This window comes from Mechercharimyces mesophilus (assembly GCF_059818345.1).
Genome location: NZ_JCBAPH010000001.1, coordinates 1035967 through 1093637, shown reverse-complemented (window position 1 = coordinate 1093637; position 57671 = coordinate 1035967). Strand labels below are relative to the sequence as shown.

49 protein-coding genes and 1 pseudogene (2 of these 50 only partly in view) are annotated in these 57671 nt (G+C 43.8%); 29 read left to right on the top strand and 21 right to left on the bottom strand.

Features of this window, described 5'->3' with window-relative positions; all coding sequences use genetic code 11:
- Positions 1-243 carry the 5' portion of an ArsR/SmtB family transcription factor gene (locus AC6RGY_RS05535; protein WP_499860340.1) on the bottom strand. The gene continues 90 nt to the left of window position 1, outside the view, so only the first 243 of its 333 coding nucleotides appear in the window; its start codon is at positions 241-243; the stop codon falls past the left edge of the window.
- Between the two features lie 99 nt (positions 244-342).
- Positions 343-768 carry a DUF5391 family protein gene (locus AC6RGY_RS05530; protein ID WP_499860338.1) on the bottom strand — a complete coding sequence of 142 codons (426 nt, stop codon included), beginning with the start codon at positions 766-768 and terminating at the stop codon, positions 343-345.
- Positions 769-999: 231 nt separating this feature from the next.
- Between AC6RGY_RS05530 and AC6RGY_RS05525 the strand changes: the two genes are divergently transcribed.
- From AC6RGY_RS05525 to pepF, 8 genes are all read left to right on the top strand, one after another.
- Complete coding sequence (locus tag AC6RGY_RS05525) at positions 1000-2727, top strand: sulfatase-like hydrolase/transferase (RefSeq protein WP_499860337.1); 1728 nt, start codon at positions 1000-1002, stop codon at positions 2725-2727.
- A 106-nt stretch (positions 2728-2833) separates the two neighbouring features.
- Positions 2834-3235, top strand: a complete 402-nt coding sequence (locus AC6RGY_RS05520) for an RrF2 family transcriptional regulator (RefSeq protein WP_499860336.1) — start codon at positions 2834-2836, stop codon at positions 3233-3235.
- Between the two features lie 120 nt (positions 3236-3355).
- Positions 3356-4006, top strand: coding sequence for a nitroreductase family protein (locus AC6RGY_RS05515; RefSeq protein ID WP_499860335.1), 651 nt, complete (start codon positions 3356-3358; stop codon positions 4004-4006).
- A 220-nt stretch (positions 4007-4226) separates the two neighbouring features.
- Complete coding sequence (gene trhO, locus AC6RGY_RS05510) at positions 4227-5129, top strand: oxygen-dependent tRNA uridine(34) hydroxylase TrhO (RefSeq protein ID WP_499860333.1); 903 nt, start codon at positions 4227-4229, stop codon at positions 5127-5129.
- A 176-nt stretch (positions 5130-5305) separates the two neighbouring features.
- The gene (locus AC6RGY_RS05505) at positions 5306-5857 is read left to right on the top strand and encodes a GNAT family N-acetyltransferase (protein ID WP_499860330.1); all 552 of its coding nucleotides are present in this window, start codon (positions 5306-5308) and stop codon (positions 5855-5857) included.
- A gap of 30 nt (positions 5858-5887) precedes the next feature.
- Entirely contained in the window at positions 5888-6889 is a 1002-nt protein-coding gene (locus AC6RGY_RS05500) for a D-2-hydroxyacid dehydrogenase family protein (RefSeq protein ID WP_499860329.1), read from the top strand.
- A gap of 149 nt (positions 6890-7038) precedes the next feature.
- Positions 7039-7608, top strand: a complete 570-nt coding sequence (locus tag AC6RGY_RS05495) for a GNAT family N-acetyltransferase (RefSeq protein ID WP_499861469.1) — start codon at positions 7039-7041, stop codon at positions 7606-7608.
- A gap of 109 nt (positions 7609-7717) precedes the next feature.
- Positions 7718-9532, top strand: coding sequence for an oligoendopeptidase F (pepF, locus tag AC6RGY_RS05490; protein ID WP_499860328.1), 1815 nt, complete (start codon positions 7718-7720; stop codon positions 9530-9532).
- A gap of 490 nt (positions 9533-10022) precedes the next feature.
- Here pepF and AC6RGY_RS05485 read toward each other — a convergent pair whose 3' ends face one another.
- Positions 10023-11600, bottom strand: a complete 1578-nt coding sequence (locus AC6RGY_RS05485) for a DNRLRE domain-containing protein (protein WP_499860327.1) — start codon at positions 11598-11600, stop codon at positions 10023-10025.
- Between the two features lie 213 nt (positions 11601-11813).
- Between AC6RGY_RS05485 and AC6RGY_RS05480 the strand changes: the two genes are divergently transcribed.
- The 7 genes and pseudogenes from AC6RGY_RS05480 (at position 11814) to AC6RGY_RS05450 (ending at position 22460) form a co-directional block, all read left to right on the top strand.
- On the top strand, positions 11814-13367 hold the full coding sequence (locus AC6RGY_RS05480; protein ID WP_499860324.1) for a multicopper oxidase family protein: 1554 nt from the start codon (positions 11814-11816) through the stop codon (positions 13365-13367).
- Between the two features lie 297 nt (positions 13368-13664).
- Positions 13665-14237 (top strand): hypothetical protein, encoded by a 573-nt coding sequence (locus AC6RGY_RS05475; RefSeq protein WP_499860321.1) that lies wholly within the window; start codon positions 13665-13667, stop codon positions 14235-14237.
- A gap of 21 nt (positions 14238-14258) precedes the next feature.
- Positions 14259-14453: pseudogene (locus AC6RGY_RS05470) on the top strand (ribose-5-phosphate isomerase A); the annotation flags it as partial.
- Positions 14454-14621: 168 nt separating this feature from the next.
- On the top strand, positions 14622-17030 hold the full coding sequence (locus AC6RGY_RS05465; RefSeq protein WP_499860319.1) for a penicillin acylase family protein: 2409 nt from the start codon (positions 14622-14624) through the stop codon (positions 17028-17030).
- Positions 17031-17205: 175 nt separating this feature from the next.
- On the top strand, positions 17206-17886 hold the full coding sequence (locus AC6RGY_RS05460) for a response regulator transcription factor (protein ID WP_499860318.1): 681 nt from the start codon (positions 17206-17208) through the stop codon (positions 17884-17886).
- On the top strand, positions 17883-19235 hold the full coding sequence (locus tag AC6RGY_RS05455) for a HAMP domain-containing sensor histidine kinase (protein WP_499860317.1): 1353 nt from the start codon (positions 17883-17885) through the stop codon (positions 19233-19235). The genes AC6RGY_RS05460 and AC6RGY_RS05455 overlap by 4 nt, the downstream gene beginning before the upstream one ends.
- A 96-nt stretch (positions 19236-19331) precedes the next feature.
- Positions 19332-22460: an efflux RND transporter permease subunit gene (locus AC6RGY_RS05450; RefSeq protein WP_499860315.1), complete on the top strand. Its 3129-nt coding sequence runs from the start codon at positions 19332-19334 to the stop codon at positions 22458-22460.
- A 167-nt stretch (positions 22461-22627) separates the two neighbouring features.
- Here AC6RGY_RS05450 and AC6RGY_RS05445 read toward each other — a convergent pair whose 3' ends face one another.
- Positions 22628-23437 (bottom strand): SGNH/GDSL hydrolase family protein, encoded by an 810-nt coding sequence (locus AC6RGY_RS05445; protein ID WP_499860312.1) that lies wholly within the window; start codon positions 23435-23437, stop codon positions 22628-22630.
- Positions 23438-23933: 496 nt separating this feature from the next.
- Here AC6RGY_RS05445 and rsgA point away from each other — a divergent pair, with 496 nt between their 5' ends.
- A complete protein-coding gene (gene rsgA, locus AC6RGY_RS05440; RefSeq protein WP_499860310.1) occupies positions 23934-24998 on the top strand; it encodes a ribosome small subunit-dependent GTPase A in 1065 nt (354 codons plus the stop codon).
- A gap of 115 nt (positions 24999-25113) precedes the next feature.
- Positions 25114-25671, top strand: coding sequence for an isochorismatase family protein (locus AC6RGY_RS05435; protein ID WP_499860307.1), 558 nt, complete (start codon positions 25114-25116; stop codon positions 25669-25671).
- A gap of 152 nt (positions 25672-25823) precedes the next feature.
- Here AC6RGY_RS05435 and AC6RGY_RS05430 read toward each other — a convergent pair whose 3' ends face one another.
- Entirely contained in the window at positions 25824-26636 is an 813-nt protein-coding gene (locus AC6RGY_RS05430; RefSeq protein WP_499860304.1) for a sulfotransferase family 2 domain-containing protein, read from the bottom strand.
- A 509-nt stretch (positions 26637-27145) separates the two neighbouring features.
- Between AC6RGY_RS05430 and AC6RGY_RS05425 the strand changes: the two genes are divergently transcribed.
- On the top strand, positions 27146-27535 hold the full coding sequence (locus AC6RGY_RS05425) for a VOC family protein (RefSeq protein WP_499860301.1): 390 nt from the start codon (positions 27146-27148) through the stop codon (positions 27533-27535).
- A 407-nt stretch (positions 27536-27942) separates the two neighbouring features.
- On the opposite strand, the gene AC6RGY_RS05420 is transcribed toward AC6RGY_RS05425, so the two are convergent.
- The 3 genes from AC6RGY_RS05420 to AC6RGY_RS05410 all read right to left on the bottom strand — a co-directional run bounded on the left by AC6RGY_RS05420 (position 27943) and on the right by AC6RGY_RS05410 (position 32497).
- The gene (locus AC6RGY_RS05420; RefSeq protein ID WP_499860300.1) at positions 27943-29817 is read right to left on the bottom strand and encodes a RiPP maturation radical SAM C-methyltransferase; all 1875 of its coding nucleotides are present in this window, start codon (positions 29815-29817) and stop codon (positions 27943-27945) included.
- Between the two features lie 116 nt (positions 29818-29933).
- Positions 29934-30503 (bottom strand): hypothetical protein, encoded by a 570-nt coding sequence (locus tag AC6RGY_RS05415; RefSeq protein WP_499860298.1) that lies wholly within the window; start codon positions 30501-30503, stop codon positions 29934-29936.
- Between the two features lie 782 nt (positions 30504-31285).
- Entirely contained in the window at positions 31286-32497 is a 1212-nt protein-coding gene (locus AC6RGY_RS05410; protein WP_499860297.1) for a glycoside hydrolase family 18 protein, read from the bottom strand.
- Positions 32498-33019: 522 nt separating this feature from the next.
- On the opposite strand from AC6RGY_RS05410, the gene AC6RGY_RS05405 reads away from it, so the two are divergent.
- The 3 genes from AC6RGY_RS05405 to AC6RGY_RS05395 all read left to right on the top strand — a co-directional run bounded on the left by AC6RGY_RS05405 (position 33020) and on the right by AC6RGY_RS05395 (position 35897).
- A complete protein-coding gene (locus tag AC6RGY_RS05405; protein WP_499860296.1) occupies positions 33020-33706 on the top strand; it encodes an IspD/TarI family cytidylyltransferase in 687 nt (228 codons plus the stop codon).
- A 1-nt stretch (position 33707) separates the two neighbouring features.
- A complete protein-coding gene (locus tag AC6RGY_RS05400) occupies positions 33708-34415 on the top strand; it encodes an SDR family oxidoreductase (RefSeq protein ID WP_499860295.1) in 708 nt (235 codons plus the stop codon).
- 165 nt (positions 34416-34580) lie between these two features.
- Entirely contained in the window at positions 34581-35897 is a 1317-nt protein-coding gene (locus AC6RGY_RS05395) for a CDP-glycerol glycerophosphotransferase family protein (RefSeq protein ID WP_499860292.1), read from the top strand.
- Between the two features lie 127 nt (positions 35898-36024).
- Here AC6RGY_RS05395 and AC6RGY_RS05390 read toward each other — a convergent pair whose 3' ends face one another.
- Entirely contained in the window at positions 36025-37626 is a 1602-nt protein-coding gene (locus AC6RGY_RS05390; RefSeq protein ID WP_499860290.1) for an alkaline phosphatase D family protein, read from the bottom strand.
- Positions 37627-37763: 137 nt separating this feature from the next.
- Here AC6RGY_RS05390 and AC6RGY_RS05385 point away from each other — a divergent pair, with 137 nt between their 5' ends.
- The gene (locus tag AC6RGY_RS05385; protein ID WP_499860288.1) at positions 37764-38849 is read left to right on the top strand and encodes a tyrosine-type recombinase/integrase; all 1086 of its coding nucleotides are present in this window, start codon (positions 37764-37766) and stop codon (positions 38847-38849) included.
- A gap of 76 nt (positions 38850-38925) precedes the next feature.
- Here AC6RGY_RS05385 and AC6RGY_RS05380 read toward each other — a convergent pair whose 3' ends face one another.
- Complete coding sequence (locus AC6RGY_RS05380; protein WP_499860286.1) at positions 38926-39345, bottom strand: organic hydroperoxide resistance protein; 420 nt, start codon at positions 39343-39345, stop codon at positions 38926-38928.
- Between the two features lie 31 nt (positions 39346-39376).
- Positions 39377-39808 carry a MarR family winged helix-turn-helix transcriptional regulator gene (locus AC6RGY_RS05375; protein ID WP_499860284.1) on the bottom strand — a complete coding sequence of 144 codons (432 nt, stop codon included), beginning with the start codon at positions 39806-39808 and terminating at the stop codon, positions 39377-39379.
- Positions 39809-40028: 220 nt separating this feature from the next.
- Here AC6RGY_RS05375 and AC6RGY_RS05370 point away from each other — a divergent pair, with 220 nt between their 5' ends.
- The 3 genes from AC6RGY_RS05370 to AC6RGY_RS05360 are packed head-to-tail and all read left to right on the top strand — an operon-like array spanning position 40029 to position 43338.
- Positions 40029-40991 carry an AAA family ATPase gene (locus AC6RGY_RS05370; RefSeq protein ID WP_499860283.1) on the top strand — a complete coding sequence of 321 codons (963 nt, stop codon included), beginning with the start codon at positions 40029-40031 and terminating at the stop codon, positions 40989-40991.
- Positions 40988-42106 (top strand): DUF58 domain-containing protein, encoded by a 1119-nt coding sequence (locus tag AC6RGY_RS05365; protein ID WP_499860279.1) that lies wholly within the window; start codon positions 40988-40990, stop codon positions 42104-42106. Before AC6RGY_RS05370 ends, AC6RGY_RS05365 begins: the two co-directional genes overlap by 4 nt.
- Positions 42103-43338 (top strand): DUF4129 domain-containing protein, encoded by a 1236-nt coding sequence (locus tag AC6RGY_RS05360; protein WP_499860278.1) that lies wholly within the window; start codon positions 42103-42105, stop codon positions 43336-43338. The genes AC6RGY_RS05365 and AC6RGY_RS05360 overlap by 4 nt, the downstream gene beginning before the upstream one ends.
- Positions 43339-43437: 99 nt before the next feature.
- Here AC6RGY_RS05360 and AC6RGY_RS05355 read toward each other — a convergent pair whose 3' ends face one another.
- Together AC6RGY_RS05355 and yneA are read right to left on the bottom strand one after the other, a co-directional pair.
- The gene (locus AC6RGY_RS05355; protein ID WP_499860277.1) at positions 43438-43755 is read right to left on the bottom strand and encodes an Mpo1-like protein; all 318 of its coding nucleotides are present in this window, start codon (positions 43753-43755) and stop codon (positions 43438-43440) included.
- A gap of 162 nt (positions 43756-43917) precedes the next feature.
- Positions 43918-44199 (bottom strand): cell division suppressor protein YneA, encoded by a 282-nt coding sequence (gene yneA / locus AC6RGY_RS05350; RefSeq protein ID WP_499860274.1) that lies wholly within the window; start codon positions 44197-44199, stop codon positions 43918-43920.
- A 202-nt stretch (positions 44200-44401) separates the two neighbouring features.
- Between yneA and lexA the strand changes: the two genes are divergently transcribed.
- Positions 44402-45034 (top strand): transcriptional repressor LexA, encoded by a 633-nt coding sequence (lexA, locus tag AC6RGY_RS05345; RefSeq protein ID WP_499860271.1) that lies wholly within the window; start codon positions 44402-44404, stop codon positions 45032-45034.
- A 137-nt stretch (positions 45035-45171) separates the two neighbouring features.
- Here lexA and abc-f read toward each other — a convergent pair whose 3' ends face one another.
- The gene (abc-f, locus tag AC6RGY_RS05340) at positions 45172-46743 is read right to left on the bottom strand and encodes a ribosomal protection-like ABC-F family protein (protein ID WP_499860267.1); all 1572 of its coding nucleotides are present in this window, start codon (positions 46741-46743) and stop codon (positions 45172-45174) included.
- A 410-nt stretch (positions 46744-47153) separates the two neighbouring features.
- On the opposite strand from abc-f, the gene AC6RGY_RS05335 reads away from it, so the two are divergent.
- Positions 47154-49145, top strand: coding sequence for a glycosyltransferase family 39 protein (locus tag AC6RGY_RS05335; protein WP_499860264.1), 1992 nt, complete (start codon positions 47154-47156; stop codon positions 49143-49145).
- 254 nt (positions 49146-49399) lie between these two features.
- Here AC6RGY_RS05335 and AC6RGY_RS05330 read toward each other — a convergent pair whose 3' ends face one another.
- The 6 genes from AC6RGY_RS05330 to AC6RGY_RS05305 form a co-directional block, all read right to left on the bottom strand.
- A complete protein-coding gene (locus AC6RGY_RS05330; RefSeq protein WP_499860260.1) occupies positions 49400-50578 on the bottom strand; it encodes a pyridoxal phosphate-dependent aminotransferase in 1179 nt (392 codons plus the stop codon).
- 156 nt (positions 50579-50734) lie between these two features.
- Positions 50735-52231, bottom strand: a complete 1497-nt coding sequence (locus tag AC6RGY_RS05325) for an AAA family ATPase (RefSeq protein ID WP_499860257.1) — start codon at positions 52229-52231, stop codon at positions 50735-50737.
- On the bottom strand, positions 52228-52755 hold the full coding sequence (locus tag AC6RGY_RS05320; RefSeq protein WP_499860254.1) for a hypothetical protein: 528 nt from the start codon (positions 52753-52755) through the stop codon (positions 52228-52230). The genes AC6RGY_RS05325 and AC6RGY_RS05320 overlap by 4 nt, the downstream gene beginning before the upstream one ends.
- Positions 52756-52903: 148 nt before the next feature.
- Positions 52904-53572 carry a hypothetical protein gene (locus tag AC6RGY_RS05315; protein WP_499860252.1) on the bottom strand — a complete coding sequence of 223 codons (669 nt, stop codon included), beginning with the start codon at positions 53570-53572 and terminating at the stop codon, positions 52904-52906.
- A 127-nt stretch (positions 53573-53699) separates the two neighbouring features.
- Positions 53700-54344: a response regulator gene (locus AC6RGY_RS05310; protein WP_499860250.1), complete on the bottom strand. Its 645-nt coding sequence runs from the start codon at positions 54342-54344 to the stop codon at positions 53700-53702.
- Between the two features lies 1 nt (position 54345).
- On the bottom strand, positions 54346-55185 hold the full coding sequence (locus tag AC6RGY_RS05305) for a sensor histidine kinase (RefSeq protein WP_499860248.1): 840 nt from the start codon (positions 55183-55185) through the stop codon (positions 54346-54348).
- Positions 55186-55382: 197 nt separating this feature from the next.
- Between AC6RGY_RS05305 and AC6RGY_RS05300 the strand changes: the two genes are divergently transcribed.
- Positions 55383-56732 carry a PepSY-associated TM helix domain-containing protein gene (locus AC6RGY_RS05300; protein ID WP_499860246.1) on the top strand — a complete coding sequence of 450 codons (1350 nt, stop codon included), beginning with the start codon at positions 55383-55385 and terminating at the stop codon, positions 56730-56732.
- A 119-nt stretch (positions 56733-56851) separates the two neighbouring features.
- Positions 56852-57052, top strand: coding sequence for a hypothetical protein (locus AC6RGY_RS05295; RefSeq protein WP_499860243.1), 201 nt, complete (start codon positions 56852-56854; stop codon positions 57050-57052).
- A gap of 84 nt (positions 57053-57136) precedes the next feature.
- Here AC6RGY_RS05295 and AC6RGY_RS05290 read toward each other — a convergent pair whose 3' ends face one another.
- A protein-coding gene (locus AC6RGY_RS05290; RefSeq protein ID WP_499861468.1) for an amidohydrolase crosses the window boundary here: on the bottom strand, positions 57137-57671 show its 3' portion. The gene runs 719 nt beyond the window's last position; 535 of the gene's 1254 nt are visible here — the last part of the coding sequence; its start codon lies beyond the right edge, outside the window; the stop codon is at positions 57137-57139.

Below are 57671 nucleotides of genomic sequence, written 5' to 3'. Positions count from 1 at the left end.
AGGATAGGCCGTAAGGTTTAAGGAGTAGATCACCCACTGGCCACTTCGCCGCTCTTGTACCAACTTCGTATTCTTTAATTTACGCATGTGTTGAGACACAGCCGGTTGTGTCATCTGTAAGACTTCGACCAACTCACATACACATAAAGATTCTTCTTTTAGTAGCGATAGGATATGTAATCGCGTCTTATCTCCCAGTGCTTTATGACATTCTGCTAGTTGCTCTAAATTTAACTTTGACATGGACGATCACCTCATTATTATATAAGCATAAGCTTATATGGTTGTCAAAGTATATGTGAAAAATAGAGATGAGGTACAAGTAGGTAAACTGTACCCATACTATTTCCCTTCAGCGTAGATAGTTGATGGAGCAGACTGAAAAGAAACGATATACCAGCCGATATTTACGATTAAATTTGCGACACAAATTGTCACCATGGTGAGTAATGTCAGGGTGAGGTTTTGGCTTATGGTAATAAAGCAGGTTATGCCAAGGAAAGCGATGATGTTGAGTAATCCCATCCCACAGAAAACAGCCATAACATAGCGCATGGCCTCGATACCTAATCGATAGATAATAAGAGGGAGAAGGTAGAAAAATAGGATGATTCCAAGGGTTAACCACATCCCAATCGAACCAAATTGGTCGGCTTCTGGTTTCAGTTCCGAGAGAGGAGAAAGATACGAAACAACGATCATTGCGCAATGAAGCACTGCTGAAATGATTGTCATAAGAGTGACCTTTGATTTTCGATTGTCAGGCATTCTGATTTTCATCCCTTCCGGTAAAAGAGTTTTGATTACCAATGTTTACATAATGGCCTTTCTCAGTATAACACATGATGAAAAATCTAGATTCATATCCTATTAAAAGGAGGATCTCATGGGAGGAATGTATGTCGGGCTTAATCCTTCCCAACCAATAGAGATACGAAGGACATACCCCTCTTCTTTCAATCATATAATCTTCTAACTCATGATGTAAGAGAGGAGAAGATGCTCGTGTCTCGTCGTCCTAACTTTCTACTTTTTGTTGTAGATCAAGAAAGATATCCTCCCGTCTATGAAGCGGAAGATGTAAAAGCGTGGCGAACAGCCAATTTAAAAACACAAGCAATCCTTCGCGAACATGGCTTGGATTTTCGTCGTCATTACATTGCAAGCACCGCTTGTTGCCCCAGTCGAGCCTCTCTCTTTTCCGGTCAGTATCCCTCCCTACACGGTGTTAGTCAAACCCCTGGGGCTGCGAAGGGGAGGTTTGATCGAGATATGTATTGGATGGACCCCAATACCGTGCCCACTTTGGGTGATTATTTTCGACAAGCGGGCTACCAAACGTACTACAAGGGGAAGTGGCACTTTTCCCAAGCGGATATCTTAATACCGGGCACGCGTGATCCTTGGTTGACCTATTCTGAAAAGAATGGAGTGCCTATTCCTGAGAATGTAGAAGACTATCTAGCGGCCAATCGGTTGGACTCGTATGGATTTTCAAATTGGGTGGGTCCGGAGCCGACGGGAGGAAACCCTCGCGATACAGGTTCTTCGGCAGCTTTTGGTCTGAGCGGGCGAGATGTGGTATATGCAGAAGAGATTGTTCATCTCTTGCGTGCATTGGAACAGCAAGCAAATCGGCCAGAGGAGAATCGGCCTTGGTTCATCGTGGCTTCTTTTGTCAATCCACATGATATTGCTTATTACGGGTTGATCACTCGCGCGATTCCCACTTACAACTTTGATGTCTTACCTGATGTTCCTTCTGTCCCTCCTTCTCCTACAGAAGGGGAGTCGCTGATGTGGAAACCTCAGGCACAGCAGAGTTACCGAGATGTTTATCCGTTCGCCGTTCAGCCTATGTTTGATACTTCTCATTACCGCAGGCTCTACTATTCTCTGCAGCAACATGCAGATCAAAATATGTTGAAGGTTTATCAAGCTCTACAACAGTCCACCTTTTACGATAACACCTACGTATTGTTTACCTCTGACCATGGTGAACTGCTCGGCTCACACGGAAACCTCTATCAAAAGTGGTACCAAGCTTATGAAGAGACGATTCATGTTCCCTTCATCATTCATCATCCGATGCGTATAAAGAAATCATGCACGGACCGTTTAACCAATCACGTTGATATCGTTCCTACTTTGCTTGGACTAGCCAATATAAACGAAGAAGAGGCTCGTATGGAGTTGTCCAAAAGTCATGTAGAGACGCGTCCCTTAGTAGGGAGGGACTTATCTACCTTAGTAACCAATGAAAAGATAGACTCTCTTACCGGTTTAAATGAGCCCATCTATTTCATGACAGATGATGATTTCACTAGGGGAGAGAATCAAGTGAGTGTAACGGGCATTCCGTATGCCTCAGTCATTCAACCTAATCATATTGAAACGGTAATCACCTACCTGTGGACAGGAAATTCCCAGGACCGGGAGTTATGGAAGTTTAGCCGCTATTTTGACGATCCGAGTTTCTGGAGCGAGCCAAATCAGTTAGATCGAACGAGTATTCCGCCTATGCCGAGGAAAACAACATCTTGTTCTTGGCGATGTACTTATGTGAAGAGAAAACCTGTACCTAGCCAATTTGAGATGTACAACCTGAGTAAAGATCCATTAGAAGTCTACAATCTGGCTTACATCAGCTCCTATCGTTCAGTTTTTGCTGTCCTTTTTTCTCTTCTTCGACGAGAAAACCAAAGCAAGCGCCTCTCTCCAAATTAGCATAGAGAAAAATAGAGAAAAGTGGTAGGGTATTGGATCGTCAGTTTTTCTCAACGTTTCTATCAACCCCTTATTGTATGGTACACTATAAGGGAGGTGACAGAAGATGACTAACACACGTTGGTTCTGTCATGCCCTGCAAGCCCTCATTTTATTGGCTCAACATGGTGGTATTTGTCCAAGTGCTGTAATGGCAGGAAAATTGGATTCTCAATCCACTTATCTAAGAAAGATTCTTCCTTTGCTTGTAAAAGCCAATCTGATTCAAGCGAAAGAAGGGAGAGACGGTGGATATTTCTTAGCCAAGCCTGCTACAGAGATTACCGTGGCTGATGTTTATGAGGCGATCGGGATGGAAGATCCGATCGCAAAGGGGCTTCGTGATTTGTCTGCACATCCTTGTGGATCGGAGCAAGCAAAAGGAAAGCTTGCTCAGCTTGGACAAGGTGTGGAGCAAAGCATGTTAGCAGAACTAAAAAAGAATACGATTCAAGACTTCATTGAATAAAAAAATGCACATCGCGTATGGATGTGTATTTTTTTATCTTAAACTGATCTTGACGAAAGAACAGTTAAGTACTATACTGTTCTTGTAGCGAACACAGTATAGAAATTGGAGATGAAATCAATGGCACAACCAAACAGTAAACAAGATAATAACACGAGCTTTCGTCGTTTAGCTAGTGATAGAAAATCTGTTCGTCACTATGACCCTGAATTTAAGATAGAAAAAGCAGAGATTGAAGAGCTTTTAGAAACAGCCACGTTGGCACCTTCTTCTTCCAACATGCAATCCTGGCGGTTTCTCGTTATCCAGGAGCAAGAGTTACAAGATAAACTACTCCCTCTCGCTTATAATCAACAACATGTTACTGATGCTTCTGCTGTGATTGCTGTATTTGGCGATCTAGAAGGATACAAACGAGCAGATGATATCTATGGAATGATGGTTGATAATGGTACCATGACAGAGGAAGTTAAAAATGAAAACGTGAAAAAGAGTCTAGAATTATACGGAAGCGTCCCTCAAGAATTGTTGACGGGTGTCGTGATGATTGATGGCGGATTGGTTTCTATGCAATTGATGCTAGCAGCCAAAGAAAAAGGGTACGACACTGTACCAATGGGTGGTTTTGATCGGGAGAAATTTGTAGAAGCGTTTCATGTTCCACAGACGTATGTTCCGGTTATGCTCATTGCCATCGGAAAAGGAATACAAGATGGATTTGACAAAGTTCGTCTTCCGCTAGAGGAAGTAGCTACCTGGAATCAATTTTAAAGAAAGAAAAGTGTATAGGAATCTTCACTCTTATATGATTGCGAGAAACTGATCCAGACCCCCATGAGGGTTTGGATCAGTTTCTTTTAGGTTTGGATTTACGAAGAGGGGAGGTCTCCACCATTTGGCCAGGCTTTGTCTGAACGAACGAGTTTCACATCCTTAGCCTGGAGGTGGTATAATAGTCAAAGAGATTTGTTGTAGAAAGAGTGATCCAAAGATGACAAAACCACAAGGTTATCAAATTTTACTTTACTATAAATTTGTACCGCTTGCCGATCCAGAAGCTTTCCGAGAAGAGCATTATGCACTCTGTGAAGAATTGGGCTTGAAAGGGCGTATTCTCGTCGCTTCGGAAGGGATGAATGGGACCGTATCTGGAACATATGAGGCGACACAAAAATATATGGATGCGATGAAAGAAAGCCCGCTCTTTCATGATATGACGTTTAAAATTGATGAACATGAAGGGCATGCCTTTCACAAGCTATCTGTTAAAGTAAAGAGCGAGCTTGTTACCTTTCGCTTTGCGGACGATCCTGATCCAAATGCAGAGGGCGGGGATTATTTGTCACCGCAAGAGTTCTATGAACACCTGCAACAAGAGGATGTGATTGTCCTTGATGGGCGTAACGATTATGAGTATGATATCGGACACTTTCGGGGAGCGATTCGCCCAGAGGTAAGTACCTCACGTGAGTTTGAAACGTGGATTCGGGAAAACTTGGCTGACAAAAAAGATAAAAAGATTATTAGCTATTGCACGGGCGGTATTCGCTGCGAAAAAATTACAGCCTTTATGCGAAAAGAAGGCTTCCAAGATGTGGCTCAATTGCATGGTGGGATTGTCTCCTATGGAAAAGATCCAGCTGTGAAGGGCAAACTATTTGATGGTAAATGTTATGTCTTTGACGAGCGTATCTCTGTACGTATTAATCAAGAAGAGGATGCGATCATAGGCAAATGTCATCACTGTGGAGAGCCTTGCGATCGCTATATTAATTGCGATTACCAGCCATGCCATACGCAACACATCAGTTGCGAAGCATGTGCGGAAAAGCATGCGCACTGCTGTAGTGAAGAATGTATGGAAGCCAATCAGAAATTGATGCAAGAAGCTTAGGAGAGAGAAGTCGCGTATGAGCGTGTTTGCTTATGCGCGACTTTTTTATTGAGGAAGAGAAAAGACCTAAACTATCTTACTTCAGATAATTATTAAGAAATTATATTACGATAGGAATTATTTGTGATAAAATGAAGATTGATCTACCTATTTACATAATAAAAAGTGGTGATAAAATGTCAGACAAATTGCCTATTAAACTAAAATCAAGTGAAAGAGTTTACTTACGACCACCTGAAAAAGGAGATATCGAGTCTCTCTATCAAAGTTATTACAATGAAACGATCCGTCGTCTGGCGGGGACGATCCGAGTCTTGACGCGAGATTCATTGGAAAGTTGGTTAGAACGGATAGGGAAAGAGGAAAGTCGCGTTTTTCTTTTTATCGCTCACCAAGAGAATGATCGTGTGATCGGGGATATCGAGCTATTGGATATTGACCCCCATCATCGCAGTTGCTGGATACGGATTGCGCTGCATCAGGAAGAATACTTTGGACAGGGATATGGAACCGAAGCGATGCGCCTGATGTTGGACTATGCTTTTGGAAACCTAAACCTTCATCGTGTGGAACTAGAGGTATATGACTACAATGAACGCGCGATCAAAGCATATGAAAAGCTTGGTTTTCAAAAAGAAGGAGTGCGTCGAGAGGCTCTATTCTATGATCACGAATACCACGATGTGATTCAGATGGCCCTCTTGGCCCATGAATTTGATCGTTCGTAAGATCTTAGGCAAGAGGAAGGGGAGAATCTTGTGCGCTATCGTTGTGCGATACTAGATGATTACCAAGGAGTAAGTATGAAGATGGGTGACTGGTCACAGCTCGCAAATCAAGTGGAAGTTACTTCGTTTGAAGACCATTTTCACAACGAAGAAGAGTTGATCAGCGCACTCAACAATTTCGAGATCGTTGTCATCATGCGCGAGCGAACCCCCTTTCCGTCATCTGTGTTTGCTCGTCTCCCTAAATTAAAACTCTTAATAACGACAGGGATGCGAAATGCTGCTATCGACTTAGAAGCTGCCTCCGCTCATGGCGTGCTCGTTTGTGGCACAGCGAGTGGAGTGGCTCCACCAGCTGAGCTAACATGGGCTTTAATCCTAGGATTAACCCGCCAATTGGTACCAGAGAATAACGCATTTCGATCAGGGGGACCCTGGCAACAGTCAGTAGGGATTGATTTGTGCGGGAAACAATTAGGGGTTATTGGGTTGGGGAGAATTGGGGAACGAGTCGCTCGTGTGGGACAAGCATTTGGGATGGAAGTGACCGCTTGGAGTCAAAACCTGACGCAAAAAAGAGCGGATGAAGTGGGTGTGCGACGATCCCTGACGAAGTCAGAACTACTGATGAGTAGTGATATCGTCTCCATTCACGTCAAACTTAGTGAGCGTACTCGTGGATTGATCGGCGTAACAGAGCTTAATCAAATGCGGCCCTCTTCCTTTCTCATCAACACTTCACGAGCAGCAATAGTAGAGGAACAAGCTCTCCTCGAAGCTCTTCAAAAAGGGCAGATTGCAGGGGCAGGACTGGATGTGTTTGAGCAGGAGCCTCTTCCATTAGATGCTCCATTACGCATGCTTTCAAATGTACTGGCTACCCCGCACCTAGGTTATGTGACAAAGGAAAATTACCAGACGTATTTTCAAGAAGCAGTGGAAGATATTCAGGCGTTTCTTCGTGGTACGCCTCTTCGAGTAATCAGTTCCCCATCATCCATGAAGGATAAACACCAGCAATACGAAAACTAGTTTGTATCACAAACAAGAGCCTGTAATTACTTAATCTCAAAAAGGAACAATGTTTTTCTACAAGTGCTTTCTTGTGTATCCAAGACAGGAGAGCACTTGATTGTATCTCATATGAATATAAACAACATGAACGAAAGGCCGTGCGAATGATGAGTCAAGGTACTGTTCGATTAGTCCAACCAACTGTTGATCTCGAGAAAGAATACAAATCCTTTTACCATGAATGGCTTACTAGTGGTGAAGATATGACGCCGTGGGTCATTGAAAAGGACCCTACCTATTTTCCTGCAATGGTCAAATCACTCCATGAGGCAGCTCAGGGAATTGGCATTCCAGAGGGTTTTGTTCCACACTCTACCTATTGGCTCGTGCGTGAAGATGGACTTGTCATAGGAGTGGTAAATATTCGGCATGAGCTTACGGAGCATTTACGAAAAAGTGGGGGACATATCGGATATGGCATTCGTCTGAGTCAACGCCGACAAGGATATGCCACTACGTTGTTAACTCTATCCTTAGAGAAGGCGAGAGGGGAGCTTCACTTAACCCGTGTTTTGGTCATCTGTGATGAATGGAATGTAGGGTCAGAGAAAACCATCGTAAACAATGGTGGGGTATTGGAGTCCATTGAAACAGAAAAGGATGGAAGTGTAATTAAACGCTTCTGGATTGATACTACGCCCCATACCGCAGAGACAATCTCCATCATTCAGAAATAATCAGGGGCCCGTCTGCGTATAAACAAGTAAAGCGGGAAGTTTCTGCCTGGAAATCAAAGCCGAAGAACGATAAGATACTTATAGAGCCTGAATTACAAGGAGGATACCCATGACAGATCAAAATAAAACAAGTCAACTCCCAACTCGTGATGAAATAGAGAAGAAGGATACTTGGCGACTAGAAGATATTTTTGCGACAGATGAACTATGGGAAGAAGAGTTTCAGAAGCTCCAAGCTTTGATTCCAAAGAGTAGCCAGTACAAAGGGAAGCTTGGCCATTCCGCTGCGGACTTCTATGCTGCACTTCAATTTCGTGATGCGCTATCTGAACGTCTCGGAAGACTTTTTACATACGCACATATGCGCTTTGATCAAGATACCACCAATTCCGTCTATCAATCCTTGGATGATCGAGCCAAAGGCTTATTAACAGAAGCATCTAGCAACCTATCCTATATCGTGCCGGAGATTTTGTCGCTTTCAGAGGAGAAAATCGCGCGCTTTCTTAAAGAACACGCTGACCTGCGGCTCTATACGCAAGAGTTAGAGGAATTAAATAAACAACGTCCGCATGTATTGTCAGAAGCAGAAGAGGGTATCTTAGCCCAGCTTTCTGAAGTGACACGCGCTTCCAGCTCCACATTCTCTATGCTTAACAATGCCGATTTGGATTTCCCTGAGATAGAAGGATCGGATGGCCAGTCGATTCAGGTGACACACGGACGTTACAAACAATTGATGGACTCCAGTGATCGCCGGGTACGGAGAGATGCTTTTGGAGCGGTTTACGAGACATATGGCAAATACCGCAATACATTTGCTAGTACGCTAAGTGGACAGATTAAGAGCCACAATGTAAAAGCGCGCATACGTAAATTTGATTCTGCACGTCAGGCGGCATTAAGTAATAACCATATTCCAGAAAAAGTTTACGATCAATTGGTGGAAACGTGTAATCAAAACCTGGGGCTTTTGCATCGCTATATCGCTTTACGGAAACAGGTGCTGGATGTAGAGGAACTGCACATGTATGACCTCTATACTCCACTCATTAAAGAAGTAGAGTACAAAGTCACTTATGAAGAAGCCCAAGAGATCCTACTAGAAGCGTTAAAACCGCTGGGCGAAGAGTATATCTCTATTTTAAAAGAAGCTTTTCAAAATCGCTGGGTTGATGTTTATGAAAACAAAGGTAAACGGAGCGGTGCCTATTCCTCCGGGACTTACGGCACCAATCCCTACATCCTGATGAATTGGCAAGATAACCTGGATAGCCTCTTTACTTTGGCTCACGAATTTGGCCACTCTATTCATAGCTATTACACCCGCAAAGAACAACCCTATCCGTATGGAAATTACACGATCTTCGTAGCGGAAGTGGCGTCTACCTGCAATGAGCAACTGTTGTTGGAATACTTGTTGAAGCAGACAAATGATCCCCGCAAACGTCTCTATTTAATTAACCATTATCTAGAATCTTTCCGGGGAACGTTTTTCCGACAAACCATGTTTGCGGAGTTCGAACACCTCATTCATGAAAAAGCAGCCATCGGGGAAGCTCTTACCCCAGATATGCTAACCGCTTCGTATCTGGAACTAAACCACAAGTACTTTGGGGAAGAGGCACACATCGATGGCGAGATCGGGTTGGAGTGGGCCCGTATCCCGCATTTCTATTACAATTACTATGTGTATCAATATGCAACGGGCTACAGCGCCGCTGCTGCCTTATCGCGCAAGATTCTACAGGAGGGCCAACCCGCAGTGGATCGCTACATTCAGTTCTTAAAAGCGGGTAGTTCTGATTATCCGATTGAAGTGCTGAAAAAAGCCGGTGTGGATATGACCACTTCTTCACCGATTCAAGAGTCACTCGCTGCATTTGAACAGAAGCTAAATGAAATGGAAAAAGCGCTTGATTAGAAAATAGCAAAGAAATCGGTTGCTGGTTCTCTCTCTGGGGAGGACCAGCTTTTTTATATGATTGGGTTTCTCTCCTGAAAAGCATGAGAAATACACACAGAAAGGTTTTGACAGACCATCGTAACGCCATAGCCGTCACCGTATCCCATTTCTGTGTGTCACTTTGTATCAAAAGACAGAAAGAAGAGAGAAGTAAGCAGTATAGCTCAAAAGAGCCAGGCCAACGATTCCGTAGAGAAGCCAGTATCCCAGTTCTCCAGCAAACAACCCAGCCAACAAAGGAGTCACCTCCTTTGAAATGAAAGTAGTTAAGGATGTTCGATGTATTGTATGTTAAATAGGTGATAACAGGAAGGGGGTAAGAGCGGATATTCTGTTCGGGAGATGAGATCATTTTAGTAGCTCTAGTATGCGAAATACCCCCCTGCTACTTGTTATAAGAGAGCAGGGGGGTATTTGTAAGAAGATGTATTTCTATGCCGAAGATGCTTTACTCATAGGTTATGGTCAATTTGGGTCTTTGTGTGGCTGTTCCGTCTTCGCTGGAGGAAAAATAGAGTCCGTCTTCAGAAGAGGGATCAGCTAGTAGCAGACCATGATTTTGTTGCGGATTTTCTATCCAATCTTGCAACAGGGCAAGTACCTGTTCATCTAGTTGAAAGGTTTGTGCCCCTGATTGAGTAGAGGAGATGGTACCGAGCGAAGAGACTCCACGATCGCTAGCTCCCCATGCTCCGGCTTCTGACCAAGAACGGCCTGCATCATATTGATTCCAAGTAGCTTCGCCCTCGTCCCATGCGCGTTTCATGTCATACATGGAGTAGGAATCCCAGCTACTGTTGGTAATGTTCAACGTTAGGCTGGCAGATACCACACGGGCATCTGAAGGGATACTGGATAGATTCCACCGAAGCAAACTGTACAAATTGCTGGATGTATTCGAGGGGTAGTCACCGTCGAGGTAGAGGTTATAGTCGCTATAGTTTGTGTCCGGACGATATTGATACAAAATGGTATCATCCATGCCATCGTAGCTAGAGGAAGGAGAGACTCCGTTTTGGAACGAGACAGTTGTCTCGTTAGATGGAGGGGTATCGTCTCCTTTTTCAATGACGAAGGAATCGAGAACGTTGTTATGGGTGTCATAGACGGTAAAGGTAGAAGTCGTTCCTTCTACATCGACCACCATATAGTGATATTGACGTAGCGGACCCACTTCTACATTGTTGTTGTCACGGACGGTACTGCTCAGAGGGGCACCCGCTCCACCAAGGGTGATCTGTGGGATTTCATGTTCAAAGGTGTATCCATTTCCGCTAAAAGAGGGGTCGATGATGCGGCGGTTATAATTGTGTTCATGGCCGACTAGTACAGCATCCACTTGATATTGATCAAAAAGATCCCACAATGCATCACGGTCGGAAGAGCTACGGTCGAGGGAATAACCATAATGCGAACCGATTGGATAAGCAGGGACATGAAATTGGACGAAAGTGTGGGTTTGTGGATTGTCCTGTAATAAACCTTCTAACCACGCTCGTTGCGATGAGGAAACGACATAGGAACCACGACTGTTTTTACGGTCGGAGTTTAGGGTAATGATGCGCGTGTTGCCGTAGTCGAAGTAGTAAGCAGAACGTTTGTAGCCGTTTAACTGATTAGAAGGAAGGTGGGAAAAAACACGACTGAAAATGGTTTCATCATCTTCGTGGTTGCCAAGCGAAGGATAAATCATATTCATCGGATAATAGTCGTCGACAATGTCTTTCCAATCGTACAATTCACTCTCTACATCGGAACCCCCATACACTTGATCCCCTGTGAACAGAAGGAAAGAAGGCTGTTTTTCAAGCGAACGAACATCTTCCATCAAAGAGCGCAATGTGTTTTCGTTAATCCCATCATGAGAGCCCCGACTATCTCCCATTACAACAAAGCGAAAAGAATCTTCGGTAGCCTCTACCTCCGTAGTGGACGATAAGGAAAAAGGTAATACAACAGATGTCAGTAGAAGAAGTGTCAGACCAACAACGAGCACATACTTTCTTTTACTACTTCTTTCAAACATTTGGTCCCCTCCAGGCGTAGTGATTTGTTTGTTCCACTTATGAGTATACAAAAATAAATTTCGAATTTTAGTGAATCTGATTAAAGAGTTGATGAAGAGGGCGTTAATGCCGCAAAAGTTGTCTCAACGAATGAAGAAACATATGTACAAAAAGGTTTGGCATACCTTCATATTAGCGAGAGGAGAAATAGAGCATCCGAGGAGATGACTAAAATGAATTTCGAGAAGTTCATTAACCCGCTTCCGATCCCGCCTACGATCCAACCTCGCAAAAGAACTAGGTCCCTTACGTCTTATCATGTAGAGATGAGGGAGGGGAAGCATCAATTTGATCAATCGCTTCCTCTGACTACCATCTGGGGGTACAATGGAATCTATCCTGGCCCGACATTTGAGGTAAGAAGAAATGAACGCGTGCGCGTGAAATGGATCAATCAGCTTCCTGATCAACAATTTCTGCCTGTGGATACGACGGTTCTTACCCCAGCACAGCAAGAGATTCTGCCTACTACAGGGCTTTCAGTTGTCCATTTCCATGGGGGAAGCACCCAAGCGGTATATGACGGATTTCCTACTGCTTGGTATTCAAAGGACCTTACACATGTTGGCCCTGCATTTTTCACAGATGAGTTTGAATACTCGAATGAGCAACGTCCCACTACACTGATGTACCATGACCATGCGTTTGCCCTTACTCGATTGAATGTGTATGCGGGTCTGTTTGGTTTCTACATTATTCGAAGTCCTCAAGAGCAAGCGCTTGATCTGCCCCGAGGAGATTTTGAACTCCCTCTGGTCATACAAGACAAAACCTTTAACGCCGATGGCTCTCTTTTTTATCCGGATCAGCCTATTCCCAATCCATCGGGAATTGTGCCCTCCATTATTCCTGAGTTTTTTGGTGACAATATTATTGTGAATGGGAAACTGTATCCTTTTCTTAATGTAGAACCACGAAAATATCGCTTTCGCATATTAAATCTCGCCAATGCTCGCTTCTTTCGTATGCGGTTAAGTTCGGGACAGCCCTTTATTCAGATTGGGTCTGATGGAGGTCTCCTTGCCAAACCTGTGCGAGTGGAGGAGCTTCTCTTAGCACCTGCTGAGCGGGCGGACGTCATCCTTGATTTCTCGCAACATCATGGGGAAACGATTACGATTACAAATGATGCCCCTACACCTTTTCCTACTGGCACCCCCGTTAACAATAACACCAATGTACTCATGCAATTTCGCGTAACGCTCCCGCTTTCGAGTAAGGATCGCAGTCGGATACCCAGCGTACTTAGTAGAATTACACCGCTAAGAAAATCAGATTCTGAAGCAACTCGTGACATTACACTAGACGAGTCAACTGATTCCTTTGGGAGATTGATGCTCTTACTAAACAATACACCCTTCGCAGACCCTCCAACCATCACTCCCACACTCAATTCCATTGAAGTGTGGCGCTTGATTAACACGACTCCTGATTCGCATCCCATACATGTTCATCTGGTAGAATTTCAGATTTTGTATCGACAAAACTACGATGTCAATCGGTTTACGCAAACGGGAGAATTGGTCTTTACATCGAAAAAAATTCCGCCAGACCCCAATGAAAGAGGTTTCAAAGATACCGTTCGAGCCAATCCAGGTCAAGTCACATCGATTATTGCACGCTATGGCCCCTTTAGTGGTAGATACGTGCTCCATTGCCATATCATTGAGCACGAAGACTGGGAAATGATGCGTCCCTTCGTTGTGATCGAGGATTTTGAAGAATAATTTATTATAAAAGAAGGAGGAGGGGAACTGTATCCCTTCTCCTTCTTCTCTGCATCCGACAAATGTAGCACACAGTGAGAAATCGAGAAACCCCTCCTTAGATTTGAAAATAGGGTGGCCGACTCGCTTTATCATTTTGCTGCAAAGTATGGGCCAATGATACCCTCATTTATCGAAGCCTTCGGCTAGTCTTTCTGTTTTAAAAATGGTACCTTTGAATTTATGGGAGACTAACTATAAAGCCGGCTTCTATTTACTTTTATCTATTTGCTATTCCATTGAGAGGGGCTGCATTCGATGAAAAACGAAGGTGCGATCGATAGTCATGAAGCCATTTCCACCGCTTTCCGTCAGCAAGGAATCTTCACCTTTAAAAGAGCTAAAGAGTGGATTCTTTCGCTTCCATACGAGCGAGTAACGAATCCTCTAGATCCATTGGCCGTACTAAAGGAGCAACGAGGCACTTGCAGTAGTAAGCATGCGTTGCTTGTTCGCTTAGGGAAAGAGCTCTCTTTGCCGATCTCACTTGTTTTGGGAATTTATGAGATGAATGAAAGAAATACACCGGGTGTTGGACAAGTTCTCCATACTCATGGATTAACTTACCTACCAGAGGCACATTGCTACATCTTATTAGATAGTGAGAGGCAAGATTATACACGTCAAGTAGAAGGAAAGGAAAGTCCTTTTTCCTCTTTGCTCTATGAGGAAGAAATCGAACCGGAGCAAATCGCTTCCTATAAAATAGAACGCCATCAGCAGTTCCTACGTCAGTGGATCCGAGAGACGAAAACCGACTATGATTTCGCTCAACTATGGGCTATCCGAGAAGCATGTATTCAAGCACTATCCCAACACAAATCCGGATGAAGAAGGAGAAATCCTCGCCTCCGTTATAGAGGGAATCGCCCCTATATAACGGACAACGGTAACTACCTGTTGGATTGCGCTCTTGGGGAAATCACGGACCCGATGCAACTTGAACAGGAGCTGAAACTCATCCCAGGTGTCATTAAATCCGGCTTGTTTATACAAATGACGGATATGGTTACCATGGGGACTGATGAGGGTATCCGTTTTCTTTGATCATTCTTACCGACCGAACTTTCCTGCCTTCTGTGTACAAAGAGTTGCTCATCCTTACAGGGAGTAAACGACCGAGAGTAGAAAAGAAGACATAAGATGCATTTTTCAGCCTATAATATTGTATCTAGGTATGAGGGCAGAGAGATGGGACAAGGGGGGAGAAGACAGATGAAAGCGGTTACAAGTGAGAGGAGTAAGAGGGTACGCTGGCTCCCACAGCGCAAAGGCTGGAGATTTCTTATCATCGGGGTGATTCTATGTAGTTTGCTTATCACGGTACCAATGGCCTATGGCTATTGGCTCTTACACACGAGCCTTCCACAAACAGAAGGAGAAATTCAAATAGATGGCTTGCAGGAGGAAGTCTCCGTCTGGCGTGATGCGTCTGGTGTTCCTCACATTGAGGCGCAAAACTCCGAAGACCTTTACTTTGCACAAGGGTTTGTTACTGCGCAGGATCGTCTTTTTCAAATGGATTTGAGTCGTAGGCAGGCTTCGGGCCAATTAAGCGAAGTCATCGGTGAAAAGACATTGGAACGGGATCAGTTTTTTCGTACGCTGGGTTTGCGCCGAGCGGCGGAGGATTCCCTCTCTCTGTACTCAGCAGAGGCAAAACAAGTACTCACTTCATATACCCAAGGGATAAATGCCTACATTCAACAAGCTGTCGACACGGGTAGCCTCCCCATTGAATTTCGCATCCTCGGTTACGAGCCGCAGGAATGGGGCATCTTGGACTCTGTTTCCATTAGCAAATACATGGCGTATGATTTGGGTGGGCATTGGGAAGGCCAAGCATTTCGCTATTATCTCTTACAAACCTTTGATGAAGAAAAAGCATATGATCTTTTTCCTGCCTATCCAGCAGATGCCGAGACCATTGTACAAGCTATAAAAGATCATCCCATCGACCTCTACAGCAGTCTTTCTTCAGCTAAGATCCCCTCTGAGTGGAATGGAAGTAACAACTGGGTGATAGCGGGGGAGAAAACCAAGTCAGGTGCACCTCTATTGGCTAATGACCCTCACTTGGATATCGGCACGCCGTCTATCTGGTATGAAACCCATCTATCTTCCCCTGATGTGAATGTAGCAGGGGTGATTTTTGCAGGGGTCCCAGGCATTCTCCTTGGCCATAATCAGGACATCGCTTGGGGAGTAACCAATGTGGGACCAGATGTTCAGGATTTATATATCGAGAGGCGAAACCCGAACAACCCTTCTGAAGTGGCCTACAACGGCGAATGGGAGAAAGTAGAGACCATCGAAGAAGTGATACAAGTGAAGGACCAAGAGCCCGTGGTACATGAGGTTCACATTACGCGGCATGGTCCGATCATTTCGGATTTTATCGATCATGATCTTGCAGAAACGGCACTGGCGCTACGCTGGACAGCATTGGATCCCTCAAATGAGATGGAGGCAGTGCTGCAATTTAATCGTGCGACCGATTGGGAGCAATTTAAGAGCGCTCTTGAGCACTTTCACACGCCTGCACAAAATTTTGTGTTTGCCTCAAAAGAAGGAACCATCGCTTATCGCGCCAATGGGTTGATCCCTATTCGCAAAAGAGGGGATGGACTGCTCCCCGTTCCAGGATGGACAGATGAATATGAATGGGATGGCTATATCCCATGGGAGAAACTGCCCACCATAGTCAATCCAGAAGAAGGTTTTATTGCAACGGCCAATAACAAAGTAACCGACGATTCTTATGCTTACCATATATCCAATACGTGGGCAGGTCCTTATCGGTATGAGCGGATTACAGAGCAGTTACGCCAAAAAGATGATTGGACCCTCTCGGATAGCCGGGCCTTGCAGTTGGATGCGAAGAATCGACACGCAGAAGAATTTCTCCCCATATTGTTAGAAGAATGGAAGGCGTATGATGATAATAGGCGTGAGCGAATGCCGGAAGCGATCACCTTATTAGAAGAATGGGATTATGAAGAGGGTAGAGATGATGGCGCACCTTTTCTCTACCATTTGTGGATGGATGAATTGGAAACCCAACTTTTCAAGGGGCAAATTGATAAAGAAATGATGAAATTGTTCGAAAAGAAAAGTCGTACAGTCGATCGGTTAATTGTGGACGCTCATTCGGGAAATCCAGGTCCCTGGATTCGAGAACAAGGAGGGTTACCGGAACTTGCTTCGAGGTCGCTGGAGCGAGCAGTTAAAAGAGCTACCGACCTGCAAGGAAAAGACTTTACCGATTGGGAGTGGGGAGAATACCATACCGTTCAATTTCAACACCCGTTAGCAGTTGTGAAGCCTCTTCATCTTTTATTTAATCCAGAACCCCAAGCCTTCCGGGGAAGTGGAGAGACTGTAGTGGCTGCCCGCTATGAGGAGGATGGTGAAGTGGTGCATGGTGCATCGTGGCGCACAGTCATTGATCTGGGAAGAATAGAGGAAAGTATGAATGTAATCGGGCCCGGCCAATCCGGTCACCCCTTAAGTCCCTGGTACGATGATCAAGTAGAAGATTGGGCGCAAGGAAAGTATCATCTGACGAGTATGGAGAAAGAGGAGTATCAAAAGAACAATGAACGGCTCTTGCTTCACCCTTAACAGATATATTTCCACCCTGATACAACACTTAAGTGATATGATAACAAGACAGAAAGTAACGGACACCTGGATCGTATTCAGGTGTCCGTTACTACTTTGAATGAGATCAAACAGTCTATTTACAATACGAAATGTGAAATCGTCTCTACGGAGATAAAGGAGGGATAAACCACCCATGATAAAAATCTTAATCGCCGATGACGATCCCAGCATGGTAAAGCTTCTTTCTTTCCATATGAGAAAAGAAGGGTACCAACCTCTCAGTGCGAGAGATGGAAAGGAGGCATTGGACATTTTGGAAAAAGAAGTGGTCGACTTGGCTATTATCGATGTCATGATGCCTCGCATGGATGGTTATGAGTTATGTGAGTCCATTCGATCCAGCTATGATATACCCATTATTATGCTAACAGCAAGGGGAGCGGCACAGGATAAAATTAAAGGGTTTCGCCAAGGAACGGATGATTACATTGTGAAGCCCTTTGAAGCAACCGAATTTATCCTGCGTGTACAGGCCTTGTTAAGGCGTTCTCAGATTCAGACGGCAAACAAGCTTCCATTTGGAGACATTCATCTGGATCTCCAATCACGAGAATTGACCACTCATAGCGGGAAGGTACTTCTCCTTCCATTGAAAGAGTTTGAGGTTTTATTTCGGTTAGCCAGCTATCCGAATCAGATTTTTACTCGTGAGCAGCTGATTGAACAGATTTGGGGACTGGACTTTGAAGGAGATGAACGAACGGTGGATGTGCACATCAAGCGGATTCGCGAGCGATTGAGAAGTGGTAGTCAATGCGTGAGGATAAAAACCGTGCGTGGTCTGGGTTATCGGATTGAGGTACAGGAGCCATGAAAAGTATCTATACCAAACTGGTTCTAACCTTCTTGATAGCGATTGTTTTAAGTTTAAGTTCAGCTTTCTTCCTTATCTCTTACGTATATGAGTCTTTTGAAAAAGATAAGTACTATGAGAACATGATTGATGCCGGTAATGAGGTGATCCAGGCGATTAGAAATGAACCTGATGCTGAATTGGATCAATATCTGAGTAATTTGTCGCTCCTGCATTATGATTTTCTTGTTGTTAGGGAAGGGAAACAAAACCTGTACTTTGGAGCCCCCGCGTCCGATTGGAATGTTTCCGATGACAGGATGAATAACGTTCTCGAAGGTAGCGTTTATCGTAATGATTCCACACCACCGAAATTGATCATTGGACTTCCCTTTGAGGATGAAGGAAGGGCGTCTGCTCTTTTCTTAAAAGTAGGAAAGGACTTTCAGCCTATTAAAGGGTTTCAAAGAGTATTGCTCTTGATTTTGGTTTTCATTTTGGTTATTGGGAGTCTCCTTTTCTTTCTACTGAGTTCCTATCTCATCCAGCCTATTCATCATTTGACGCAAGCAACAAAACGGATGGCAGAAGGGAATCTTCGGCAAAAAATTCCGACCCAGCGTAAAGATGAGTTAGGCGAATTGATCAATCATTTTAACTCAATGGCGTCGAAGGTAGCAGAGTTGGATACCATGAGACAACAGTTTGTAGCAAATGTTTCACATGAAATTCAGTCACCATTGGGTACGATTCAAGGGTTTGCGCAGATTTTGAAGGAGAATGAATGGGAGGATAGGGAGGAAGTACGGAAGTATCTTTCGATTATTGAAGAAGAGAGTAGACGGATGTCTCAACTATCCAAAAATTTGTTGGAAATGGCTACGTTGGATCTGGAGAATCCTCCTATTCATCCTGTACGTTACCGTTTGGATGAACAATTGCGTAGAGTGCTCGTAAGTCTGGAATCGAAATGGAGTGAAAAGAATCAAGAGATTGTACTAGAGACAGACGACGTTTACATCCTGGGCGATATCGATGGCTTACAGCAAGTGTGGATTAACCTTCTTACGAATGCCATCCGATATACTCCAGAGTACGGGGTTATTCGTGTTAGGGTAGTGATACTGGAAGAAGAGAGGATCGAAGTCTCCATTTCTGATAACGGGATCGGTATTCCCGAAGCAGATCTGCCATTTGTATTTGATCGATTTTATAAGGTGGACAAAGCGCGAACGCGGCAAATTGGAGGAAGCGGACTGGGTCTTTCCATTGTGAAAAGAATGGTGGAGTTGCACGGGGGAGGTATAGAAGTTACCAGTCTTCCCAGGCAAGGTACGACATTTTCGGTTCGACTCCCACAGGGACAGTAGGGGCACTACTTTGAAAATGAATTTTTTAATTCATATTCTGTTCACATAAATCCTCTATTCTGTTTGCAGAACGCAAATGAGAGGAGAATGGAGCGCGTGAAATGGTTAACGAAATTTAGTCTGAAAAATATGATCGCGACCTTCATGCTGATCGCACTCGTGATGGGTGGTGGAGCATGGGCCACTACTCAAATACAAGTGGAAACGTATCCGGATGTTACCTTACCTATAGTAACCGTGCAAGCTCAATACCCTGGTGCTTCTGCAGAAGAGGTGGAGAAGCTGGTGACGCTTCCAATTGAAGAGGCGGTATTAAACCTTGAGGATTATGACTCCGTCACCAGTGTTTCTAATCAGGACATGGCGATGATAGTCGTTACCTATCCATTTGGACAAGAGATGGAGCAGGCAGAGAGCACGATCGATAGTGCCATTCGTGGAGTCCGCCTTCCTGAAGATGCAAATATTGAAGTTTCGACGATGTCTATGAATGAAACGGCTATTTTTCAATTGGCAGTGGCATCAGATGATTTAGATGTTTTGCAGGAGGATCTTCTTAATAGCGTGGTTCCTCAGTTAGAATCGATTGAAGGTGTAGCCGATGTCACGCTAACGGGAATACAAGAGTCTACCGTATCCATCAAGGTAAACCAAAGTAAAACGACCGAAAAAGGGTTGTCGCTCGATGATATCAAAGAAGCGATTGCTGAAAAGGAATATGAGATTCCAGCAGCAACACTAGAGTCGGATGGAGAAAGCTCTCCTCTATATGTTCAAGGACATATAGAAGACTTGATGGCTCTCAAGGAGATTGAGATTCCGATATCTAGTACACCCATACAAATGGAGAATCGCTCGTCTTCGCCACAGGGACCCATAGTAGGTTCCTCAGCAATGGAAAGCCAAACCTCGTCGCAAGCTTTTAGCCAAGAGTTGGAGACAGTGAATTTAAAAGAAATCGCTGAAGTGAAGATGGATACCTCTCGCTCCGAAATTGCTCGCTTCAATGGAGAAGAGAGCGTGCTATTGCAAGTATTTAAAGCAGAAGACGCTAATACATCCAGCATTGTTGACGAAGTGAAATCTGCCATCGACAAGGAATTCGAAGGAAAAGATTATCGTACGTATGTGGTAGATGATCAAGGAGAACCAGTGGACGAATCCATCTCTTCTATGCTAAAAGAAGGTGGATACGGTGCTTTATTTACGATACTCGTTATTCTCCTTTTCCTACGTAATTTTCGCGCAACTGTGATTGCGATTATTTCACTACCGGTTTCTATCCTAGGCTCCATCTTCTTGTTGAATCAATTTGGCTATACCTTAAACCTTATGACCATGGGAGGTATAGCCGTTGCCGTCGGACGAATCGTGGACGATAGCATCGTCGTCATAGAAAACATCTATCGGTGGAAGCAATTGCATCCGCACATGCCCCATAGAAAGTTGGTTTTCGAAGCGACGCGTGAAGTGATGGGAGCGATTACGTCTTCTACTATTGCCACACTCATCGTTTTCTTACCATTGGCGCTAGTTAGCGGGATCATAGGGGAATTCTTCCGTCCATTTAGCCTCGCAGTGGTTTTTGCTATCACTATCTCTTTGCTTGTGGCAGTGATGCTCATCCCTGTGCTAGGAAATGTGTTTTTCAAGAAGGTTAAAGAGCACAAGAGCAAGGGACGTTGGATCTCCACGTATGAAAAGGTGCTACGTCGTGCTATGAAGAAGAAAGCGCTTGTTTTTAGTGTGGCACTCGCTTTGTTAATTGCCTCAATTGCGATCATTCCGTTGCTTCATATCTCCTTTCTACCCAGTGCACCCTCACAATCTTTCCAAGTCGATGCGATATTTCCAGAGGGTGTAACGTTAGAAGAAACGGATGAATTTGCTCGTAACGTGGAGAAGTCTTTAACAGCAAAAGAAGAGCTTGAATACTCCCAGGTTTCGATTGGATTTTCAATTGAACAGGGCCCAATGGGGCAGAGGGATACGAAAGAAAATCGCGCGAAGTTCTTTATTCAATTGAAAGAAGGAAACACCGTTGACGACTACATGAAGTCATATGAGACGGAGATTTCCGAGATTGCTCATGATTCGTATGAAGAAGCTGTTGTTAAAACACAAGAGGTAACAGAGGAAGGTCCTCCATCGGGGAACTCTGTTACGGTAAACCTGTATAGTGACAACTTTGAAAGCCTTGAAACCGCGGCCGATTCTGTTGAAACTCTATTGGAACAGGACAGTCATTTAAAGAATGTTTCTAGTGATATAGAGGAATTTCAGACCAAATGGCGATTCATTCTCAATGAGGAAGGTCAATCGCTTGGAATCAATCCGTATCAAATTGTGCAACCCATTAATGAGGGCGTCCAAGGAGTAGAGGGTCAGGTTACTTTGGAAGGGGAAGAGTGGGACCTGTCTCTTTTCTATGATGATAGGGTAACCTCCATCGAAGAAATCGAAAATCTAACCATTACTACAATGGAAGGTGAGAAAAAAATCGGTGATGTCATTGAGATCGAGGAGGATAAAGCTCCGCTCACGATTAACCACCAAGACGGAGAAGTGTCAGCACTTGTATCAGCAGAAGTGATTGGTGAAGATACCGCCACGATTTCAACAACCGTACAAGAGGATGTCAAAGCACTCTCCTTACCAGACGATGTGGAGATTGATTTCTCCGGTGGTGGACTGGAAATGATCACAGAAGGGTTTGTCGATATTGGTATTTCGATGGGCGTCGCTATCTTACTCGTCTTCTTTGTCCTCGGCATCACATTTGGTGGATTCATGACACCCATGGTTATCCTATCATCCCTTATCTTTGTACCGATTGGATCGCTAACCGCCTTATTGATAACAGGAGAAAGCTTATCCATGAGTGGGATGATCGGGATTTTGATGTTGATCGGAATTGTCACCACCAATGCGGTTGTTTTACTGGACCGTGTGGAAACGAATCGTCGAAATGAACAAGAGCTTACCGAAGCAGTGGTAGAGGCTTCCACCACGCGGTTGCGACCCATCCTCATGACCGCCTTTGCGACGATCTTTGCTCTATTGCCACTCGCTCTGTCGGACTCTACATCTTTATTGATCTCCAAAGAGCTTGCGATCACGGTCATCGGTGGATTGTTCACTTCTACCATTCTTACACTCATCTTCGTCCCTGTGCTGTATCATGCTATTGGGAAAAAGCACACTGCAGTAAATGATGAATGGTAAATCAACGAACCATTGTAAGCCCGTCATTCAGATATCTGAATGACGGGCTTTTACGGTGCACCCAGCATGGGAGCGTTCTATAGGGTGGGTGATGAAAGTAGCAGTAGTCATTAGCTTAAGACAAAGGGTGTCCACCCTGAGGTGGAATCACATGTAAGCCCTTTCATTTATCTAGAAAATTGATCATATCCTAAGGAGCGGAAAGATTTCGCGATTTCCTTATGACCTCTGTCATTTGGATGTAGCCCATCGATAAAGATCAGCCCTGATTTTATTGGATCTTCTTCTTGTGATACACCATTAAATGCTGTATACACATCTGCCATTTGATAACCCATGCTTTGTTTTTCTTCAATAAATTGATTTATCTCATCTAAATAAGGTTTGAAAACGTCAAAGCGTGACATTGTGCCATCATAACTTTTGGCGTTCTTGTCCTCTGCTACATAGGGATTATACAAATTCATTGTCTTTAGGTTAGATGTCTTTCCATTTCTTAAACTGATAATCCGTTCCGTCGTTTCAATCCAATCAGCTTTTAAGTCCATGACAGCTTGGCGCAAACAATCTTCGTTGTCACTTCCACCACATGTTCCTTTCATATATTTAGTGCGTGCTTTTCTCAAGTCGTTTCCACCAATGTTCCAAGTGACAACGTCTCCATTCCGTACAGCACGACGTATATATTTATTATTTTTAAGTCCTTCAATTAATTCATCGCTTTGCCAACCACCAACACTACGATTAACGACATAAACGATTTTATTCGTATCTTTCATCATATAATCCCGATAGCGTGGACCGTAACTTTTAAACGCACCAAAGCCAAGACCAATCGAGTCTCCTATAACGGTATATTGAACGATTTTATTGTTTGTTTCCGTTCCTTCTGCTTGAGCAACATCATTTCCATTCCCCATAGCCACAACAGAAAACAACATAGTGAAGACCATTGCCATTCGAAGCCACTTCAGCACACTAAATCCCCTCCATTTGTCTCAATATTCTTAGTTATCTTAACATCAATTCACGAATCGTTCAATGTTATTCCTTCAATTGTTAAAAAATTAGAATACATTTCGTGACCGTGAAGAGGGCGCATTTCTTCGTCCTCACAGGAGCTATCGGAGCCAAGCAGATAGCCGTTGCTGTATACATGGAGCCGATACATTGATTTAGAGTAATCTCTATTACTACAAAACAGGATAAAACCATTTTTATCTATTAGATGTGACTATTGCCGTATCTTTTGGTGTGTATTAGAATAGAAAATACCTACTTTCTTGATTTAGGAAAATAAAATGAGATAAAAGACGGATACGCGATGAAAATAAATAGGCATTGAAAGGATGATGACCATGATTGATACAAACCAACTATTTGTAAATGCAATGAAGGAATATGAAGACGTACAACAGGTGCAGGAGAAGGTAGGGAATAGGTAGAGCGTATCCGTCAACAGGAGGAGCTCTTTTGAATTTAGAAGATTTGGGCTGGGACCCATCATGGGAAGAAACTTGGAACCAACGGGCGACGGATGGCCAGGAAGTGGGCCGCATTGCATTGGAGCACAAGCACTTGTATCGCGTGTTAACAAAGCACGGAGAAGTGCTCGCCAGCATCTCCGGGAGCATGCGGTATCATGCATTGGGACGTGAAGGATACCCCGCTGTTGGCGATTGGGTTGTACTTGATATTCAAGCGGGAGAGCAAAAAGGAATGATTCGTGAGGTCCTTCCACGCCGAAGTCAGTTCTCTCGAAAAGTAGCTGGTGAAACGACGGAAGTGCAGTTGGTTGCGACCAATGTAGATACGGTATTTCTTGTGCAAGCATTGGATGGGGATTTCAATCTCCGTCGCTTGGAACGTTATTTGATTGCAGCATGGGAAAGCGGTGCGAGCCCCGTTATTATCTTATCCAAAGCAGATGAGTGCCTGGATGTAGAAAGCAAAGTGGCTGAGGTAGAAACGGTCGCTATGGGTGTGCCGATTCACCCCATTAGTGTTGTAGAGGGGGCAGGGCTTGCTGACTTGGAATCCCATTTACAATGCGGTAGGACGATTGCCGTGATGGGTTCATCCGGTGTAGGGAAATCCACCCTTATCAACTGGCTGTATGGAGAAGAGATTTTGCGTACAGGTGCGATCCGCGCAGACGATAGCAAAGGACGGCATACCAGTACGCACCGTGAAATGGTTGTTCTCCCTCAAGGAGGCATTCTCATTGATACGCCAGGTATGCGTGAGCTACAGCTATGGGATAGCGATAGTGGATTATCCGCTACTTTCCAAGACATAGAAGAGATGGCTGAACAATGTATGTTCCGAGATTGTAAACATGAAAAGGAGCCTCAATGTGCGGTAAGAGAGGCAGTCCAGGAAGGTACACTATCCATAGAGCGATTAGATAGTTACCGAAAGATGTTACGGGAAGCCGAGTATGTCAATGCGAAGAAGGATAAGCGACTACAAAAGGAACGAAAGCAAGCGCATATTCGCAATGTGAAACAAGCAAAGAAAGCGCCTAAGCGAAGGTAACCTTTTTGGCTAGAAAGCAACGACGGATATCTGAAATAAACAGATGTCCGTCGTTGTATACATGAAGCCGATACCATTGATTTAGAGTAATCTCTAATAATAAGGGGTTTTGTTATTGAATCAAGCGTTACTTATTATTGATGTCCAGCAAGAGTTGGTGGAAGGGAATAAGGAGATGGACCCTGTATGGAATAGGGACATTTTGTTGGAGAATGTGAATTTGGTAGTTCGAAAAGCGATGGAGGAGCAGGCTTATATCGTTTTTATAAGGGATAGAGATGTCGCTGATGGTAAAGGTGAGGGCTTTGAGATACACCAAGACATCCACATGCCACCCGATGCGAAGGTATTTGATAAAACAGCAACCAATTCTTTTTACGGAACTTTACTATTAAAATTCCTACAAGATCATCAGATCAAACACCTTGTCATGATGGGCTGCAAGACAGAACATTGCATCGATACGGCAGTTAGAACAGCGACTATTAATGGGTTGGATGTTACTTTAGTAGGTGATGGACATTCAACCACTGATTCTACCCACTTGACTGCCGAACAAATCGTCAACCATCACAATGAGGTTTTGCATGGTCATTACAATGTTGATCATTTTTCCGTTGTTCGAACAGCTCAAGAAGCTTTGTTTCGACCGATTCACGATCGCTATCGATAGAATGCTCCTGGTTGTGGTGGGTTCGGATCGAGGGGATTATGTTTTAAACGGCAGTCTAGTTCGCTCGCTGCGGTAGTTGGAGAGAAAATCACCTATCATACGCGGATAAATTCTTGCAAAAGAAACAGGAGAGTATCCCCTGTTTCTTTTGCTTATTTCTGATCGATCATTCCATTCATCGGGTACTTGTATGTTTTGAAATCCTTAAAATACAACTTCTCAACCAATTTCAGAGTCTCTCGATCATAGAAAGTTTGATACGCATGAACGCTTTGAGGGAGAGTTTTTCTGTTATATTTCTTTTCTGCCAAGCAATTTTTTGCGTTTGGAGCTGCTCCTTTATTTCGGTGATGATTAGATTTCGTAATTTGCGCCAGTGGTGATTTTTTCAATCGATGAGTTTTCTCCAACCTCCTAATTTCTTGCGAAAATCTCTCTAAATAAATGTAATTATCTACCCACTTATTTTCTCCTTCTGTAAATTGTTGCGCTATATGAGAGTCGAGTACATGCTTGCTTGGTCCAGCATGGTGAATGTAGTATAGAAACTCTTTAAATGAAATTCCCTGGCCACGTTTTTTCGGACCGTTGATATATTGATCTATTTTTTGCCACTCCACTCCGTATTCGCAAGCGTGAAGGTACGAACTTACCGCTCTTGTATAGGGATTGCGAACCAGTTTGTATGTTCTTTTAGTCCGACGAGTGACATGAGACGCGAGACTTTCTAAATAATGCGTATCTTTTCCATAATATACTCCTCGATAGCGATGAACCCATGGATGATAGCGAAGTGCTTCCTCTAAACACCCCAACTGATAGAAAAACCATTTGGTAATCGTGGTACAACCGCTTTTAGGGTTCCAAAAGATAATTATAGGGAGCTTTTTGTGATACAACGGGCGATTCTTTCGAAAAATGAGTAGATCGGATAAAGGCTTTTTACTTGGTTTGTTTTTCAACATGGACACCTCAACTGAATCATCTTACAAAAACAAAATACATGATTCATAATGTTTGTAGTAATATAGTATGTAGAAATAGAGTTCATGGAAGTGTAGATATCACAATGAACATCTGTTTTATAGAAAACTAAACCCTGCTTTTTGATTCAAGAATGAATCGTCTACCTCTCCAACATGCATGAGACGACAAAGGTTCATAGTTGGAACGAGGAGATTTCCTGATACTTTAAAGATAATAGGCAAATCTATCAAGGTATAGTGATTAAAAGATGATTGAGTTCAAACCCATTCGATCATAGAAAACCCGCATGATGAGGAAATTGTGGAGGGGTAAGTGGGTCTGAATGATTGTGGGCACGTTCATTATGAAGGATTTCTCTTGCAAGAGCTTTTTTTATTTAACTAGCACTGTGGGCAGTATATTATCATTCATATTACAAAAGATAAATACAAGAAAAATCCAGGCAAAAACACATTGGAGATAAATTCAAACAATAGGAGTGGGTAGAATGGCAGTGAAGAAATTAGAGCATATTGGAATAATAGTAGAAGATATAGACAAATCGATTGCATTTTATCGGGATGTAGTTGGAATGGAACTACGTAATAAGATGACGCATACAGAACCTAGCATTACTCTTGCTTTTATGAATTTTCCCAACGCTCCCGAGACAGAAATTGAGTTAATTCATGGATTTAAAAACAATCTTCCTAAAGAAGGGGTAGTCCATCATGTTACTTTTACTGTGGAGGATGTAGAATTAGAAATTACTCGACTAAAGGAACTTGATATTCAATTTATCGATGAAGATATTACTACTTTGCCAAATGGTTCCCGGTATGTTTTCTTTTATGGTCCTGATGGAGAATGGGTTGAATTTTTTGAGCCTGCAAGTTAATATATGACCGTTTTTGAAGGGGATGATTGAAGGAAATCCCCTTCGTCAATGTAGTTATTTTACAAAACAAAGTAGATTCAACTGCAGTAATGACAATTAAGAAGAGAAGGCTATTGTATAGATACCGAAGGATTGAGTACACTTAGTCCTTATCTAACCCAGCATATCAAGCGATTTGGGGATTATGTAATTGAAAAGAAGAGCCCTCTGCCATTAGATAGGAAACTTGAATCTGAGTTGAAAATCGCTCAAGTAAAGGCCCTTAAAGGCCCTTTACTTGTTTTTCTATTCCTATGGCCATTTTTGTACTTATCTCGGACTTCGCCCCTCTAGCACTTTCCTGTAAAATGAAGAAAGGTTAGAGGGGCATTTTAATGGAAATCTATATCTTATTGGGAGAGGAAGGTTCATACTTTTGAATGAAGTAAGTCGAGCATCTCTTCCGGTAGGGTATATATACCTTCAGCAATGGCCAATGCCATATAGCGACCGCCTTCACTTAGCATCCATCCGTTAGCGACAAATTCATTTAACTTCGTTTCTATTTGCTCCGTTGTAAGGGTTATCCCTTTATTGTTAAGCGCTTTTTGAATACTACTTGCCGTTTTGATGTCATCTACACATTGATAGAGTGTAGCCTCCCATCCATATAGATCATGAATTTCGCCCTCTTCTTTTGTACGGTTATCGAAAAAGCGAATTCCATTGGGGATCTCTACGAAGCAGAAAAATGTCGCATCATATTTACCTTTCCATACATATATAGATTGTTCTAGCTCTTGTGTATAGGAAGACGGCTGGCGTTGATCATCATATTCAAACTCAAAGTAATAGGCCATTTGCTCTCTTTGCGCATCGGATAGACCCGTATAAATATATTTGTAGGCTTGATTATACTTTACATGGGTAATCCCGTGTTGATCAGAGTAGTCATAATAGGGACTGAAGCGATCCAAGCGAAAGGAAGCACACGCGATCGGTGGGTGAAAATGAATCAATTTAGGAATCATTTCTTCTCCTACGCACCGGTAATCTGCAGGATCTTCTCCTGGAAAGCCAAAGAGGATGTTCCACTCAGGTTTAATACCGAATTCTTCGCACCATTTCAATAAACGTACGTTTTGTAACATCGTGATTCCTTTTCTCATTCTTTTGAGCACATCGGTGATTAAGCTCTCAATACCTGGCTGAATGGAGGTGAATCCAGCTTTTTTTATTAAATCAATCTGTTCTCGTTTAATATTTGCTTTGGTTTCATAGAACAGATCGACTCCCAAATCCAGTTCAATCAGTTTCGGAATAAAATCTTGGAAGTATTTATAGTCTATGATGTTATCGACAGCTGCCATACTGGTGGTATGTTCTTGATATTCATTACGGAGGGTTTGGATCTCTTGAATGGCTCTATCCGCATTTTTGCTTCGAAAACGCATATTTAGGCCGTTTAATCCACAAAACGTGCAATGGGATTTTTCTCCCCACCAACAACCACGTGAAGTCTCGAAAGGGATAACAGGATGCAATAACGTGGATAGACCAGCGCTTTGGAACTGCTCGAAATAATCAGTGTAATCCGGATAGGGCAATTGATTCAGATCTGTTACCATGTTGGCCTTATGAGAGAAGGATTTATTTGTATTCGAAGGAGTGAGGATACCTGGTATATCATCAGTTGAATCGTTGTTTTCTAAGCGATTAAGCAAGGTAGAAAAGGATAGATCTCCTTCTCCTTGACAGATAAAATCGAGAAAAGGAAAGGCTTTTATCATGGTTGCTCCCATAGGACCTTCGCAATTTGCTCCACCCATTATAATCTTTTTTTGAGGCCATTTTTCTTTGATCCGTTTGGCTAGTGCTAGAGAGGCTAGGTTTTGTTCAAAGACCGAGGTAAAGCCGATAAGGTCAAAATCCATCCAAGGGTATTCCTTCACACAATCATCTAGATACAAAGGGATTTGTTGCTTTATATAGCGTAGGTTTTCAGGAGAAAAAATAGAGGGCATATAACCTAATTTCTTATTAGCGAATTTGAAATACTCATCATCTTTTTCTGTTTCTGGAAAAAGAGAAGAGGAGAAGAGCCACTCTCCAATGAGCAAAGCGGGAATGGTATTGGATATGTGATTAAATGTTGCAACACCGATATAATCAATGAGCTTAAGGTTTAAGAAGAGATTTTTACAAGAGTGACCTTGTGATTCGACCTGAGATTTTAGTAGACTGATTCCTATGGGTGGTCGTTCCAATGAACCAAATGGCATGTTAACAAGAACTACTTTCACAGATACACGTCCTTCCTGCGAAATATCGTATGTGAGTAGAGGAGGGGCAGTAAGCATGCACCCAACCTCAAGTAATATTCTATCTATTCTTCTCTATCATTAATTCGCCATTATCTTCAGCATTGAGAACGAATAATAGCAACAAACTCGCCCGAATTTAAGATTACTCGGCGCAGTCGATTGTTCACTGTTAAGTTTCCCTGAACAACAGCAGCAGCAGCTGGCCTTCCTGAAACATCATTAAAAAGAATAACTGCTCCTTCTCGTGATCCCAAACGAATAGGAGGTGCCTCTCTTAGCCCTCTCCCAACGGTAACTACCACGGATTGTCTGGCTAACTGAATCACGGAGATATTACGTGGATTGAATGTTTGCAGATCAATTGTTTGGATATTTCTCGTACCAGGGACGATATCAGGGGAGACTACTGACGGAAGTGGAGACACAGTGCCTGGGGCAGGGGCGACAGCACCTGGGTCCACAGTACCAGGGGCGGTTGCTCCCACACCTGGTTGATTAAAAATAGTGCCGGGTTGATTAAAGATGGCACCTGGGTCCACAGTACCGGGAGTGGGTGCGGGACCAACTCCGGGAGCAAGCCCAGGAGCAACTCCCGGATCAACAGTACCTGGATAGTTCCTTTTCTTATGCGCTAATTTCTTTTTACTAAAGCGATGATGACTCATTTTTCAACCTCCTTTCTATCCATTAGTACATTATATGGGGGTGAAAAAGGGTTGCTTGGATAAAAGGGATAAATAGTGATCTGTAAAATAAAAATAGACATGACTATCTCCTCAGATGTATGAGGTAAATAATAGCCGGAGATTCGAAATCCGTTTCGAATCTCCGGCTATTATTATGTCTTATCCAAATTTCGGATAGAGGTGTAATTATGAGATTTGGTATCAAGACGAGAGCAACCCCTCAATCTACAAATCTCATTATTTACATTGGAGAACGACTATTTTTATAGGAATATTTACTATATAAGATAATAAAAGATATTTATGAAGCGGTCTCTGTACCAAAAACAGAGGTTAATACCCCTCTCCTTCATATAGCCTCATATTTCGCTTATGAGGGCGTATTATTTCTTTTAGTGTCATAGGTCATTATTTTTCATAAAACCTCTTAGGAAGCAAATTTGAAGGCCATTTTTCTGGATCTCGCCCCTACAACGTAACAAAAGAATGATTTTGTTACGTTGTAGGGGCGAAGAGCAATTCAAGAGGACCAGTTACCTTTTTCACTGCCATTACGTCCACTACTTTTGAAAAAAGAACATTCGTATACTCATATGAGCATACGAATGTTTGATCACCGCACTATTTAACTTGAAGTATAGTATCTCATCATGATAATAAACCGAAAACTCTCCATCTACTTCAAAAGTGATTCTCTAGTAAATTTAAAAGACTACCTATATGCATGCGATCGCACATCTGCCTTACTCTAACTCTCTTGTCTAATCCTCCTCTGAAGTGAAAGGGTTTAAAATTGTAGCAAAAGCATCATCGAAATTCTCGCTATCTAAGTTGGAACTCCACATGGAGAGTAGTCCCATGTTATTATCCTCTGCAAAGGAAAGTAATTGACTGGCGTCTTCTGCGGAGGAGATATTACACACATCAATGGTAGCTCCCATCATATTCCAAATTTCTTCTTCTGTCTTTCCCGTAAATATCTTCTGAAGCTGTCCTTTCGTTGAGATTAATGCCTGTTGGATTTCATCAAATGTATCTGGACCGTCCCCTAGAAACATCGTCATCGGGTTTACTGCTGTTATATTCACTTCAGCGTTGTTCATTGTCTCTACTACATTTAATGCCCGATCAATCAAACCAGTCGTTGCCACTTCAAGAGTCAATGTTACTTGTAGATCTGGATGGTCATCTTGAATGGCAGCTACTACTGCTGCATTTCTCTCATTCGCATCCGTGCACGCCGCATAACAACCTTCCACATCGAAGTCCACTCGAGTAAGGCTATATTGATCGATGATGCATCGGTAAACTTCTTCTAACTCCAACTCATCTTGTATACAAACGTGTAGTGGAATATTTGCTTGGCCCCCAAATGAAAATGCAACATCCCCATTTAAGTTGTTTCTTAAATCGCAAATCTGATCAGGAAGCGGGAAGTTAAGAACTTCATAATAGTCCCCCCAGCTGGCCTGACACGTATTAGGTTTATTAAATAACCCTGAAACGACAAAAGCTAGATTATAATACAATACACCCGTTGTTGACGCAGACTCATCCGCAAAGCAATAAGGAGGCCAACAGGTCACTCCTGTATAAGGAGCAAATACCCGTTTTGGCCATGTTGTTTGGCCAACTCCCTCACGCACAATCGGAGATGTTGGCAATGTCGCCGGAAACCCTGGAGGAAAAGGCTTTGTAACCAACTCCCTGGCATCGTTGGCGATCAGTTGATTAATCTGATTGGCAACATGTTCAGGTTGCTCCATTTGAATTCTACACCCTACAAATATAACGCCTGGCATCGTCGGAAGGTCTGTACTTAGCCTGCGTAATAGTACATTGTAGTTCTCTGCTGGCTGGCGTACAATATTAATGAAATACTCTCTGTTATTTTGTAAGTTTGTAAGAACTTGATACTCTCCTTCTTTGAAAAGGATAATTTCCTGCTTAATATTTCGGAACCTTCGCAACAAAAGGCTAACTCTTGTTGATAATTGTTGTGTAGTCAGGCATCCCACGAAAAAACCCCTCTCTTCTATGACTCATGTACTAAAAGACAAAAATACTTTCTTATGATAGTAAAAAAGAGCGCTTCACATCTGCTTTCCTTTTCCTATATCAGTGTATGTATGACATTTCCTTTATATGAGATGAAAAAGGTTTCCCACTTTCCTCATCCTTCACTAAGCCCATTCGATTTAGTAAAGGTGGCTAGCGATATCCAAGAGAGTAAAAAAGGAATTGTAGAACATTTAGCCATATAGTTGAAAATTCTTCCCTTCTATAAACCCTACTTGCTTTCACTGGCTGGTATGAATTTTTAAATAGCGAAAAGTTCAGGCAACATGATTTGAGATCTACAAGTGGTTAGGAGTTTTATTCTCCTCTAGATACTGATAAGATAGGGAGGAAGAAAAGTTGGTCTCCTCCACCATCACGCGAAGGCTCTGATTTCCGTGAAGGGGAAAATCTGAAAGGAAGAGGTGTTAAGAAGCATGAAAGAAGTATCGATGATCATGCTTGCCGGCGGAATTGGCACTCGGATGAAAGTAAGCACTCCCAAGCAATTTTTACAAATTGGTGGGAAACCGATGATGGCTCATGCATTAGAAAAAGCAGAACGAATTGAATCCATTAAAGAAATCATCATTCCCTCACCCCGTGACTATATCCGAAAGACCGAAGAACTAATAACCAATCACGGCTTGTCGAAGCCTATTCGAGTCATTGAAGGTGGATCCAGTCGCCAAGGTTCGGTACATAAAGCGTTAGAAGTAGCTTCCTATCCATCGGTTATTATCCATGAGGCCGTACGACCATTTGTACTGGCTGAGGAGATAAAACGGTTGATTGAATGCGAAGAAGAAAATGCAACGTATGGGTTTGAAATCCCATTCACTGTTCTTCAAGGAAAAGACTTTATCGAGAAAAACTTGGACAGAGACCAATTGGTTAATATCCAGCTTCCTCAAAAATTCCATCGCGATAAACTGATGGACGCTCATAAGAAAGCAACCGCGGATGAGATGTCTTTCACGGAAGATGTAAGCCTTTTCTTCCATTATAACTCGGAGAAAGTAAAGGTCTTACGCGGAACGGAATACAACATTAAGATTACCCGTCCCATCGATCAAAAGATTGGTGAAGTGATTTACAAAGAATATATCCTAGGGGGAGAATAAGATGAAGACTTGTATTATCACGGGGGCGAGTCGCGGCATTGGCCGCGCCATCGCTCTACAAATGGCTGAGCGTGAGGATATTGAAAACATCGTTTTGATTGCAAGGAGTAGCGAAGGGTTAGAAGAAACCAAGTCAATGATGCCACCAGAAAAAAATGTGGATTTGTATAGTGTAGATCTCGCTCACTTTGAAGAGATCCAACACATCATTAATAAGATTGGGGAAAAATACCCATCTATTGACCTTCTTCTAAATGTTGCTGGTTATGCCGATCCAAAGTCGCTTTTAGAAACCACTTTGGATAATTGGGAGCTTACTTATCGGATTAATGTTCATTCCGTCTTTATCATGATTCGGGAAGTAGTCAAGTTTATGAAGAGGACAGGGGGCGGTATTTTAAACGTGGCATCGACGGCAGGGATGAGTCCTCGTCCAGGTTGGCTGTCTTATTCATCTTCTAAAGCGGCACTCATCAGCATGTCCCAAACCTTGTCTGATGAACTAGCGGAATATGGGATAAAAGTGTACTGTGTTTCTCCCGGAAGGTGTGCAACCGACCTCCGCCGTGCTCTGGCCCCTGATGAAGATCAATCAAAAATTATGCAACCCGAGCATGTGGCAGATGTGGTAGATAACCTTCTCTCAGAGAATGGAGTCTGCTTGGACGGACAAAATATTGTTATTCGCAAAGCAACGCAAACAAGATAGTCCTCTATCAAATAGGGACAAACATAAGAGTCGCCGTCTATACAGTAAGTTAGGCGACTCCCCTTCTTTTATCCCATCTTATCGCGGGACTACTAAGGAAAAATGAATGGTTTGTTAAATTAATATTTCATTTACTAACAAGAAATTGAAGGCAGGTGAAACCAAATGTTCAATAACCATGAATGGCTACACCTCTTCCTTTTTGTGATCGGTCTTTTGTTTGGAATCGTATTGGGTCTGGTCTTTCGCAAAACATTCAAGAGAATCCTGATATGGACACGACGAATTATTGGTATCATTCTGTATAATATGGCGCGACTGTTTCCGCGTAACAAACGAATTATCGTGTTTGGAGCGGAAAACGGTAAAGGGTTTCGTGGGAATCCCAAATATCTATACGCTGAAATTCAGAAAGATGATCGCTTGCGTTCAATCTGGATAATGAAAAATCGAGAGATGGTTACCCACTTGCGATCACAAGGGGTGGAAAGCTATTATTTTCATTCACTAAAAGGGATCTACTATCAATTACGGGCGGGATTCTTCATTCATTCTCATTCCATTCACGATGATTTTAACCGTTACTTACTTGGTGGAGCAACTTCCATCAACACTTGGCACGGTGTAGGGCTGAAAAAAGTATGGGGAGCCAATAAAAGCACCTTTACCTATAAGGCCTTACGTGAGAAGCGCCCCCTCTTTCGCCAGCTGAAACATGCGCTTGTCAAAACACAAGTGGCAAAAGAGAATTATGTTATCTCCACCAGTGAGCGCGTTTCATCTTATTATCCAGAAACCTTTTTGACGACAAAGGAATATATACTCCCTCTGGGACAAGCCCGCAATGATGTCTTCTTTGAGGTGTTGGCAGAAGAGCAAACCTTTCCAGATTGGATAAAAAACAACCGCATTATCACCTACATGCCTACCCACCGTAAGTTTGGCAAAATGGATGCGGACATTAATAAAATTATGGACTTAGAGAAAATTGACGCGTTCTGTGAAGAGCAAGGCTACACATTTGTTATCAAGCGACATATGTATAGTAAAGGAGAAATCCCATCGCTTAAGCATGTAGTAGATGTTAGCGAGGAGTCATTGGATCCACAGCTACTACTAAAATATACGGATATATTAATAACAGATTACTCTAGTTGCTACACCGATTTTCTCTTGTTGGATCGACCGGTCATCTTCTATTGTTATGACCTTGATTTCTATCTGGAGAAGTCCAATGAAATGTATTTCGACTACTTCGAAGTCACTCCCGGGCCAAGGCCAACCGACTTTCTCAGCTTGCTGAATGCCTTGCATGCAGCCGTTCATGATCATGCAGAATATGCGACTGAACGAGAACGGGTTCGTCATATTTTCTATGCAGAGGAGAACCAAGCACCTGTAACCAAAAAACAGGTTGCTTATTTTCACCAGAATATCTTCCGCTTAAGTACTCCTTTATCTGGTCATGAAGAAAGCAAATGATCTAGAGGAATAAAAAAGAAAGGGTGTAAAAGTAGCCCTTTCTTTTTTATTCCTCTGAAAGCTTCCTTATAGGTAATAGGAGAAATCAATTTTCCTAGCTAACACAACTGCTATCACTGTCTATCATTTACGTTACTTCCTTCGCTCCGGGCTCCCCTTCTTTTACAACGAATCGGGAACGTGTATGAATGGGAGCATGTGGCTTCTTTACATAGGGAAGCACACGATAATCTGTTTGCCATTCTTTCTGGCTAACATGGCAACGAACATAGCCACGTTGGTTATTGGCAAATAGGATGTGTGGATTGATTTCCTTCAAGTGATCAGCCTGCCGAATCAAATCATGACCATCTCCACCAGAAGAAATGGATGTTCCGACAAACTCTGTACCAATTGTAGCGGAAGTAGGGTCATGAAAGTCCTCCTTGATATCACACACCCAATTAGAATGAACATCCCCTGTCAGGACAACAGGATTGGCCACCTTCTCTTTTTTGATATGCTGCAATAAACGCTCACGGTTGGCTGCATATCCATCCCATGCGTCCATATTGACCAATTTCTCCCCCCGTTTTTTCCTAATTTGCTGTGAAAAGAAAACTTGTTGTGCTAGGACGTTCCAGCGAGCCGAAGAGCTTGTTAGCTGATCCATTAGCCACTTTTCTTGTGTTGATCCGAGGAGTGAGCGCCTTTTTGGAGGAGTCGGATCTAACGGTTTCCAACCGTCTCCGTGCCACTGATCGTCGCGGTATTGCCTCGTATCAAGCAAGTAAAACTGGGCCAAATCACCAAAAGTAAAGTAGCGGTAAATCTGCATACGAGACTTTCCTGGTTGCGAAAACAGACGGAGAGGCATATTTTCATAATATGCTTGGTATGCATCTCTTCTCTGCTGGATAAAATCACGCGCTGTTTTTCGTTGCGGTGTAACATCTGCATAATTGTTTTCCACTTCATGATCATCCCAGACAACCATCCAGGGGAAAAGTGCATGCGCTTGTTGTAAATATGGATCCTTCCGATACTGTGTATAACGCTTCCGATAATCAATGAGGATTTCGCACTTGCCTCCATCGTGCTCTCTCGCCTTTCCACCTAGAGGAGAAACATGTTGGTCAGCGCCATATTCATAGATGTAATCTCCCAGATGAAGGACAAAATCCAGCTCTTCTTTTGCCATATGTTCGTAAGCAGTATAGAAACCATGTTCATAATTTTGACAGGAAGCAAAGGCAAAAGATAAGCGTTCTACTCGTGCATCGCGGGCGGGTGCTGTCTTCGTCCTTCCTATTGGACTCTGTGCCTGTCCTACATGGAAACGGTAATAATATTCCTGTTCAGCAATCAGCCCTCTGACATCAACATGTACGGCATAGTCAAAATCCGGGCGAGCGGTCGCTACTCCTTGTTTGACTATTTTACGAAAAGATGGATCTTTCGCTACTTCCCATGCTACCTGGATTACACGATGTGGGTATTCTTGTTTAAAAGATGCATCTGGTACGATTCGTGTCCATATAATGACTCCATCTGGAAGAGGGTCTCCCGATGCTATTCCTACTGGAAAAGGATACGTTGCAAAATTTGGGCTGACAGGCTCATTCTCTGCGAATATGGTCGGCACATCCCATGCCATCGCTCCCAATGATAGGATTGCCCATGCACTAGTAGCTTTTAAGAAGGTGCGACGATCCATAGACTTCCGTAAGCGCTCATCAAGCAAATCCATTGCTCTCCCCCTTCTCACTTCATTACTTTCCTGGTTAGTCTGTTCCTCTGAAGGAATTTTTATCGCTAATTGGGATGCATAGCACTCCAAAACATGATATATATAGAAAGAACGTTACAAAACGAGGAGGGCGACTTGTGTCCCAAACAGAATATCCTTTTTCGCGTAGACTATCCCCTAGCATCAACCGCCTCGTCATTCAGTTTCCAGAAGATGTTCAGGAATTCTTTCTTGAGATGATCAGTGCGGATCGATCCCAACAAACCATCGCCAACTACGCTTATGACTTCGCCCTTTTTTTCGATTACATCAAAGAAAAAGGGATTGAGTTAGAGGAGATTCGCCCGCTAACATTAAAGCGCTTCTTTCGGCATATTGAAAATGGGTATGAACGGGTTGTACATGTAAAAACAAAGAAAGAAGATCGCAACAGTGGAGAAATAAGAGAAGAATGGCACCAACGAACCTACTTCCGCGAAAATACATATGCTGGGAAGCAACGAAAACGGGCATCGTTACGCTCTCTCTTTCGGTACCTGGTCAAAATGGGTGCGCTAGATAAAGATCCTATGGAAGAGTATGAGGATCGAAGTTTGCGTTCGCGTGCACAAAAACGTGTCCCTGTATTTTTGACGCAGGCAGAAGCGATTCGTCTGATCGACGCGATTTCTTCCTACCATCAGAAGAAGAAAAACCGCAAGCAAAACTGGTACGAATCTCGTGATCGGGCGATGATGCTGTTACTCCTAAACACCGGGATGCGTGTTTCTGAATTGGTTGGGCTCAATCTAAATAATATTCAACACGATCAGATCACGGCGCGCCTCTTTGTTTTAGGGAAGGGAGGAAAAGAGCGTATGCTCAAATTAAATCGCACAGCTTATGAAGCGCTCCAACAATACCTTCTCCTCCGCCCTGCTGATTCAGGTTCTCCTGATGCGCTCTTCTTAAATAAGAATCGAACCCGTATGAGTCGCAAAGGTGTCAACGAAGCGCTTCACAAATATGTTCGCGAGGCCAATTTACCACCTAAAGCAGCCAATATCTCACCGCATAAACTGCGTCATACCTTAGCCACGCTTCTACTTTCCAATGGTGAGAACTTGCGTGTCGTGCAAGAGATCCTTGGTCATTCCAGTATTCAAACCACACAAATTTATACTCATGTAATTAATTCAGAGAAAGATGAAGCGTTAGATCGCTTGGATCAACTGATGGAATAGGATCTCGAATAAAAACCAAAAGCCGACCACTCTCGAGTGGTCGGCTTTTGGTTTTTATTTTTAACTTTCGATTGGTTTAAGATGCTTTCACATCGAGAGATACATCAATGTTGCCTCGTGTTGCTTTGGAATATGGGCAGACTTGATGCGCTTGCTCCACCAATGCTTCTGCTTTATCTTGATCCACTCCAGAAACTTTTACTTCCATTTTAACCGCTAGTTTAAAACCGCCGTCGGTATCTTTCCCGATACTAACATGTGCAGTCACACCAGTTTCTACTTTCTCTTTCGCTTGTCGCGCCACCAAGTTGAGCGCACTATCAAAGCAAGCAGCATACCCTGCAGCAAATAATTGTTCAGGATTGGTAGCTTCCTCACCTGATCCACCAAGAGCAGAGGGCATACGTACGTCCAAATCCAATACACCGTCAGAAGAGGTTATCTTCCCGTTTCGTCCACCTTGTGCTGTTGCAACTGCAGTATAAATCGCTTCCATGATCATTTCCTCCTTATAATGTTCGTAATCGTTATCCATTTTGATTATGCTCATGAAGATGATAGAGCAACTGTCGAGCAGAGACGAGCAATTGCTGATGCTCTTCATTGGTTAAACCGCTTGATTGCATTACCGCTTCCGGGATGCAAGCAGCTTCTTCTTCCAATGACTCTCCTTTACCGGTCAATCTCACCATCACGACGCGCTCGTCCTCTTGTAGGCGTTTACGCGTGATCAATCCTGCCGCTTCCATGCGTTTAAGCATCGGGGTTAACGTGCCAGAGTCAAGAAAGAGCCAGTTTCCCAGCTGTTTGACGGTACATTCTTTTACATCCCATAGGATGAGTAAGGCTAAGTACTGAGGATAGGTCACTTCCATCTTCTCAAGGAGAGGTCGGTACATTTTCTGCATTTCCCGTGCTGCAGCATAAATGGCAAAGCAGAGTTGATGATCTAGGCGCATGGGTTCTCTAGATACCTTACTCCCTCCTTTCTTTTTTTCAGCCAAAATTAATTTGTGCACAATTAAATTGTAACATAGATTATTGGAGGCGCCAATCATTTTCTCTCCTATATATCTTCCCTTTTCTCTTTTTTTTAATCTCTCGAATTTGAGTCATTGTATTCTTTTCGGTATAATGGAAACAATTCGCTTTGATAGAGGATTTCTAGGAGGATGAAAAATGAGTACAGTTGCAGATGTTAGTCGTCGACTAAAAGAAGGCATGGGGAAAACAATCATTGGACAAGATCGAGCGATAGAATGGTTACTCACTTCCCTCTATGCTGGCGGACACGTTTTGCTAGAAGACGTGCCTGGTACTGGGAAAACCGCTCTCGCCAAAAGTTTAGCTACTAGCATAAACACCACCTTTGCGCGTATACAATGTACTCCAGACTTATTGCCCTCCGATATGATAGGAACCACCATTTATAATCAGGAAACAAATCAGTTCCAATTTCAACAAGGTCCCCTTTTTCATCAACTCATCTTAGTTGATGAAATCAATCGAGCCATTCCCCGTTCGCAATCCGCTCTGTTGGAAGCAATGGCAGAAAAGCAAATTTCCGTCGATGGACATACGCATATGCTGGAAGCACCATTCTTTGTTATTGCAACGCAAAATCCTGTTGAATCCCAGGGAACCTTTCCTCTTCCAGAAGCCCAGCTGGATCGTTTTCTCATGAAATTTTCACTTGGTTATCCCTCTCCTGAGGAAGAGCGCTCTATTTTTCAACTCTCCTATGAAGAGAAGCAACGAGAGATCCAGCCAGTGGTTTCTCCAGAGGAAATTATTCGTATCCAGCAGGCAGTAAAATCCGTTTCGTTTTCAGCAGACATGGAAACCTACCTGATCTCCATCATACGCGCCACTCGAGAGCAAGAAGGGATTTCTTTAGGCGTCTCACCAAGGGGAATGATTGCTTTAGGGCGTGCTGCGCAAGCATTGGCTTCGATCCGTGGTCGCACCTATGTGACTCCAGATGATATTAAAGAGTTGGCCATCCCTGTGTTGGCTCACCGTTTGGTTTTGGACCCCTCGCTTCAAATGCAACAAACGTCACCTGCAGAAATGATCGAAAGAGTATTAGAAAAAGTGACTACACCCGTAGAAAATGAAGGACAGGAAGCGAAAGTCCGATGATGATCTTATTTACCGTGTTATTTTTATTTGGTAGTACGTATCTTTACTCCGAATTATGGTTTAAATGGGTGCCTCAAAAGGTGAAATGTTCGCTAGAGATCGATGAAAAGCCGGTGATGGAAGGAGATTCAACCTCCGCGTGGATGGTATTAGAAAATCATTCGATTCTCCCCATTCCATGGATATCCGTGAGATTGGAATTTCCGTCCGGACTGATTCGTGAGGAAGATGAAAAAGGTGTGCGCTTTTATACCCACCTTCTCCCACGTCAACGGGTAAAGCGTTTCATTCCTATTACCTGTTACCAACGAGGGCTACACTCCTTGTCATCATTTGAAGCGAAGATTGGCGATGGAATCGGGTGGAGATATGAACGATTGGAAATGAGTCATCTCCCAAAGGTACTAGTAAGACCACGGTTTATTTCTTTTCATCAACCTATGCCCTTGACACAACTCGTTGGAGAAGTATCTGTTAAGCGCTGGTACAATGAAGACCCCACTCGATTTCAAGGGATTCGTTCTTATCAGCGAGGAGATCCATTTAAGCAGATTCATTGGACAGCATCGGCTCGTTCAGGGAATTTGGTTGTTAAGAAATTTGAAACCACAGCAGACGCTTCTCTCACCTTTATACTTAACGGGCAAACGCACTATCCTCACTGGTCTGGGACAGACCGTGAAATCATCAATGAACAGTGTCGGATCACAGCAACATTATGCCAACAAGCACAGAAGATCGGCCTTCGTTACCGCTTGGTATCCAATCTTTCTTACCAGGGATCATCTAGATTGAAAACGAAGCTGGGTTCTGGATTGAGTCATTTTCACCATTTACATCAATTACTAGGTGAACTAAGTTCTCTCGCTCCATCTCCTGGACTATCCGCTGTAAAAGAGGTAACGGTGGGAGAAGAGGGTGCTCATACGGTGATCTTTCTGACCTCTTATTGGGAGAAAGGTCTGGCACAGGAATTGCAGTCTCTCAAAGCCCAAGGCCACGAGATAAAGGTAATCTTTTTGTCTCGCCTATCCGCGCCTCCTCTCTTAGAGGGTTGGTCTGACCCTGTCACCTTTTATCCGTTAGAAGGAGAAGGGAGGAAGAAATCTTCATGAGGCATCAGACACTCTTTTTCCTCGCCTTACTCAGTCACGCTCTATTAGCCACTGTTATTTTCGGTTTCCTCAGCAGTGGAGTATTTGCAGGAATACGAATGCTTCCTTGGTTTGCCTGTCTACTGTTTTTGATAGCTGGTACTTATCATTGGCTCAGTCGTCGTCTATCGATCCGCGTTCATACCCTGCTATATGCTCTTACTCTTTTCGGTGGTTGGGTTGGATATCAGTGGATTTGCGGTTGGCAAAACCCCTCATTGATCTTCATTCAAGGGATAGTGGGTTTATTCTTTTGGTACCGTATACAAGAAGCACATCACCATGAAAGGTTTTTGCGTGAGCACTTGGTTGATGCCATGAAGCTCGACTTCATTATATTATTGATCATGAGTGGAACAAGTTGGATCTATACGGTTGAAGATGGACTGCCTACACTCCTCGTCCCAATGATTTTCTCTTTTTTTCTTGTGCGGACACTTGCTTTATTTTATGCCAATCGTGTAATCCAGGAAGATAGCAAAACACGGAGACCGAACGGGTCCTTTTTCGTGATATGGTTCTTGTTGCTTGCCTTCCTCTTCTGTTTATCTGTGCTCAGCGGTGGAAAAATAGTTAACCAAGCATTACAAGCTCTCAGTATTTTGCTGAGCCCCATTTTCTATATCGTCGGGAGAGGAACGGAGTCACTTTTCTCCTTAATTCCTTTATCTGGGGCAGATACATCCGACTGTGTCCTTTATGTAACAGCGGATGAAGTTGCCGAATTAACAGAGGAAGAATTGGCTAACTGTGAAATTATGTTAACATCTGGAGATGCTGAGTTACCGCCTGAAAAGGAAAGTAGTCAGAATCCGATTTGGCTCTATTTCCTTTTCACTTCACTTTTTGTTCCAGCTCTTATATGGATTATGAAGAGAATTAAGCATCGTCAAACGAAGGGATCTCCTCCTTTGCTGAATCAGAAGATAGAAGAGCGTTCTTTTCTTTCGTTCTCTCAATTCCGAAAAAATGTGGGTGTTTCTACCTGGCCCTATAGTCCTTTGGAAGGAAGGGTTCGCAAGCAATATGATCAATTCCTTCAGCGCATGCGTGCAAAGGGACTAGCGAGAGATCATTCTGAGACGGCGAGAGAGTACGCTGTTCGCTTAAAAAAAGAAAACCCCTCGATAGCTCCCGAAATCGATCCTTTGACCGATCAATATATCGAAGCACGATATGGCCGTAAGGAGTAATAAAGTTCATGAACAGGAAGTGATTTTTTCACTTCCTGAACGAAAAAAGCGATGCCATCATAGGCATCGCTTTTTTATGGCCGTAATCTGAAAGCGTTTTCATTTTTGTCCAGAAGGCGAATGTTCATTTGAAGTGCTAGTGCTCTCTTCCTTCTTCCCCCATTTTTTAATCCACCAAAGTACCCCTGCAAAAAGAAACAGAGGATTGGAAAAGAACGATGGTTTCTTCCCTTCAAAGGCATGACCAACAAATTGCAATATCCATCCAATGATAAATAAAAGGAGTGCTATTTTCCATTGAAAGAAAAACCACGGTAAAGAGAGGACGATCATCGGAATGCCGATGGCATGTGTCAGTTTGTTCACCGGATGTTGATGATCTTCACGGTATTTTTCTAGTAGGCTCTGGATGTTCACTGAGATTCCTCCTTTTTACTCTACACTATGCTTCTATTTGCTCTTTCTGCATAAAAACCTGCTTCAGAAAATAAAGAAAATAAAAGGAGAACGAACTTTCGCCAAATCAGAAGGATCGCTCTCCCCTGTGTCGAATTAGGAACACAAAGAGGACTGCTATTTTTATTTCCCTTTGCTCAATGGCACCTTTAAGGTTTGACCTGGATGAATGATTCCGTCGTGAATCTGATTTATCTCTTTAATATCGGCGATGACCTCCCGAATATCTGTGCTCTCATCGGAACGAACTCGTGCTATTTCCCATAGTGTATCCCCTGCTTGCACCTTCACTTCAACTGTGTTGGGAAGAGGGTCATTGGCGATCACTTCGCTTCTAATGAAGAAAAAGAAAAGGAAACAGCCTAAGAGGGTCAATAGTAAGCTTGTCCTTCGGTTTCGAATCAATGAGCACGCGCTCCTTTCACTCATTTCCGCTAGTTTGTACAAGCATATGTTTGTACTTATAACGTTATACTAGAACTTACGTTCCGTCAAGGGGTTTTTCGAACTTATGTTTGCGCTTTTCTTCACATTCATGTATACTTTGGTAAAAGAGCAACTCACCTATAACTGAGTCCACTATTCGTACTGAAGGGAGATGAGCACATTGTCAAAACTCTCCGCTCGTCAACAAGCCATACTCGATTTTATTAAAAGTGAAGTACGAGAAAAAGGATATCCCCCATCGGTTCGTGAAATCGGTGAGGCAGTTGGACTAGCGTCTAGCTCCACTGTGCATGGGCATCTTGCTCGCTTGGAAGAAAAAGCATTCATCCGACGCGATCCTACTAAACCACGGGCCATTGAGGTGCTCGATCCACATCGTTCCGGAGATGATTCTGTGAAGCAACAGGATGCGTCAGTGCTTGTTCCCTTGATTGGGAAGGTTACAGCTGGTGAGCCTATCACAGCAGTAGAGAATGTGGATGAGTACTTACCGCTTCCGCTCCAAATGATCGGCAACAAAGATGCTGTTTTTCTCCTTACCGTTCAAGGGGAAAGTATGATCAATGCCGGTATTCTAAACGGGGACAAGCTGATTGTGCATCAGCAACAGTCGGCTAATAATGGAGATATCATCGTTGCGATGACGGAAGAAGGCGAAGCAACAGTGAAGCGTTTATATGTAGAAAAAGACCATATTCGACTTCAGCCGGAAAATGATCAAATGGAAGCCCTCCTTCTTCCTCAAGTAACCATCTTAGGAAAAGTAATCGGACTATTACGTACAAGCATGTAAGAAGAAAATTGAAATAAATAGAGACAAGCCCTGAGGCTCTTTTGGAACCTCAGGGCTTGTCTCTATTTTAGCCGATGTAAGGTGTTTGCGTATGAAAGAATCGGATATCTCCAATACGATTATGCGCATTCATGAACCTATTGTTCGAACTGTTTTTTCTCACACAGTAATTGCTGAAAGCGTTCTTCCAACGCCTCCTTTTGCGAAGGACTGGTAGCAAGCAGACTGATCACTTCTGCAAGTTCATGCTCAATCATCATTCTTCTGCTCTCTGTCGCTTGTGGTTTCAACTGCGGACTACTTTCCCTTTTCTTATACTCTTCCCATGATCCTGTAAAAGTTTGGATTCTACCGCCTTTTAAATGGATTACTTTCGTGGTTACGCTGTGTAGAAGCCGTTGATCATGCGAAGCAAAAACGACGGTTCCAGGAAAGTGAGTGATCCATTCCTCTACAGCTTCCATTCCAACCAAGTCTAAGTAATTCGTGACTTCGTCCAGTAGTAGAAGATTCATATCGCTCAGGAACACTTTAGCCAGTCCAACCTTCACCCTTTCACCTCCACTAAGGAGGGATACTTTCTTCTGCCAATCATTCGGACGAAACGCGAGGCGTGCTAAAAAAGTACGAACAAGGGATTGATCCCATATGCTTGATTCTATAACATTTTCTAATATCGTCCGTTCTTCATCCAGGATATCTAGGTTTTGCTGAAAAAATCCAGGCTTCACTTCTGGAGATAAGCGAAGCGTAGAATCTGGATGGAAGAACCTCTGCAAAAGAGTCGTTTTGCCGGATCCATTCTCACCGATCACAGCTACTTTATCTCCAGAAGTGATGATCCAATCACTCGGTTCCCATAAACTCTTTCCTTCCCGCTGTCCGGCAAAGCCTTCAGCACGGACAAGAATTCTTTTTTTCATGGAGAGATCACGCGGAACAACCATTTTCATTTGCGGAAGGGAAAGAGGTTTTTCTATTTCCTCCAATTTTGCAAGGCGAGCTTCTAACACGCGTATAGACTGGTGGATCGATTTTTGTTGAGAACCTTTCCCTGCTTTTTGCATTCTGGATTCCGACGTGCTTACCTTAGAAGGCTTTATCATCCGTATCGCTTGATCCCTTTTCTGTCGGAGTGCCTTTTCTAATTGCTCCTTTTTTAGTTGAGCTTGCTCATACTGCTCAATGTGTCGGGCTCTTCTTCTTTCTTTTTGCTCTTGATAGGAGCTATAATTCCCCCTAAATACAGAGACTGTCTGCTCTTCAATCTCCCAAATCGTCGTACATATATCGTCTAATAATTGGCGATCGTGAGAGATAAGTAAGATGGCCCCTTGATAGCGGGACAATCGTTGTTTGAGCCACTCGATTCCCTTCTGATCTAGATGAGATGTTGGTTCATCTGCTAACAATACATCGGAGGGTGAACCCAAAGCCTCATGAATACGCATTCGTGTCTGTTCCCCGCCACTCATCTCCCGTTTCTTGTCATTCCATTGAGAAATCGAGGCGACCTGACATGTCCGGATAACGCTCCCTTCATCCAATGCTTCTTCGCCTATCAAAACCTTGAATAAGGTGGACTTTCCACTCCCATTTAATCCAACAATGCCAATGCGATCCTGTTTGTATACTTGAAGGGAGGGAATCGAAAAAAGCAGGCGTTCTCCCCAACTTTTCTTTCCATTTTTTATTTGTAGTAACAACATAAAAAGCCTCCTTGTCTTTTTTCGGACAGGAGACCGTCATCGCAGTTTTTAAGCAAAAACAGGCCATCTTCACTAGGCGCGAATGCACATAATGATTCCGTTTTTGCTTTGTCATTGCACAGACGTATCTCTATCCGCAAAGATTACTCCTTAACTGAAACGATTTTTTTCAGTGGAATCGGATTAGAGAATCATCTGTACAACGTCACCCTTTCTATCATGAATAGGGAAAGTATAACACAAAGACAAATTATTTCACAAGGTTGAACAATGAAATATCCTATCCTGCATGCTCTAAAGGATTCGTTGAAATCGCCCGCTTGACACCTTACTGACATCCTACTGACATCTGCCTACTCTATTCTTAGGGGTAAAGGGCTTTTCAGAAGGAAGACCCGGGAGGAACAGTGATGAAGAAGCAGGTCAAGCAGTCGATTCCACTCATGTTTATTATCAGCCTTTCGTTTGCTCTCAATCTCCTATTTATCGGACAGGATGGATACTCCAATCTCTATTATGCCGCCACCGTACGGAGTATGTTGGAAGGGTGGCATCAATTCTTTTTTGCCTCGTATGATTCAGCTGGTGTGCTCTCAGTGGACAAACCCCCTGTTGCATTCTGGATTCAATCGCTATCGGCTCATATCTTCGGCTTTTCTGGATGGGCACTCCTCTTCCCGCAAGCACTCGCTTGCGCATTCTCCACATTTATGCTCTATCTCTTGGTAGGTAAAAGATTTGGAAAGAGGGCAGGATTGCTTGCGGCATTGTTATTTGCAACGACTCCCATCACCGTGGCGGTCTCTCGCACGAATAACCCCGATAGTATTCTAGTGGCCACCTTATTGCTTGCAACATGGTTACTTTTTCGTGCAATCGAAAAGAAACAAGTGCGTTATCTATTCATCTCAGCCGCTCTCATCGGCATCGGTTTCAACATTAAAATGCTCCAAGCCTATTTGATCCTTCCCGCATGGTCCCTCACTTATTTGCTCTTCGCCAAAGAGACTTGGATGACAAAGTTTCGCCACCTATTCACTAGTGGTGTACTGATCCTCCTACTCTCCTTCTCATGGGCCCTCACCGTCGACACGATTTCCCCCCAGGAACGCCCCTATGTGGGAAGTACAGAAACCAATTCGGTAATGGAGCTTATTTTTGGTCACAATGGAATGTCACGTTGGGAAGGCATGGGTGGTGGCAACCGTGCAGGTGGTCCTCCTTCTGCTGGCCTTGGACAAGGAAATCACGGTGATGGAGGCATGGGTGGTAAGCAGGTCCAAGGAGCTCCAAACCAAAGAGACCACAACCAAGGAGCAATGACACCTTCTCTACAGAATCCGCTTCCTGCACAAGATGGACATGGGAGAGCCGGAGGCGGTGGTGGCAATGAGCGTGGGGAATCCAGTATCCTCCGTCTAGTAAATGAGCAATTGCGCGGACAAATCAGTTGGTTCTTGCCGTTTACGCTGTTTTCATTCTTTGTACTCATTCATAAGGCCACATGGAGAAGAATATCGGATTTTCGCCCCTCCCAACAGATGGCCCTGTTCTGGTTGATATGGCTTACTCCTATGATCGTGTTCTTCAGTTATGCAGGTTTTTATCACCGCTACTATCTCAACATGTTAGCACCGGGCATTGCTGCATTAGCAGGAGCTGGTTTGATTGCGATGTGGAACGACTTCCGCGAGCAAACTCCTACAAAGAAGTGGTTTTTACCCCTTGCATTACTAGGTACGGCTTTCTATCATATTGGGATTGTCTCCTCCTACGAAGAAATTCGTACATGGTTGATTCCAGTCATTCTTGTCTTAACCGTGGGTGCAGGTGCTGTGTTAGGTTTCTTGTTTATTCGACAACAAAAACCAGCGTTGCAGCGGATAGCTCTTCTATTCACCATAAGTGGCATCTTGATTGCTCCTGTATATTGGGCGCTCACTCCAGCCCTCTATGGAGGGAATGCCAGTTTACCTATTGCAGGTCCAGAATTAGCCCAAGATCGTGGGCGGGATTTGGGTGTGTTTAATGAGACGCTCACCCACTATTTGGTCTCTCAGTACGACGAAGGAGATATTCTCGTGTTGGGGGCAAGTCAAGATGAAATCTCTCCTCTCATCATCGAAACGGGGCTACCGGCGATTGCCTATGGTGGCTTCATGGGAAATGATCCAGCACTTACGGTCGCTGAGCTAGAAGAAATGGTGGCGAGTGGCAAATTGGAGTACGTCCTCGTCAATGAAGAAAGCCAACGGACGCGAGGGAACGGAGAGATCCAGGAGTGGATTCTTGCACACGCTGAACCCGTTGATTCTAGCCTATGGGAAGAAGAGATCGAGGAAGGGACTGTACTTCAACGCGGACCTGCAACATTGTATCGCTTTCAACAAGGGGAAGAATAAAAAAAATTCTTGTGATACTGCCCCATCATCTCAGTAAGGCTTTTTTTCAATAGACTGCTCTTGTGAGCATCCGTCCAACGAGAATGAGAGCAGTCCGAAACAAAGAGAGGTTATTGCCAGAAGATGTCTAGAATCCACGACGAGGGATTAGCGGGGCATGAAAAACTTCGAGAGTATGGCCATTTAGACCTACCGTTCCCTTGCCTACCGCGTATTTGTGTAAAGAAAAAGCGCCCTATAGAGGCGCTTTTTCTTTACGAATGGGAAGCAAATCGTAGAATGCGAGCAACAGCACTTTCTAGCTGTTCCATCGAAGTTGCATAAGAGAGTCGGATGTGCTCATCTGTTCCAAATGCAGAACCAGGGACGACTGCCACCATTTCTTTTTCCAAGAGTTGTTGCGCCCACTCACCTGAAGTACGAAGACCTTTGGCTTTCATGGACCCCGCCACATTGGCATAAACATAAAAGGCGCCTGCGGGTGTGTTCGCTTCAATTCCTGGAGCATCCTTTAGAGCATCAACGACGAAGTCGCGTCGCTCCTTAAAGGCGGAGCGCATCATGTGAACCGGTTCTTGTGTTCCTTCCAAGGCCGCAATGGCTGCATATTGGGCAATCGAAGTTGGATTGGACGTGCTGTGACTGGAGATATTGCTCATCGCTTTGATCAGTTCGGCATTCCCAGCTGCATAACCAATGCGCCATCCGGTCATGGAATACGTTTTGGATACGCCATTAATGATGAGGGTATTTTGATAGAACTCTTCTCCGAGACTAGCCATGCTAACATGTGGATCCCCACTATAGATGAGGTGTTCATAAATTTCATCCGAGACGACCAACACCTCATTTTTTAAACAAACACGTCCCAGAGAAGTAAGTTCTTCTTTGCTGTAGACAGCCCCTGTGGGATTGGAAGGGCTGTTGAGAAGAACAGCTTTTGTGCGCTTAGTGATGACTGCTTCTAACTCTGGAGCGGTGATCTTAAACCCATTTTCTTCTTTTGCAGGCAAAATGACCGGAATCCCTCCCGCCAATTTCACCTGTTCCACGTAGCTGACCCAGTATGGCGCAGGAATGACGACTTCATCTCCTGGGTCTAAGAGGGCCTGAAACAAGTTATAAAGCGCGTGTTTGGCTCCCACGGTGACAACAATCTGCTCTGGATTGTAATGAAGGTTATTGTCTCGTTTAAATTTATTGATAATCGCTTCTTTCAGCGGAGCAATTCCTCCGGCAGGTGTATATTTGGTATGGCCCGACTTCATTGCATGAATGGCCGCATCCATAATATGCTCCGGTGTATTAAAGTCTGGTTCTCCTGCTCCAAGTCCGATGACATCCTGCCCGCCTGCTTTTAGCGAACGTGCCATCGCTGTTATGGTTAACGTAATCGAAGGTGCTACTTGCCCCACTCGTTGTGAAAGTTTCATACCAATCCTTCACTCTCCTTTAAGCTACAAGACATCGACTGATCTTCATATGTATATGATCTTGACATCAGGCTGTGTTTTCATTAAAACGTATCCGTTTCAACAAATCAAGTGGAAAAGCCTCATCACGTGTGATGAGGCTGGAATCAAATTTGCTTAACGGACTCCCTCTTCTACTAGTACAAGCATTTCTCGGAAAGTATCGCCGGAAAGCTGCTCGTTCTTCAATAGCAAGTAGAGGCCCCGCTCCAATACCGGACGGTGTTCTTTAATGCTTTCCACTGTGCGGTCTTCAATCTCTTTTAAGATACGAAGAGACTCTTGCTGCATTGCGGATTTATCGATCCAGTCGGGATGAATAATACCCAAATCGGATAAACCGGATTCAATCAACGTTTGCGTATAGCGATTTGCCTGTTCGTAATCATTTTTCGCGCCCGTACTACGATTACCAAACACGACCTGCTCTGCTGCTGCACCAGCCAAACAAACCATCATCTGGTCTTCGATCTGCTTGCGCGTATACAGATAGCGATCTTCGCCGGGGTGATGACGAACATAGCCAAGAGCTTGCCCGCGTGGTGCGAGTGCCACTTGCGAAACGGATCCTGGTTGTACCCTTTCTGCCACGATGGCATGACCCAACTCATGAATCGCCACACGCTCTCGTTCTTCCTGTGTCGTTTCACGGTCCGTCTTTTCGCCCATCATCACTTTGTCTATAGCAAAGGAGACATGTTGTGGCGAAATTTGCTCTTCCCCTGCACGCAAAGCATATATAGCAGCTTCGTTGGTCACACTCTCTAACTGTGCGCCAGAAAAACCAAAGGTTTCATCAGCGATCTTTTCAACCTTAACCTCTGGAGCGAGAGGTTTGTTTTTTAGGTGGAGCGTTAAGATGTGAACCCTTGCTTTCTTGTCGGGAAGATCAACCGCAATGTGACGATCAAAGCGCCCAGGACGTAAGAGTGCCGAATCCAACATATCCTTCCGATTTGTCGCGGCCACAACGAGCGTGCGTACCCCCGCTTCTGAAGTTAGTCCATCCATCTCTGTAAGCAACTGATTCAAGGTCTGATCGTATTCACGGTGTTGCGAGCCAGCACGCTGTCCTCCGATCACATCAATCTCATCGATAAAGATGATCGCGCTTTTCTTTTTCTGTTTGTGCGCTCTCTCCCGCGCCTCTTGGAAGAGTTGCCGCACACGTTTGGCTCCTACTCCAACAAATTCCTCCACAAAAGTACTGCCGGAGGTAGAGACGAAGACGGAATCCGTATAGTGAGCAGCGGCTTTGGCCATCAGGGTTTTACCTGTGCCGGGTGGCCCTGAGAGCAAAATCCCTTTTAAGGGGCGAATGCCATAAGAGTCGATTTGCTGTGGTTGGAGTAAAAAATCGAGTGCTTCGACCAACTCTTGTTTTGAACGATCCTGCCCACCAATCTGCTCAAAGGTTAATTTAGGGACGGATTCTCCCGTCTGAATGGATTTCCTTTTCCCAATACCCATGTGGCCATTACGCGATTGAGAGAAGTATGCGAGGCTGCCAAGGATCAAAATCAAAAATAGAAGGGGTAAGGGGGAAAGACCCAAATATCCAAAGAAAAGAAATAGAGCGGCCATCGCTCCCACGACCCATCCCATGATTTTCATTCCTCGCCACCTCCTTTTGCATTCTCCTCAAGGGGGAGCGTCTGAAAGAAAGCCTTCCCTTGATAATGAAGAGAGAGATAGATCGCTTCTTCATCCATTACAACATCTGAGCGAACTCCCTCATGGGTGGAGGCTTGCTCTTGGACCATCGTCGGTATCGCTCCATACTCCTCCTGAGCGATACTTTGATAGAGAGAAAAAGCCAGCGCATCCCAGGTTTCTTGCAAAACGGGAGCTGAATCATTTACGAAATCGATCGTCACTTCTCGCTCTTGCGCAAGCAAAGAGACCTGTTTCTCTAGATCGCGATAAGCTGTTGCATCAAAGGAATCATCCGCTTTTAACCTCAACTGAACCTGACCGGGGTTAACGCTTTGTTCGATCAATGTAATCGCATTGTTCGATTGGAAATATTCCTCAAGTGGCTTTTTTATCGTTAACCATTGATAACTAAAGTAAGAACCGAATAACAAGATAAGCGTGACGAAAAGTGCAGTAATCGCTTGAAATGCACGAGATTTCATCGCGTCACGCCCCCCTTCTACTTGGGATATACCCATAATCAATACTATGAGTATATCATATGATATATATGATATAAAAAGGGAATTAATAGGATGTCTTTATGAGGAAAGGATAGGGTAAAAGAAAAAACCATGGATCATCCATGATTTAAGGAAAGAGGTAAATCATCTTGTGTGTAGTGGATTGTTGAATATGTACCCTCATTTGCACCAGATTTTCCTTTTCGAGATCATACCACAGTTCATACACCACATCGGTATTTTGACTGGCATGCTTTGCTGCTTCGGAATCGTCAAACCCGGTTCCTAGACGCTCGATCAGTTTCTCCTCTACCGCCACTGGATCAAGGGCGATCTCTACCCGTTTTAACATCTGTCCGCCCAATTTTTTCTGTGGTAAATCAGAGATGTTGCCCCATGAGGATTCAATCATTTGGAAATGATCTTCAGGCGCAAGCAGACCAAATTGTTCTTCTTCCAATGTTTCTTGCTTCCCCTTACTTGCTAATTGAATTTGCGAGCCCTTCTTTATAATTGCCAACTTTTGTTGCGGATCTTTAATCTCCCAATCAACTCCAGTCTGTTTACCATTGATTTTGTATGCGGTAGACTCATCAAGCAAAAGTTGAAAGGCATATTCCTTCTGCTTTCGGTGTTGTCGCAAAATGTCAGCAACTTTGTCTGCTTGAGATTGTAGCTGTTCTTCCTTCGTGAGTGGCGTCGTAGCCGATTGATCTTTAGCAGAAGACTCTTCTGCTGTATTTTCCTGACAAGCGCAGAGGAGTAAAAAGCATCCCAAAATCAGGAGTGTACGCACACCCCTTCCCCCTTTTAAATTAGTGCGGATGATGTTTCTATTCATACGAAGGAGGCGGGACAAATATGACTCTTTCCTCCTTCATTTAGAGATGGATGAAGGAGGGGTGTACTGTGCGCGATGTTGCTCACTCTTCGCTTTCACCTTTGCCGTAAACATATCGCGTTAACTGAACACGGTTATGCACATGCAGTTTCTGCATGATATTTTTTAGATGATTTTTCACGGTATTCTCAGAGATGTTTAATTGTTGCGCTAGCATTCTGTTACTCAACCCTTTAGCTACCCATTGCAAAATCTGTTGTTCACGAGGAGTTAATCGCTCCGTCTGAGCAATATCTTTCCCTGGTTTTAGCTCTTGCAGAATTTGATGAGCAATGGATTGTGGCATGGGAGCTTCCTCTGCCATCAATGAATGTAGGTATTCCAACCATACTTTAGGATGAAGGTTTTTTAATAAATAGCCTTGTGCTCCTTGCTTAATGGCCTCAAATAAATGAAATACTTGATCAGAAACCGTTACCATCACAATTTTGGTGTTGGGAACTTCTTTTTTAATCACTCGTGTGGCTTGTAAACCATTGAGGATCGGCATGTTGATATCCATCAAAACCAAATCGGGGTGCATCTTTCTGGTTAGATCAACTGCCTCCTGTCCATTACTTGCTTCACCTACCAATTCAAATGCAGGATCTTGCGCTAGAATCATACGGATCGCTTCCCGTGCGTGGGCGTGATCATCCCCGATAACGACACGATAGGATGCATTCATCTTATCGCTCTCCTTTGGAAAATAAAACCTTTGTTTTCCCTTCATGACGCCTCAAAGTAAATGTCGCCCCTAATTCCGCTAATCGCTCTTTCATCATAACCAAGCCAAAATGACCTTGCTTCAGTAGCGTATCCGGTGAATTTGTAAAGATTTGCTCCACCTCTCCATCATCTACAACCTCCATCTTCCATCCATTAGTGGAGGATTGAAAGTGGATCGTCACTTCTGTCGCCTTCGCGTGTTTGCGAATGTTGGTAAGAGCTTCTTGTAAACAGGCCAGGAGTTCCACCTTTGCTTTAGAATGAAGCATATTGCCACTTTCGCTTACGTCGAGGAGAACCCGAAGCCCACTGTTCATGGAAAATTCGTCCGCTATCAGTTGAAGACGCTGCTCCCATTCTTCCTGCGTTTTCAAGCTGGGAGGACTTTTAAGATTGGCAATAGCTCCCCGTACGGTCTCGTGCAGATGGCGTATGCTCTTTTCGACTTCGTTCCATTCTTGTTGCGGTGACTCAACCTCTTTGAGGGCATGGACACGGACCGAGCACAAAAAAAGCGATTGCGCAATGCTGTCGTGGAGGTGGCGTGCCATTCGTTCTCGCTCCTCTAGCACAGCTTTTTCGGTACGCTCTCGCTTTAATTGCTCTTGAAGTTGTTCGTAACGATAAAAGAGACGACGCAGGAGGGTGACCGTAATCATAAAGACCAATAACGGAGACAACCAATTTCCTAGTTCCATTGAAATATAAGGAAGAAGCCATTGATGACGCACATATTCCCATAATCCGATCACCAGCGTCGGACTGATTAAGATGAACCACTTAATTTGTTTGTCTGTCATGTGTTCTCCTCTTTCTCCACTTCACTTCTCATAAAACCCATCATACCACGTGGAGACGAGGAAAAACGATTTGTGGAAGTTGTTCAAGGTTTCGACACCGGAACTAGCCCTTATGGGTCATGGCTAACTTCTTCTCCACTCGTATACTTAGAGTCCAAAGTATACTTTTGGCCCTACAGTGAGAGGAGAAACAAACAATGCAGCATCAGAAAAAACAACAAGAGAAGACCGCCCAAAAGCTTTATCCCACGGTATGGAGATGGCATTTTTATGCGGGCCTTATATTCGCCCCCTTACTTATTTTGATATCAATTACGGGTGCCATTTACCTGTTTAAACCTCAGATCGAAGAGAGTATATACAAGGATTGGTATTTCATCACACCGCAGGAGGAGAAGTGGTCAGCGAATCAGCAATTAGAAAGCGTGTCACCTGACTTGTCCGATGGTGAAATTCTGCAATACCAACCAAGCTTCACAACGGATCGAACCACGCAAATTCGCGTACTTGATAAAGGGGAAGTGAAAACCCTCTTTATCAATCCATACAACGGTGACATAGTAGGAGAATTAAAGGAAGAAGACCGCTTGATGAATCAAGTGGTGAAGTTGCATGGTGAGCTAATGATGGGAACATGGGGAGATCGGATTGTGGAATTGTCTGCAAGCTGGGCACTTATTCTCATCCTAACCGGGATTTATCTCTGGTGGCCACGTAAAAAGCCTTTTCTTTTTGGCACTCTCTTGCCACGTGTTCACAAAGGAAAGCGAATCCTTCTTCGTGACTTGCATGCTGTACCCGCTTTTTGGCTTTCCAGCCTCATTCTCATTCTCATCTTAACTGGCTTACCTTGGTCAGGAGTATTTGGCGAGAAACTAAACCAGATTGCAACCGCTACGCAATCGGGTTACCCCACAGGATTATGGGGAGACAAGCCTGAATCCACCATTCCCACGAAGGAAGTGGTCGAGGATGCCGCTTGGGCGGCGGAACAATTGCCAGTACCTTCATCTAAGGAAGGTGTTTCTCCCTTATCGGTAAACGAAGTGATGCAGATTGCCCGCGAAAAAGAGGTGAGTCCGGGCTACGCTATCTCACTTCCGAAAGGAGAAACAGGGGTCTACACCGTTTCCGTTTTTCCAGAACAACCGGAGAAGCAAGCGACTCTCCATATTGATCAGTATAGTGGCGAGGTGTTAGCTGACCTTCGTTTTGCTGATTATGGCGCATTGGCTAAAGTGATTTCGATTGGAATCGCTCTTCATGAGGGGCATTACTTTGGACTTCCGAATCAAATATTGGGATTGATTTCTTGTCTTGGACTCATAGCGATCGTCATCAGTGGAGTATGGATGTGGTGGAAAAGGAGACCAACGGGTAATGGAGGGTCGCCTCGAACACCGGGGAAAATAAGTAAAGGGATGATACTTTTGATTCTATTTCTCGGTGTATTGTTGCCGTTAGTCGGGATCTCCATTCTGATCGTCTTCCTTATTGACAAGTTCTTGGGATGGGTGGTTCCAAAATGGAGAGCACGTCAAGAGTAGGAAAAGTCACATCTATAGAGCAAATACCCCTTTGCTCTTCTCATTCGCACAAAATGTGTTAGACATAACCCCCTTCGCCCAGGTGATACTAAAGTCACAGGCAAGAGGAGGTGAGCCGAGTGACAGCTCCCCTTTCCCGCGGATGGGTGCGGGAGTCTTTGCAAACCCACCTGTCCAGCGAAGAATGGCAACAGATCGAACCTTTTTTTCACACCGAAATGTGGACTTCTCCAGCGATGTGTAGTCGCCATTGGCAGATGGCAACAACAGAGGAGAAGCCCACCGTACGGTTTCAGTTGGAGATTGACATGAAAGTTTAGTCTTACGCGTAGTTTTACTATTATTCTTCCTGCCTATACTCCACTCCATTTATTGCCTGTTGCCAGATGGTAACAGGCTCTTTTTTAATGAAGTGATGCAAATGCGCGCGTTACTTCAAATGTAATGCGCTCTTCATCCAAGGTTAGGCATTCACGGTTTCTCATAATGGGTTTTCCATCAATGTAGACGTCTTGGACATCGCCACATGAAGCAGAATAAACGATATGGGAGACAAGATCATGAAGCGGGTGCATATGGGCACCAGATAACTGGAGAGTGAGGAAGTCTGCCCTTTTCCCTACTTCTAATGTTCCCACCTTTTGTTCCAAGAAAAGAGCTTCCGCGCCATAGACCGTTCCCATTTGCAGTGCAGTAAAAGCGGGAACCGCTTCCGGATCATGTGAAACGCCTTTATGAATTAAGGCAGCTAGCCGGATTTCCTCTAAGAGATCCAGGTTGTTATTACTGGCCGCACCGTCTGTAGCAAGCGAAGGGCGCATGCCTTTTCTTATCATAGCGGGAATGGGGGCTACTCCACTTCCTAGTTTCAGATTGCTACCCGGATTATGAGCCACCTTCACATCGTATTGAACCATTAATTCCATTTCCTCTTCGGTC

Coding starts and splice junctions, on each gene's coding strand:
- AC6RGY_RS05525 (WP_499860337.1), top strand. CDS start 1,000: ATGCTCGTGTCTCGTCGTCCTAACTTTCTACTTTTTGTTGTAGATCAA.
- pepF (WP_499860328.1), top strand. CDS start 7,718: ATGACAGATCAAAATAAAACAAGTCAACTCCCAACTCGTGATGAAATA.
- AC6RGY_RS05530 (WP_499860338.1), bottom strand. CDS start 768: ATGCCTGACAATCGAAAATCAAAGGTCACTCTTATGACAATCATTTCA.
- AC6RGY_RS05360 (WP_499860278.1), top strand. CDS start 42,103: ATGAGGCATCAGACACTCTTTTTCCTCGCCTTACTCAGTCACGCTCTA.
- AC6RGY_RS05455 (WP_499860317.1), top strand. CDS start 17,883: ATGAAAAGTATCTATACCAAACTGGTTCTAACCTTCTTGATAGCGATT.
- AC6RGY_RS05460 (WP_499860318.1), top strand. CDS start 17,206: ATGATAAAAATCTTAATCGCCGATGACGATCCCAGCATGGTAAAGCTT.
- abc-f (WP_499860267.1), bottom strand. CDS start 46,743: ATGTTGTTACTACAAATAAAAAATGGAAAGAAAAGTTGGGGAGAACGC.
- AC6RGY_RS05395 (WP_499860292.1), top strand. CDS start 34,581: ATGTTCAATAACCATGAATGGCTACACCTCTTCCTTTTTGTGATCGGT.
- AC6RGY_RS05415 (WP_499860298.1), bottom strand. CDS start 30,503: ATGAGTCATCATCGCTTTAGTAAAAAGAAATTAGCGCATAAGAAAAGG.
- AC6RGY_RS05520 (WP_499860336.1), top strand. CDS start 2,834: ATGACTAACACACGTTGGTTCTGTCATGCCCTGCAAGCCCTCATTTTA.
- AC6RGY_RS05505 (WP_499860330.1), top strand. CDS start 5,306: ATGTCAGACAAATTGCCTATTAAACTAAAATCAAGTGAAAGAGTTTAC.
- AC6RGY_RS05465 (WP_499860319.1), top strand. CDS start 14,622: ATGAAAGCGGTTACAAGTGAGAGGAGTAAGAGGGTACGCTGGCTCCCA.
- AC6RGY_RS05400 (WP_499860295.1), top strand. CDS start 33,708: ATGAAGACTTGTATTATCACGGGGGCGAGTCGCGGCATTGGCCGCGCC.
- AC6RGY_RS05380 (WP_499860286.1), bottom strand. CDS start 39,345: ATGGAAGCGATTTATACTGCAGTTGCAACAGCACAAGGTGGACGAAAC.
- AC6RGY_RS05320 (WP_499860254.1), bottom strand. CDS start 52,755: ATGAAATCTCGTGCATTTCAAGCGATTACTGCACTTTTCGTCACGCTT.
- AC6RGY_RS05310 (WP_499860250.1), bottom strand. CDS start 54,344: ATGAATGCATCCTATCGTGTCGTTATCGGGGATGATCACGCCCACGCA.
- AC6RGY_RS05390 (WP_499860290.1), bottom strand. CDS start 37,626: ATGGATTTGCTTGATGAGCGCTTACGGAAGTCTATGGATCGTCGCACC.
- trhO (WP_499860333.1), top strand. CDS start 4,227: ATGACAAAACCACAAGGTTATCAAATTTTACTTTACTATAAATTTGTA.
- AC6RGY_RS05330 (WP_499860260.1), bottom strand. CDS start 50,578: ATGAAACTTTCACAACGAGTGGGGCAAGTAGCACCTTCGATTACGTTA.
- AC6RGY_RS05325 (WP_499860257.1), bottom strand. CDS start 52,231: ATGAAAATCATGGGATGGGTCGTGGGAGCGATGGCCGCTCTATTTCTT.
- AC6RGY_RS05300 (WP_499860246.1), top strand. CDS start 55,383: ATGCAGCATCAGAAAAAACAACAAGAGAAGACCGCCCAAAAGCTTTAT.
- AC6RGY_RS05425 (WP_499860301.1), top strand. CDS start 27,146: ATGGCAGTGAAGAAATTAGAGCATATTGGAATAATAGTAGAAGATATA.
- AC6RGY_RS05335 (WP_499860264.1), top strand. CDS start 47,154: ATGAAGAAGCAGGTCAAGCAGTCGATTCCACTCATGTTTATTATCAGC.
- AC6RGY_RS05370 (WP_499860283.1), top strand. CDS start 40,029: ATGAGTACAGTTGCAGATGTTAGTCGTCGACTAAAAGAAGGCATGGGG.
- AC6RGY_RS05305 (WP_499860248.1), bottom strand. CDS start 55,185: ATGACAGACAAACAAATTAAGTGGTTCATCTTAATCAGTCCGACGCTG.
- AC6RGY_RS05430 (WP_499860304.1), bottom strand. CDS start 26,636: ATGTTGAAAAACAAACCAAGTAAAAAGCCTTTATCCGATCTACTCATT.
- AC6RGY_RS05365 (WP_499860279.1), top strand. CDS start 40,988: ATGATGATCTTATTTACCGTGTTATTTTTATTTGGTAGTACGTATCTT.
- AC6RGY_RS05375 (WP_499860284.1), bottom strand. CDS start 39,808: ATGCGCCTAGATCATCAACTCTGCTTTGCCATTTATGCTGCAGCACGG.
- AC6RGY_RS05475 (WP_499860321.1), top strand. CDS start 13,665: ATGAAAAACGAAGGTGCGATCGATAGTCATGAAGCCATTTCCACCGCT.
- AC6RGY_RS05405 (WP_499860296.1), top strand. CDS start 33,020: ATGAAAGAAGTATCGATGATCATGCTTGCCGGCGGAATTGGCACTCGG.
- AC6RGY_RS05495 (WP_499861469.1), top strand. CDS start 7,039: ATGAGTCAAGGTACTGTTCGATTAGTCCAACCAACTGTTGATCTCGAG.
- AC6RGY_RS05480 (WP_499860324.1), top strand. CDS start 11,814: ATGAATTTCGAGAAGTTCATTAACCCGCTTCCGATCCCGCCTACGATC.
- AC6RGY_RS05485 (WP_499860327.1), bottom strand. CDS start 11,600: ATGTTTGAAAGAAGTAGTAAAAGAAAGTATGTGCTCGTTGTTGGTCTG.
- AC6RGY_RS05515 (WP_499860335.1), top strand. CDS start 3,356: ATGGCACAACCAAACAGTAAACAAGATAATAACACGAGCTTTCGTCGT.